Genomic DNA, 48,724 nt, shown 5'->3' with positions numbered 1-48,724 from the left:
GCTCAGATTTCGGGTCGTAGTTTCCTAGAGAGGCCCCATCCGGAAAGCCCGTCCCAGAATTCGTCTGGATAGTGGGACACGCTTTCCGGAAGGCTGTTCCACCGTAACTTCGAAGAGTGGCTATGCGCTGCATGGCAGTGGCGCAAATCTGCTACACTAGTACAACATGCCTCCGTAGCTCAGGGGATAGAGCACCGCTCTCCTAAAGCGGGTGTCGACGGTTCGAATCCGCCCGGGGGCACCAGAGCAATATCGAGCCCGGTACCGCTGCGGTACCGGGCTCTTCTGGTCTAAGGGCCGGATTCGGGCCGTCGACACCCGCGTCACCGATTTCCCCGCGGGGGGAGTTTTCGAATCCGCCCGGGGGCACCAGAGCAATATCGAGCCCGGTACCGCTGCGGTACCGGGCTCTTCTGGTTTAAAGGCATGCCGTAGTTTTCGCTGCTTCGGATAAAGAAAGCGCCCGCTTGCTGGGGGAGCAAGCGGGCGCCTGTGAGCGAATATGTTTGCGGCATCAGCCGCTGTGGGCAATGTCTCGATGACTAGTTGGTCGTGCCGGAATCGTCGCCTGAATCGGTGCCAGAGCCAGAAATCGAAACCGTCAGCGTGATCGTGCTGTCGGTGGACTGCTTGCCAGTGGGGGAGACGCCCGTCACGGTGGCGTTTTCGTTACCACTCACGGGGTTGCCGTTCTGATCGCAGAATGCGATGTTGTAGAATCCGGCGTTGTTGAGCGCGGTGACGGCGGAGGAGATGCTCTTGCCGTACAGGTTGCCCGGAACGTTTGCCTTGCCGGACTTCTTGGCGATGACGACGGTAATCGTGGCGCCGGGCTTTTGCTTACCGCTGGGGTTCCAGCTAATGACGGTGCCCTCGGTGACGGAATCGTTCTCCTGGTAGGTTACATCGACGCCAAAGCCGGCCATATCGAGGGCGTTGCGTGCCTGAGCCTCGGTCATGTCGGTCAGATCAGGGACAGAGGTGGTGTCGGGTCCACTCGAGACTTTGTACGAGATGGTCGTGCCCTTCTCGACTTCCTTGCCCGCATCGGTGCCCTGTTCAAAGACTTCGCCCTTTTCGGCCTCGTTGGCTTCCTCGGTGGCATTGCCCTTAAGGCCGACGCTTGCCAGCGCCGCCTCTGCCTGGTCCTTGGTCAGACCAACGAGCTGCGGGACATCAACCTTCTCGGAGGGCTTGGGACCCTTGGAGATTACCAGATTCACCTTGGTGCCCTTGGGCTTCTTGGTGTGACCGTTAGGAGTCTGCTCGACAACCTTTCCCTCGTCGACGTCGTCGTTGTAGCTCTGGTCAATGGTTCCGACGTCAAGGCCGGCATCCTTAATCAGTTCGACGGCGGTCTCCTGGTCCTTACCCAACACATCGGGAACCGGGACCTGCTCGCCGCCAAAGAGTCCGGTGGCAAAGGCCACGATGACGCCGATTACGGCTACCGCAGCAACTACGGCGGCGATGATCTTGTTCTTGTTGGATTTGGGCTGCTCGGTGGCGTAAGAGCCGGTTGAACCCGAGACGGAGCTGCGAGCGTTATTTTGTCCGCTCACGCCCGAGACGGGGCGTACCATGGCGCGCGTCTGGTCGGATAGCTCTCGGGTCTTGGTGGCACCCAGGTCGCCAACGGCGCCGATAACGCGCGTAGGCTCCGGCACGTTGACGGCGCGACCAGACAGGTAGCTGTTGAGCACCTGACGCAGCTCGTCGGCCGTCTGGAAACGGTTAGCCGGATCTTTTTCCATGCACTTGAGGATAATGCGCTCAAGATCGGCATCGACACCGGAGTTGATCTGGCTCGGCGGCACGGGCAGCTCGTTGACCTGCTTGAGTGCGACCGAGATGGCATCGTCGCCGTCGAAAGGCACGCGGCCGGTGGCGCACTCGTACATCACGACGCCCAGCGAGTAAATGTCCGAGGTGGGGCCTAGATCCTGCCCGCGGGTCTGCTCGGGACTTACGTAGTGGGCGGTGCCCAAAACGTTGTTGTCCTGCGTAAGGTGGCTGTTCTTGGCGCGCGCGATGCCAAAGTCCATGACCTTGATGTTGCCGTCGGGCAGCACCATGATGTTCTGCGGCTTAATATCGCGGTGGATGATCTCGTGCTTGTGGGCGACCGAAAGTGCGGAGCTGATCTGCGAGCCGATCTGAGCGACCTTTTTGGGATCAAGGGCGCCGTGGCTCTTGATGCCGCTCTTAAGGTCGGTGCCGCGCAGGTATTCCATGACGATGTAATAGGTGTCGCCGTCCTTGCCCCAATCGTAGACGCCGACGATATAGGGGGAGGAGAGGCCGGCGGCTGCTTGGGCCTCCTGCTTAAAGCGTGCGGCAAAGGTGGCGTCGCCGGCATATTGCGGCAGCATGATTTTGATAGCTACCGTGCGGTCGAGGACCTGGTCCTGTGCACGGTAGACGGTCGCCATGCCGCCCGTTCCTACCTTATCCTTGAGGAGGTATCTTCCCCCGAGGACCCTCTGTTCCATTCCTGCTCCTAACATGACTATTCGCTCAACGATGTGTGTAGTACCAAATTTGAGGCCGCTGGGGCCGTGTGGCGCATTGCCGCTAGCGTTATCGGCCGCGGCACGCCCCATGCTTGCGCATCAATCACGGGCATCACGCTCCCTGGGCGGCAAGCGCCGCGGTCAGGACGATGCCGGCGATCTTTGCCGCCTCGACATCGTGCTTGTCGTAATCCTCCAAGGCTACCGAGATGGCGACCGTGGGTGAATCGTAAGGCGCAAAACCGACGAACATTGAGTTGACTTTGGTACCGACGGTCTCGGCAGAGCCGGTCTTGCCGGCAACCTTGACGCCCGGAATCTGGGCATCGGTGCCGGTGCCGGATTGAACGACGTCGAGCATGGCCTGTTTGACCTGTTCGGCCGTGGTGGCGCTGACGGCCTGGCCCAGTGAGCGGGACTGCGTGGTTTTGACCACGGTTCCGTCTGGGGCGAGCACCTGGGCAACGAAGAACGGGTCCATGACGACGCCGCTGTTGGCGATGGCCGCCGCGATAACGGCGTTCTGCATGACGGTGGTCTGCGGACCCGGCGTGTGGTCCATGCCGACGGGCTGGCCGGCGCCGGCCCAGGCGGTTTCCCATTCGGTCATGAGCGAGGGGTCGGCCATGATGGACGCCGTGGCGGTTAGGTCCTGACCGAGCTTTTGGCCATAGCCAAAGGCGTTGGCGAACTGTACGAGCGAGCTGGCGCCGACCTCGTTTGCCACCTGACCAAAGACGACGTTGGACGACACGGCAAAGGCCTGCTGCAGGCTAATCGTGCCGTAGCTCTCATTGGCGGAGTTGGTGACCGGTGCATTGCCGATATCCATGGAACCGGGCGCCTGGTAAGTGCTCGAAAGGCTTGCGGTACCGGTCTCGAGTGCCGCCGAAAGCGTGACGACCTTAAACGTGGAGCCCGGAGTATAGAGGGCGTCCATGGCGCGGTCGTACATAGAAGCGTCCTCACCGCCGCCCGATTGCAGCAGGGCGTCGATGTTGGTGTTGTCGTAGGTGGGCGAGCTGGCGCATGCGAGCACCGCGCCAGTGCGCGGGTCCATGACCACAACGGCGCCCTTAAAGCCCTTGAGAGCCTGTTCGGCGGCCGTCTGGATGCGGGAGTCGATGGTGAGTTTGGCGGTGTTGCCCGGCTGGTTTTGGCCCGCGAGCGACGCGATGGCATTGTTCCAGCTGGAGTAATCCTTGGAACCGGTGAGCGTGTCGTTCATCACGCTCTCGATGCCGGCGGTACCGTACTGCTGGCTCACATAGCCAACCACATGGGCGGCCAGGTTGCCGTTAGGGTAGGAGCGTACGTAGGTGCCGTCCTCCTGTTGCAGCGATTCGGCCAGCGTCACGCCGTCGGACGTGATGATGGAGCCGCGCTGGATGTACTTGGAACGGGCGATGGTGTGATTGTTGGTCGGCATATCCTGGTAATCCTTGGCCTTGATGACCTGGACATAGGTGAGGTTGCCGATGAGGATGGCGAACAGGGCCGTAAAGGCAAACACCGCGCGGGTTAGGCGGTTAGCGAGCGCCACGCGACCGAGCACGCCAGATTCGGGCGTATCGAGCAGGCGACGACGCATGCGCGAGCCGGTGGAGTGGCTGCCACGGCCGTAGGAAGACGAAGAAGCGAAGCGCGTGCCGGCATGCGCCGCGGCAGAAGCGACCTGGTCGTCAGAGATAGCGGCCATGGTGCCTGTACCGGTGAGCTCGGCTTCGCGACCGGTGGCCTCATCGCCGGCGCGCAGCAAAAGCGCGACAATGATAAAGCTCGCCAGCAGCGAGGAGCCGCCCTGGCTCATAAAGGGCAGGGTGACGCCGGTCAGCGGAATCAGGCGGGTAACGCCGCCAACGATCAAGAAGGCCTGGAAGCTAATGGCGGCCGTGAGGCCCGTGGCGCTAAATGCGGCAAGGTCGGACTTAGCGCGGGCGGCCGTGGTCAGGCCTCGCACGGCAAAGAGCATAAACAGGACGAGTACGGCGCCGCCGCCCAAAAGGCCCATTTCCTCGCCGATGGCCGAGAAAATGAAGTCGGACTCGACGACGGGGATGTTATTGGCCATGCCATTACCGATGCCAACGCCGATAAGACCGCCGTCAGCCAACGAGAAAAGGGATTGCACAATCTGGTAGCCCTGGCCCTGGGCATCCTTAAAGGGGTCGGCCCAGATCTGGAAACGTACCTGGACATGCGGCAGGAACTTGTAGGCGCCCACGGCACCCACTGCCAAAAGCGCAAGGCCGATGACGACATACGAGAAACGTCCCGTGGCGACGTAGAGCATCAGCAAGAAGATGGTGTAGAACAGCACGGCGGAGCCCAAGTCGCGCTCGAAGACAACGACCAGAAGGCATACACCCCACACAGCGAACAGCGGTAGCAGCAGGCGCAGGCGCGGGACCTTGAGGCCCAAGATCTTGCGATTGGAGATGGAGAGTAGCTCGCGGTTCTCGGCTAGGTATCCGGCCAAGAACAATACGATAAAGATCTTGGCGAACTCGCCGGGCTGGATGGTGAAGCCGGCGATGCGAATCCACAGCTTGGAGCCCGAGATGGTGGTGCCGATAAAGATGGGCAGCATCAGCAAGATGATGCCGATGATGCCAAAGGTGTACTTGTAGCGCATGACCACATCGAGATTCTTGATCATCGCGAGCGTGCCCACCATCAGTGCCACCGAGACAAACAGAATGACGAGCTGCGAGATGGCGAGGGCGGGTGCCAGACGCGTTACGAACGTGATGCCGATGCCCGAAAGCACAAAGACGATGGGCAGGATGGCCGGATCGGCACCGGGCGCCAGGATGCGCACGGCGATATGCGCCGCGGCGAAGGCGGCAAAGAGACCGATCGGCACGGCGAGCGTTTCAAACGAGATGGAAGCGCCTGCGGTGAGCACGTACATCGCATACAGCAGGATGACGGGGAACGCCGAGGCGATGAGCAAGAGCATTTCGGTGTTGCGGCGACTCATAAGCGGCACTCCCTTTCTAATTCTTATCGGAGGCTTCGGCCTCGGCGGACTGTTCGGCGGTTTTTTCGGAATTCGATTTGGAAGTCGATTCCTGGTCGGTGTTGTCGCGAATCGTTTGCGCGTCGATCACCTGGCGGGTCTGTTCCTCATCGATTTGATGACGGTACTTGGAGATAGTGTCCTGCGCGTCGTCGACACTCGTTTGCGGAATGCCTGCTTTCAGGCGATTCTGCGTGTCTTCGGGTAGGTCGGATAGCTTGATGGCGGTCGTGCTCTCGAGCCAGTGCAGCTTAAGGCCGAGCGGCTTGCCGGGAATGCCCCGGTAGACCGCGACGGTGTCCTTGTAGGTGCCCAGGTAATACGAGCCGGTGACGCCCGCGTAGGCCCAGATGGCTGCCGCCAGCACAAAAGCGATGCCCAGGATGGCGGCAATGGTGACGTTGCGGCGGCGAACGCGCTTCGCCTCGCGCATGACGCCGTCGTCGACCAGGTCCACAACGACTACCGTCACGTTGTCGTGGCCGCCGGCAGCGAGCGCGGCGTCCACCAGGTTGTCGACGCAAATCTGCGCCGTAGACGATTGCGTGGCGATGTTTTCGATTTCGCTATCGGGAATCATGCTCGAAAGGCCGTCCGAGCACAGGATCAGGCGGTCGCCCTCTTCGATGTGCAGGGTAAAGTGGTCGGCATACATGGCGGGGTCCGAACCCAGCGCACGCGTGATAACCGAGCGGTTGGGATGGACGCGCGCCTCATCGGCCGTAATTTCGCCAGCGTCCACGAGCTCCTCCACATAGGAGTGGTCGCGGGTCACGCGGATGAGCGTGCCCTCGTGGAGCAGGTAGGCGCGCGAGTCGCCCACGTGGGCGATGGCGAGCATGTCGTTTTCGATATAGGCGCAGGTCGCCGTGCAGCCCATACCGGGCTTGCCCAGGCCGTTGAGTGCGGCCTCGATGACGGCGGCGTTGGCAGCTTCGACGGCTGCGGCTAGGCGCGCGGCGTCGGCAGCCTGTGGCGCCGTCTTGGCGATGGTCTCGACCGCGATGGAGGAGGCTACCTCGCCGGCGGCGTGACCACCCATGCCGTCGCACACGCAAAAGAGCGGCGACTGTACCAGGTAGGAGTCCTCGTTGTGCGGACGCACGCAGCCAACATCGGAGCGGGCGCCCCACATGAGTTGCGTGGTGGTGCCGGCATCGTAGGTCGAATCGGTCTCGATGCGCTCGTCGGTCAGCGGCTCAAAACTCATGGTCGAACCAGGGTCCTTGAGCTTGGCCTCCACGGCGGCGACATCAATCTCGGCCGTGTCGCCGGGCGAGACGGCGTTGGCCTCGTTGCTCGGGTCGTCGACTTTAGACGTGGCGGGCACTTCGGTTGTGTTGTCGGCAGGCTCTTCGTCTTGCGGGGCGATGGCTGCGGGCTCGGGTGCCGCGAAGTGCGCGGGCGCGGGCGTGCTGTGGGGCTGAGAGGCGTCCTCCGTCGCTGTGACGGGCATCTCTTCGGCCGTAGGCTGCACGGCCTCGGGCGCCGATGCGGCCGCGGGGGAGGATGCCGCCGCGGGTGCCGGTGTAGATGCGGGCTCGGGCGCTGCGGTGGGTGCTGGAACTACGGGAAACACCGGTGCCGTGGGCTCGGGGGCCAAAAACACCGCGGCGCTCTCATCGATTGCCGCGGCGACAGACTCGGCAAAGTGGGCCGGCGCAGGTGTAGTTTCCGGTGCCGAAGGTTGATCGGCAACGGCGTGCGCGCCGATGGGGGCATCGGTGGAATTATCTTCATCCTGGCCATCGGTGGGCATCGGATGGTCTTGCGTTACATGCGAAAGAGGCAGGGAGAACACGGTGTCCTCGGGCTCCACGGGCGCAGGGCCCGCCGGGGCGGCATGAGCCGGCACGGCCGCGGGGGCAGCCAGCGCCTCGGACATGGTTGCGGACTTGTTCTCCTCGTCGATCATCGACGGTTCACCTTCATGACCACGTCGCCAATCTGGACTTCGTCGCCCTCGCGCAGCGTTGCGGGCTCCACCAGCTGGCGGCCGTTAACAAGGGTGCCGTTGAGCGAGTTGAGGTCCTCGATAATAAGTGCCGGGCCCTGCAGCGAAAAACGCGCATGCGAGGCAGAGACAAACGGCTCGTTGATGCAGATGTCAGATGACGGCGAACGACCGACGATGACGGGGCCAAGCATATCCACGTGAATACCGCGGATGCCGCGCGGGCCCTTGTCCACATCGATCGTCCAGATGGCAGAGTCGCGGCGCTGGCCGCGCACGAGCCCCACGCCGGTCTTCATGACGGCGAACAAGAAGATATAAAGCAGGACGACCAGTACGATGCGGCCTGCAAAAAGGACGATATCGATGTTCATAAGCGATTAACCCCTAAATTCAAAGGTGCTCAGGCCAAACGTTAGCAGATCGCCGTTGCGCAGCGGGCAGCGCGTGATGCGGCGGTTGTTGACGAGCGTGCCGTTGGTGGAGTTGAGGTCCTCGATCGACCAGTCAGAGCCGGTAAAGGTGAGCTGGGCATGACGGCGCGACACGTTGGGGTCGCGCAGGGCGATGTCGGATACCGAGCGCTCACGACCGATGGTCACCTGCGCGGAGGTGATGTTGTGGCTCTCGCCGCTCACGACGTCGACGAGTTGGGCGAGCGGACGCTGCGGGGCGCGGGGGCTTGCCATGTTGGAGGCGATGCTGGTCGCAGCGCCAAGGCCCACGGCGGCGCCAGTGGCAGCCGCTCCGCCCATACCGGCAAGTGCGTCGCGCGAGACGGTTTGCGGCACAGGGATGGGGGCTGCGGGATCGGGGACATTGGGTGCAAAGGGGTCGGCCACAGCGAGCGGGTCGGGAGTGGCAGCGCGGGGTGTCGGCTGCTGCTGGGGCATGGCGGCCGGGTGTTGCTGCGGCGATGCAAACTGCTGCTGACCGGCGCGGGGGGCGCTTGCGGCACGGCTTGTGGCCGAGCTGTTCTGTCCCAGGCCATTTTGATAGGCGCGCTCTTCCTCGTACAGACGGCCGAGCGTGGGAGCGTCGACGTTCTCGGCAAAGACCGAGAACTTGCCGGCGCGCAGCTGAGGGTCGATCATAAAGCGAACAAGGGGCTCGCCGACAAAGACGTAGCGGCGTTTTTCGGCCTGCGCCTTCACAAACTCGCGCACCTCGCGCGAAAGCTCGGGATAGAACGGGGCAAGCATGGGATCGTCATCGGTGGCGATCAGGATGGTATAGAGCGCCGGCGCGGTGTTGACGCCGTTGATCACCAGAGTTTGATCCTCCATGTCGCGAGCAGCCTGCTTGGCAAGCTTCTTAAAGGAGAACGGGGCACGGGTGGCACCGAAGATGCCGGCCACGTGGTCCTCGAAGATGTTCAGGAAGTTCACGAAAGATCACTCTCCGTATAGGTTCTTTGGTATCCGAGCAAATACAGGCATATCCCAACGATTATAGAGGATAGGATTCCCGCAACCGCCGCCTTGGCGACGACCGTGCCCGCAAGGCTGGCAATTTCCATATGGTGTGCAAGACAAAACGATACGGCCGAGCCGATACCGGCGACGGCAATTGCGACGATGGCGGCGAGGTTTGACCCCTGCTCGGCGCGCTTGGCATGGGCATTGAGCAGCAGCGACGTTGCCGCGGCTGCTGCTGCGATCAGTGCGAAGGCGGCCCAGAGGAACGCGTCGCCCAGCGCTGCGGCGACATTGCCAAGCCCCAGCACGCCTCCCGTAGGGAGGGCAGCTGCGGCCAGGTGGGCAAAAAGCGCGCCTATACCCGTGGCGGCAGCGGCGCTTGCCGGGCCGAGCCAAAACGCCGCGAAGCCCGCGGCGGCCCCGGCGGCAAGGATGGCGTCGCCGGTTAGACAACCTAGCGCAAGCGCGCAGGTGAGTGCCGCGCTCGCGGCCGCTTCGGTGCGTCCCCAGGCAATCCACCATCCGGACATGGCGGCGGCAAAAATGACCGCGACCGGCAGCATCGACAGGATGCCCTGCGCCTGCATGGTGGCGTTGGCCATGAGCACCAAAAAGCCCACGGCCGAGATAGCCGAGCCGATCTGCGGTGCCAAGCCTGCCGCCGCGCCAATAGCGATGGCCGCGGCGACTAGCCCGGGAAGCGCCGCGACGCCCGCTGTCTGCATAAGCAAAAAGCTGAAGGTTGCACACGTTAGTGCCGAGATACCGCGCATGGTGTAATCGCGCGCGCAGCTCCAGCGCGTGCCCGCCCAACCAAGCGCGGGGTCGACTTCGATGGCGTTATCCTCGTAAGGCAGCGACTCCATATCGTCTGCTGCGTGCTCGTCGTCCGAAAGCTCGCTTACCATCTGCTCCAAGCTGCGACGGCCTTCGCGCACGCTCCCCAAGCCGGCAAGGAGTTGGTCGCAGAATGCCTCGATGCTATCGGGGCGGTCTTGCGGCATAGGGGAGAGGGCGCTCATGAGCGCTGCCTCGGCCCCCGGGGGAAAGTGCGGGATCAGCTCGCTGGGGTAGGTGGCGCCGCCGATGATGCGGTCGAGCGAGTCGGCAGGCGTTGCCGCCATAAAGGGGGCGCTGCCGCACAGGCCCTCGTAGATCACGCAGGCAAGGGCAAAGACATCGGCGCGCTCGTCGACCGTGCCGGTCTCGATATCGAGTTGTTCGGGCGGCATGTAGCCGATGGTGCCGCCGCGCGATCCGCCAAAGCCGCCGGCAGATGACAGCCGCGCCATGCCAAAGTCGGTGAGCTTTACATTGCCCGAGTGGTCAATGAGCACATTGGCGGGCTTTATGTCCAGATGAAGCACGCCGTTTGCATGGGCAAAGGTGAGCGCCTGACCCAACGCGTCGGCAATGGTCGCTGCCTCGTCAAAGGTGAGCGAGTGGCCGTCCACGCGATGCAAAAACTCGGCCAGCGACATGCCGTCGACATACTCCATGACCAGGTAGGCATAGGCGGTGTCATGCGTAAAGTCGATAACCTGCACGATATTGGGATGTTGAAGCATGGCGGCGGTATGTGCCTCGCGCAGTACATCCATGATGTCGCTGGCGGGTATGCCGGAGCCGTTGATAAGAGGGATGCGCTTAATGGCCACGCGACGACGCAGGTGCGTGTCGCGGCAAATCTCGATGGAGCCAAAACCGCCGGTCGCAAGCGTCTCGAGCGGCTGGTACCGCTTGAGCAGCTCGCGAGAGCTGGTGCCCTCCAAAGGGACGTCCGGCGAGAACCGGGCGGTATGTTGCGAGAAAAGCGGCATGGCCAACCCTCGTGCGTTTAAAGTTCGTTTGCGAGCGGCGGGCGCGGGGCCGAGCCATTCGCGGTGGCATAGATGCTGCTAGTGTAGCACGCTCTGGTGCATGGGGAGGATAGCGGGATGCGAGGCTGCCTGTCTGACTTGGCCTTAGCGCTTCTTCTTGTTCTTCTTCTGCTTACGCTGTTTGGCCTTTGCGTTCTTGGGCTCGCTTTCCTGCTTGGCCTTGGCAGCGGCCTTTTCGGCCTTCATCTTCTTGCGTTTGGTCTCGATGCGGAGCTTTTTGTTGATGCGCGCCTTAAGGAAGGAGCCAAACTGCTCGGCGTCGCCGCGAACAAAGGTGTCCTTGGGGATCGTCACGCCCTGGTCTGCGAACATGGCAACAAAGATGCGCTCGCCGTCGAGTACGTGGTCGAGCTTCTCAAACGGGAAGAACTGCGACTTGCCGCTCTTGCCCCAAACCATCAAGCCGTCCTCGTTGGCGGCGACGCGGCGATAGCGGCCACCCATGGACTTGTCGGCCTCGACAGCGTCGATAAAGTCGCGGGCGAGCGTGTGGTGCAGGTTTTTGCTCCACCAGGCCAAAAAGGCGCCGAACACGATCAGGACGACGCCAAACTTGATCCAGTTGCCGCCGGCCACCAACATGCCGATGCCGAGCAGCGCGGCAATTGCCGCGGCGACATACAGCGAGCCGCGACGCCTGGGCGAGGCGACCAAGCGGGCGAAGTCGGTGACGAGGTCGTTTTCGTACTGATACTCGTTGAGGTACAGGATGCCGTCGTCGGCTGCTGCCTGTTTCTCGAGCGCGACCTCGACCTGGTCGGCTGCTTCGGAGGGAACGAGGTTGCTCTCTGCGTCTGCCATGCTCTTTGGACTCCTATCGCGGCGGGCTCGCCGTACGGGTTATTATGAGTGCAGTATGCCGTGCGACCGCATGGCCGTCGCGGCAACAAAACTCAGTATACCCGGGGGAGCACCCATGGAATCGTTGTACCGAAAGTATCGCCCGCTCACCTTCGACTCCGTGGTGGGCCAGCAGCATATCGTCTCGACGCTCGAGCACGCCATCACCGAGGGACGCCTGTCCCACGCGTACCTGTTCTGCGGACCGCGCGGCACGGGCAAGACCACCATGGCGCGCATTCTGGCCAAGGCGCTGCTATGCCGCAATGCCGAGGCGGCGCGCGCCGAGGGCGCAAGCGGCTGCATGCCCGACGGCACTTGCGAAGAGTGCGAGCTCATCGCCGAGGGCAACCACCCCGATGTCTACGAGCTCGATGCCGCAAGCCGTACGGGCGTGGACAATGTGCGCGAGGAGATCATCAACTCCGTTAACTTTGCCCCGGTGCGTGGCAAGTACAAGATCTATATCATCGACGAGGTCCATATGCTCACGACGGCGGCGTTTAACGCGCTGCTCAAGACGCTCGAGGAGCCGCCGGCGCACGTGATCTTTGTGTTGTGTACCACCGATCCGCAAAAGATTCTGGAGACCATCCTCTCGCGCTGCCAGCGCTTCGATTTCCACCGCATCGGCAACGAGGATATCGAGCATCGCCTGTCCTACGTGTGCGAGCAGGAGGGCTTCGATTACGACGACGAGGCGCTGGCCATCGTGGCGCGCCATGCCAAGGGCGGCATGCGCGACGCGCTTTCCACGCTGGAGCAGCTGAGCGTTTTTGGCAACGGCGCCGTGCATGCGGACGATGCCCGCTCGCTTTTGGGCGAGGTTTCGGACCAGATCCTGGGCGAGTTTGCCCGCGCCATCGCCGAGCGTGATATTGCTGAACTCTATGGGCTCATTCGCGCACAGGTCGAGGAGGGCAATGACTTGCTTGAGCTGACGCGCGACCTGGTGGCGCACGTGCGCGACGTGTATGTGGCCTGCGTTGCCGGTACCCGTGGCGAGCTGTTTGAGGGCGGGGCCGAGCAGGCTGAGGCGCTTGCTGCCGAGGCCGCTGCCTTTGGCGGGCATCCGGCCGACCGTCTGGCCCGCGTGCTGACAGTGCTCGACGATGCCGCGTTGGAGATGAGGGGTGCGAGCGACGTGCGCCTGGTGCTCGAGATCGCCTGCACGCGCCTGGCACGTCCCGAGGCCGATCTGACCATTGAGGCCCTGGCCGAGCGCGTGGCACGCTTGGAGGCCATGGTCGCCAACGCCGCGGTGCCGGCGAGCGTGGCTGCTGCTGGTGCTGCGCCTGCGGCTGTCGCGGCTGCACCTGTGGCGACACAACAACCGACGCTGATTTCGGGTGCCCGAGCTGCTGCCCCTGTGGCATCCACCGCTCCCACTGCTACGCCCGCGCGCCAGGGCGGCATGCCTTGGGATCGCGGCGCCGCCGCTCCGGCGACGCAGCCTGCGTCCGTGTCAGCTTCCAAGCCTGCGGCGCCTGCGCCTCGGCCTGCGCCAGCTCCGACGCCTCAGCCCACCGCCGCTTCGGCTCCTGCACCTGCCGCTGCGCCGGCGCCTAAGCCCCAGCCCAACACTGCCGCTCAGGTTGCTGCCGCCGGCGCCGCCGAGACCCCTGCGGTCGAGGATGCCGGCGAGCTCCAGCGCAAATGGGTCGAGGTCGTCGAGCGCGTCAAGGCCCAACAACCTTCTTATGCGGCACTCCTGTTGAACGCTCGCGCTACGGCCGACGACGGCTCCAAGCTCACCGTCTCGTTCCCTGCAGGCTCGACCTTTGCCATCAAGATGCTCGGCCGTGCTGACACGCAATCGGTGGTCCTGCCGACAGTCAGTGCGGTCTTCGGTCGTCGCACCGTCGACTATGTCCTGGATGGGGGTGTCAGGCCGGCTCCTCAACATGAGGAGCTTTCTCCATCTGCACGGGCTGCGGCATCTGCGGACCCGCAACCCGTGTCCTCGGCGGCCCCTGCATCCTCGAGCGCCAGCGCGACGCAGCCAAAAGCGGCACCGGTAGCGGCACCGATCCCGTCGGTGACTGAACCCGCCGTGTCCAAACCGGCTGCTCCGATCCCCGCGTCCAAGCCCGCTGCCGCGCCTGCACCCAAGTCATCCGACCTGGCCAAGGCCCCCTGGCTGCGCTCCGACAACCCTGCCGGTGCTCCTGCCACGGGCAAGCTCCCGACCGAGCCCGCGCCCCGAGCGCCCGAGTGCGCGTCTGCTCCCAAGATTCAGCCGTCTGCGCAGGCTGCGCCATGGGAATCCGAGCAGGTACCCTACGACGACGCCATGGTCGGCGGCTTCGCCGGCGATGCGAGCGGGGAAGATCTTCCTCCGTTCGACGTGCCTGCCGCGGCGCCTGCGCCCAGCCCTGCCGCTTCGGCCGCAGCTCCCGCGGCTGCGACGTCCGCTCCTGCAAGTGACGACGCCCTCGCTGCCCCTTGGGAGTCCAACCCCGGTGCTGGTAGTCCTTTCGGTCACCAGGGCGCAGCCCCGGGCATCCCGCAGACCGAGGACGAGGCCAAAGCCCTCATACGTAGTGTCTTTGGCCAGTCCACCATCTTCAAGCCGGTGGAGTAACTATGCGGGCGGGTATATACGCCGAGTTGTGAGACCTTGCATAATTCGACCTTGCATAGTCTTGGGCGGCGCGTCACGCTAGAGGACATGTACATCGACTGAGTTAGCGCGACCGCCCCGCTCGTTTGCCCCGCGCCGTGGTACGATTTTTGAGTTTGAAAGTCCCGCCGTGCCCGGCTGCCCTTGCAGCTTGTCGCGCGACCACACGTAAAGGAGCCATCATGGCCGGTATGAACATGCAGCAGATGATGAAGCAGGCCCGCAAGATGCAGGAGCAGCTTGCCGCCGCGCAGGAGAATCTCAAGTCCCAGACCGTCGACGCTTCTGCCGGCGGCGGCATGGTCAAGGTGACCGTTAACGGCGAGATGGAGCTCGTCAACCTCACCATCGACCCCGATGCGCTCGATCCCGAGGACGTCGATATGCTGCAGGACATGATTATGGCTGCCGTCAACGAGGCCGTCCGCGGCGTCAACGAGCTCGCCAACAAGCAGATGGGCGCCATCGCCGGCGGCCTCAACATCCCGGGCATGCCGTTCTAAGACGCGCACATATATGAGTGCCAACCATAGTCTGCAAAAACTGCTCGATGAGCTGGGCCGTCTGCCGGGCATTGGCCCCAAATCGGCCCAGCGCATCGCCTACTACCTGCTCGAGGCCGACGCCGAGGAGGCGCGCCGCCTGGCCGAGGCCATCCTGGAGGTCAAGCAGGAGGTCCACTTTTGCAGCCGTTGCTTTAACTACGCCACGGCCGACGAGTGCTCCATCTGCCAAGACTCGATGCGCGACACCACCCGCATCTGCGTGGTGGGTGAGCCGCGCGATGTCCAGGCGATTGAGCGCACGGGCAGCTACCACGGCCTCTACCACGTGCTGGGCGGCGTGATCAGCCCCATGGACAAGATCGGCCCCGAGCAGCTGCACATCCGCGAGTTGCTGGCGCGCTTGGGCCACGAGGACATCCACGAGGTCATTATCGCCACCAACCCCAACATTGAGGGCGAGACCACGGCGAGCTACCTTGCCCGCACCATCAAGCCTCTGGGCTTCGAGGTGTCGCGTCTGGCGAGCGGCCTGCCCGTGGGCGGCGACCTGGAGTATGCTGACGAGCTTACGCTCGGCCGTGCTATTGAGGCCCGTCGTGCGATCTAGGCGGCGTCAGCTCCGCGGCATGTCCCGTCGGCCTGCCGCACGGGGCGCTCATAATTGGGCGCGAGTTCATGCATTTGTTGTGCAACAAACCTGCTTTTCATCCGCTTATCGCGTGGATGGGTCCACTCTCACCTCGTATTTGCCCATTCGTTGCACAACCTTTTGGGTTCACTGATACACTCAAATGTGGATATGAAAGAATGCGCCGCTTTTAAGCGGCGTGTTTTTGTTGGAGGAGAACGCATGCGGCCCGCTAGCACTCAGACAAAGCATGGCGCCGCGGTGCGCATTCGACGCCGGCTGGGCCTGGCGCCTCGGGCGTACGTGCTGCTGTCTTGCTCGCTCGTGCTGGTCATAGCCGGTGTTTCGGCTTATGGCATGACGGTGCCGTCCATGGTACAGGCGCATGCTGAGCGCGAGCTGCATATTGGGCGCAAGGCCAAAAGCGACTTGGGAACGACAACCGGATATGCGTGGGCGAGCGTGGTCTCGCATGTTGTGTTCGGTGGCGACGATGCGGACAGTCCAGAAACATCGGACAACGAGGTTACGCTGGCAAACGGCAAGACCATCGTGCTCACCAACACCAAGGTCATTACGAAGCTTTCCAACAACAGTGTGGCTTCTGTCGTCAATAAGGCCGAGCAGCAGAAGGGGCAGGACGCCCAACAGACAGGCCAGCCCGGCGGTTCGGGTTCGTCTGGCTCCAGCTCCGATTCGTCGGGCGGCGGTTCCGGTTCGGGCTCCGCCTCTGGCGGTGGATCTTCGAGTGATGGCTCGACGGACGGCGGTGCCGGCGGCGACACGGGCTCGGGTGGTCTCTCGGCTGCCGAGGAGGAGAGTATTCACAGCTGGCTCGTGACCAAATACAACATGCTCGATGGCTATGTCGCCCGCGCCAACAGCGTGGTTTCGACCTATAACGCTACGGGCGATACCGGACCGTGCGATAGCCTGACCAACGATATGTTTGTCATCCGTGCCGAGTTTGGCCGGCAAACGTTTTCTCCCAAGTCAAAGTGGTATCAGCAATACGCCAACCTATGGGGTTGCTACACCAATCTGTGCCAATGGGTGGGGCATTATGGCGATGACGACGTCGCGCTCAACAACTTCAATACCAAAGTGGCGGCGATCGCCCTATGACGAATAGCCTTGCTTCTGTGGCAACCCAGTCGCTCAGCCGTGACCCTATGGTGGGCCTGCGCCTGGCGCGCGTTGGAGGGTTTGAGCCCGCCATTGCGCTGGGCCCGGACGAGCTTCCCGCCTACCTGCGCCGTTTTACGATGCTGTTTGCCGATGACGCCACCATGCGCCGCGGCGGTATCGGCCGTGTGACGCGTGCCGTCAACGCGCAGGGCGAGGCCGTGGCACTCAAGCAGCTCATCTTGCCAACGCGCGACGAATTTGATGACGATGTCGCCCACGAGGCGCTGGTCACCAAGTTCAAGGCGGCGTTTCGCGAGGAATATGAATGCCATCGCGCCCTTTCGGGCCTTAGAGGCTTTCCCCGCCTGTATGGATGGGGCGAGGTCGACGGCGTGCCCGCGATTGTCATGGAGTGGGTCGAGGGCGAGACGCTCGCTCGCCTGCGCTCGCGCCTTGCCGTGGACGATGCCGGGCGTCTGTCGCCGCTCCTGGCGGCGCGCCTGGGTCGCGACCTGTTCGATCTGCTCTGCCGCATGAGCTTGGTAGGCGAGGGGTTCGTCCATCGCGATATCTCGCCCGCTAATATTATGGTGCGCACGGCGCGCCTGCCGCTCGACCGACAGCTTGCCGAAGGCACCTTCGACCTGTGCTTGATCGACTTTGGCTCTTCGCTGGCGCTCGAGCCCGCCTCTGCGGTGGCCGGCACCGGCGGCAAGGCGTCGTTTACCGAGCGCTATGCCACGCTGCGCCGCGCGACGGTGGCCTACGCCCCGCCCGAGATGCTCACCGACGATATCCCCGACCTGCGCATGCTTCGCATGTCGCCGGCAATCGATGTGTATGCAGCGGCGAGTACGGTCTACGAACTCATCGCCGGTGTCGCGCCGTACGAAGTAGCGCCGGGTGCGTCGGGTACTTCGGGCTCGCGCAAAAAGACGTGCGATATCGCCAGCCCTTATCGCCTCAAGATGGATACGCTGCCCGATTATCCCGTTGGCGCCCACGCGCCCGGCTGCGACTTGACGCAACTGCTGCGACGCGAGCCCGATGTGGCACTTGCCGCGGCCGAACAGGCTCAGCAGCTGGGACTCGATCCAAATTCCGAGGATCTGCGCGATGCGCTGGCGTTTGTCGATGCCCAGTTGTTCGACGTGGTCATGGCCTGCCTGTCCTGCCATCAGGAAGATCGTCCCGAGCCGGCTGCGGTGGAGGCGGCGCTCTCGGCATTTTGCGACCACTATGCGCGAAATGTCGCCCGCTCGCTTCGCGCCGAGCCGCTCATGCCGTGCCCGATGGAGGTATCGGGGCACACGGCCCGGCGTGCGGCGATGGTTGGTGCGACGGCGGTATGCGGCGTGCTTTGGGCTGTGGTCGTGGTATCAGCTGCGCTGTTGGCGTCGGGCGCCCATGTGACGCTCGTCGTAGGACCGCTTATGTGGTCCGGGAAGCTGCCGGCCATTATCGCCGCACTGGCGTTGGCACCGCCGGGCATGGTGGGCATCGCTGCCGGCGCCATGGCACACGATCGTCGCACGGGGTTCCTGCAAGGCGTACTGGCGCTTTCTGCCTGCGAGGTTCCGGTGCTGATCGCGGTTGCATGCACCGTGTTTTCCCAACGCGCCGTAGCGAGCGGCTTCGTTGCCGCCTTAATTGCAACCTATGCGCTCACGTGGTTTTTGCTGGCGATGGGGTTTGCCTTTGAGCTTCCCATCGTGTCAGCGCGACGTGCGAAAATTTCCATGGCGACGCCGCTTGCCGGCGGAGCCGCGGCTGCTCGCGCCTTTGGCGGGCCGGCCGAAGTATCCGACACTATCTCTGCGACCAAGGAGGGCTAAGCCATGGCTTCTCAAGCTGAGCTCACCCCGTGCGGGGCAATGTTTGACATCTTTAAGCGCGCAGCGCACCTGAGCCATATCGAACTGTGCGGCCTGGTGCTCTCGAGCCGCCCGCTCGTCGACGGCCGTAGTCCGCAGAGCCGTGCTGCCGATCGCTCTTGGGTTTCGCGCTTTATCGTGCGCGCGCCGGTCGGCACGCTGCAGGAACGTTATTTTGCCGATTACGGCACCTCGGCCGCGCGCATTCTGTCGCAGCTGGCCCTGCGCCGCCGCAATCCCATGGACGCCACGGCCGTGACCAACATGGTGTGCGGCCCCGCTGGCGAGCCCATGGTGCGGGCACTCGAGGAATGCCATCAGGACACGAATCTCTATCGCAATGCGCTCGAGCGCCTGTCGCAGGCGGCTGAGCTCATGCCCGCCGAGCGCGCCGAGGCCATCCTGGTGCTGTTTGTCGCCGTGGGCTGCTCGGCAGATGTCCGCTCGTCGGTGACCTATGCCCTCGACTACGCTCATGCGACCTGTGGCGGCGCCACGTCGACGCCGCGCTCGCTGAGCACCTCGACGGTCACGGGCGAGCACGAGGCGGCGCCTGCGCACCCGTTGGGACTGCTGCGCGTGCAAAACGGCTACGTGGTGAGCGCCCCGCGCTGGATTCAGCCGAGTGAGGAGGGCGTCGAGATCGGCGCGCTGGCGACGGGGGAGGGTGATATCACCGATGTGGGCGATGACGTTTCGGCTCGCCATGCCCACGTGTGGTGCGATGACCAAAATGTCTGGTACGTCGAGGACCTGTCGTCCACCAACGGAACCGTGGTGGTAAACGGCGCGACGAACGTCTGCACCCAGGTCGAGCCCGGCCGCTCCGCTCAGCTCAACCCCGGTGACGAGCTCAGGCTCGGAGAATCCACAACCTACGCCATCCTCCTCGGCGCCCTCTGACTCATCTCCTAAATAAGTTGCGGTGAAATAGGGACTGTTTAAGGCTACGGCCGGCAAAAACAGTCCCTATTTCACCGCAACTGCCATTTGGTCCCTCGGTGACGGAAGGATTATTTTTGCCCTTGATGGTCGCTCGGGGTAAACCTTTACCGCCCGCCTATATTTGTCGAAATTACACTTGACGGCGGGGTACAATAAACCCGCATGCGGATTTCCGTTGCGGGCGCTTCCCATCATCGGGGCGTGCCCGGGAGCATCCGGCATGCGGCCTTTGCGGCGCTCGATCATGTGCAAGACGGGTAGCTGGGCCTGTGGAGCGCGTGCAGCCTCCTCGCCTCGGCATGCCTTCTCTCCACGCCATTTACCTGCTGCTGAGTCCGCCTGTCAGATGACTGGAAGCAACAGCGAAAATCCCATCACGCCAACATCCCGGTAATCGCCGGGGCCTGTATACCTATATGAGAGGAGAGGGGTATATGGCGCGTAAGTTTAAGTCTATGGACGGCAACGAGGCGGCCGCATATGTTTCGTATGCGTACACCGAGGTAGCGGGAATTTATCCCATTACGCCGTCCAGCCCGATGGCCGACCATGTCGACCAGTGGGCGGCCCAGGGTCGCAAGAACATCTTTGGCACCCCGGTCAAGGTCGTCGAGATGGAGTCCGAGGCGGGTGCAGCCGGTACCGTTCACGGTTCGCTGGGCGCCGGTGCTCTGACCACCACCTACACGGCTTCTCAGGGCCTGCTCCTGATGATCCCGAACATGTACAAGATCGCGGGCGAGCAGCTCCCGGGCGTCTTCCACGTCTCCGCGCGTTGCGTCGCTTCCCACGCCCTGAACATCTTTGGCGATCACTCCGACGTCATGGCCTGCCGCCAGACCGGTTTCGCCATGCTCGCCGAGGGCAACGTCCAGGAGGTCATGGACCTCTCGCCGGTGGCTCACCTTGCCGCCATCGAGGGTAAGACCCCGTTCCTCAACTTCTTCGACGGCTTCCGCACCAGCCACGAGATCCAGAAGGTCGCCATGTGGGACTACAAGGATCTTGCCGAGATGTGCGACATGGACGCCGTCCAGGCTTTCCGCGATCACGCGCTCAACCCTGAGCACCCGCACACCCGCGGCAGCCATGAGAACGGCGACATCTTCTTCCAGAACCGCGAGGCCTGCAATAAGGTCTACGACGAGCTCCCTGCCGTCGTCGAGGGCTACATGAAGAAGATCAACGAGAAGCTCGGCACCGATTACGGCCTGTTCAACTACTACGGCGCTCCCGATGCCGATCGCGTCGTCGTGTGCATGGGCTCCTTCTGCGACGTGCTCGAGGAAGTCATCGACTACCTCAACGCTCACGGTGAGAAGGTCGGCCTGGTCAAGGTTCGCCTGTTCCGTCCGTTCTCCATCAAGCACTTCGTGGACGTTCTCCCCGAGACCGTCAAGAAGATCGCCGTCATGGACCGCACCAAGGAGCCGGGTTCCATCGGCGAGCCGCTCTACCAGGACGTCGTCTCCGCTCTCTACGAGGCCGGCAAGACGGGTATCAAGGTCGTCGGCGGCCGTTACGGCTTGGGCAGCAAGGACACGCCTCCCGCGTCCGCGTTTGCCGTCTTCGAGGAGCTCAAGAAGGACGAGCCCAAGCGCGAGTTCACCATCGGCATTGTCGATGACGTGACCAACCTGAGCCTGCCCGAGGCCGAGGATGCGCCCAACACCGCAGCTCCCGGCACCATCGAGTGCAAGTTCTGGGGTCTGGGTGGCGACGGTACCGTCGGCGCCAACAAGAACTCGATTAAGATCATCGGCGACCACACCGACAAGTACGTTCAGGCCTACTTCCAGTACGACTCCAAGAAGACCGGCGGCGTTACCGTCTCGCACCTGCGCTTTGGTGATTCCCCGATCCGCTCGCCGTACTACGTGACCAAGGCCGACTTTGTCGCTTGCCACAACCCCAGCTACATCGTCAAGGGCTTCAAGATGGTCCGCGACGTCAAGCCTGGCGGCACCTTCCTGGTCAACTGCCAGTGGAGCGACGAGGAGTTCGCCGAGCACATGCCCGCCGTGGCCAAGCGCTACATCGCGAACAACAACGTCAACGTCTACCTGATCGACGCTATCGACCTGGCCGCCAAGGTTGGCATGGGCAAGCGCACCAACACGGTGCTCCAGTCCGCCTTCTTCGCGCTGGCCAAGGTCCTGCCCGCCGAGGACGCCCTGCAGTACATGAAGGACGCGGCTACCAAGTCCTACATGAAGAAGGGCCAGGCCATCGTCGACGCCAACCACAAGGCCATCGATGCCGGCGCCACCGCCTTCCGTAAGTTCGAGGTTCCGGCCGACTGGGCTACCGCCGAGGACGCCGCTCCTGTCGAGCTTTCCGAGGAGACCAAGTCCGCTATCGCCCAGCAGGTCAAGAACCTGCTCGAGCCCATCGATCGCATGGATGGCGACAGCCTGCCCGTTTCTGCCTTTGTCGATTGTGCCGACGGTCAGTTTGAGCTGGGCGCCTCCGCATACGAGAAGCGCGGCGTCGCCGTGGTCGTTCCTCACTGGGACGAGACCAAGTGCATCCAGTGCAACCAGTGCGCCTATGTGTGTCCGCATGCCACCATCCGTCCGTTCGCGATGACCGAGGACGAGGCTGCCGCCGCGCCCGAGGCTACCCGTACGCTCGACGCCATGGGTCCCAAGGCCAAGGGCATGAAGTTCACCATGGCCGTGTCCCCGCTCGACTGCATGGGCTGCACCAACTGCGTCAAGGTCTGCCCCAAGGGCGCCCTCGAGATGGCTCCCGCCGAGCAGGAGATGGATCAGCAGCCCGTTTGGGACTACATGGTCAAGAACGTCTCCGAGAAGAAGGAGCTCATCGCGGCCAACGTCAAGGGCAGCCAGTTTAAGCAGCCCTACCTGGAGTTCTCCGGCTCCTGCGCCGGCTGCGCCGAGACCGCTTATGCACGTCTGGTGACCCAGGTCGCCGGCGACCGCATGTTCATCTCCAACGCCACCGGCTGCTCCTCCATTTGGGGCAACCCCGCTGCCACCGCTCCTTACTGCAAGGACAAGGACGGTCACGGCCCGGCGTGGAACAACTCCCTGTTCGAGGACAATGCTGAGCACGGTCTGGGCATGGCCATCGGTTACGAGGCCGTCCAGAATAAGCTGATCGCCGCCACCCAGGAGCTCATCGCCGCTGACGGTCCGTCCGACGAGCTCAAGGCCGCCGGTCAGGCTTGGATCGACTCCGTCAACGACGCCGAGGCCTCCAAGACTGCTGCTGCCGCCTACGTTGCCGAGCTCGAGAAGTGCGGCTGCGACGCTTCCAAGGCGATCCTCGCCGACAAGGCTTACCTCACCAAGAAGTCCTTCTGGATCTTCGGTGGCGACGGTTGGGCCTACGACATCGGCTTCGGTGGTCTGGACCACGTCCTGGCTTCTGGCCACAACGTCAACGTCTTCGTCTTTGACACCGAGGTCTACTCCAACACCGGCGGTCAGGCCTCCAAGGCTTCGAACCTGGGCCAGGTTGCTCAGTTTGCCGCTGCCGGCAAGGTGACCAAGAAGAAGTCTCTGGCCGAGATCGCTATGAGCTATGGTTACGTCTACGTGGCGCAGGTCGCCATGGGCGCCAACCCGGCTCAGACTCTCAAGGCCATCCACGAGGCCGAGGCCTATGACGGCCCGTCCCTCATCATCGGCTACAGCCCCTGCGAGATGCACTCCATCAAGAAGGGCGGCATGCAGAACTGCCAGGCCGAGATGAAGAAGGCTGTCGAGTGCGGTTACTGGAACCTCTTCCGCTTCAACCCCGAGGCTGCTGCCGGCAAGAAGTTCTCGCTCGATTCCAAGGAGCCCGCGGGCGGCTATCAGGAGTTCCTGATGAACGAGGCCCGTTACGCTTCGCTGACGCGTTCCTTCCCCGAGCGCGCCGAGGAGCTCTTCAAGGAGAACGAGCAGGCCGCTATGGACCGCTACGCTCACCTGCTGAAGCTTAAGACGGTGTACAACGAGGCCTAGGTCTCCCGCCGCAGGATCTGAGGGCTAACCTTCGCGGACGTCCTCGGACATGAAAGAACCCCCGCTGCGCACTACGTGCGGCGGGGGTTCTTTCGTCCTGCGGAATGTCCGCGAAGGTTAGCCCTCAGATCCTGCTACGACTACGTCCTCGGATTGTGGGGCTGAATGAAGGACGTGGCTGAGGGGGCCTTTTGCCCCTTTCGCTGTTTCGCGGCTTTGCCGCGAAACCTCGCGTTACTTTGGGGATGGATGGGGGTTTTAGCTGTTGTTGCCTTCTATCCCCGTGCTTTGGGGCTGGTTGCTTTTTGGAGCTCATCTATATTCCTTATGCTGGATGAAAAGCCCCATGTTTTTGTTGGGCTGCATACTCGTCTTATAAATGTATAGAATCTCGTATAGTGCGAGTAAGATATTGCGCTGTCTGTTTTGTGTTTAGCAAAGATATAGTTTGCATAATCTGGTCTAATCCCTGCTATATCAAAATAAAGTCGCACGTAAATAGCTTAGATATGCTTGAGCTGGGCATCTTTACGCTGAACGGGTAAAAACGACCGTTCACCGTTCAACTGTTTTCAAAATGAATAAAATGAGCGATAAAGAGAATATAAACCTTAATAAACTCGCGTATTGCACGGACGTGGGTTATTAATGGGATGTAGGCCTTTTACAGAAAGGATTCCAGCAATGTCTAAGCCTCTTGGCAAGCCCGATCGTATTGTCGTCGCCCTTGGCGGCAACGCCCTCGGCAACAACCCCGTCGAGCAGATCGAGGCCGTGAGCAACACCGCCCACGCACTCCTTGGTCTCATCGAGCAGGGTAACGAGATCATCATCACCCACGGCAACGGCCCGCAGGTCGGCATGATCCAGAATGCCTTCGCCGCCGCCCACGACGCCATCGGCACCCCCGAGATGCCGCTGCCCGAGTGCGGCGCCATGTCCCAGGGCTACATTGGTTATCACCTGCAGCAGGGCATCGGCCGCGAGATGCACAAGCGCTATAAGCGTTGGCACGCCGCCACCGTCGTCACCCAGATCGAGTGCGATCCCGACGATCCCGCGTTCAAGAACCCGACCAAGCCGATCGGCCCCTTCTACACCGAGGAGCAGGCCAAGGAGTTCATGGCCGAGGATCCCTCCAAGGTCTTCGTCGAGGATTCCGGCCGCGGCTGGCGCCGCGTCGTCGCCTCCCCCGATCCCAAGAAGATCGTCGAGGCCGACTCCATCCTCAACCTGCTCGACAACGAGTTCATCGTCATCGCCTGCGGTGGCGGCGGCATTCCCGTCGTCCGCGACTACGAGAACAAGGGTTGCTACAAGGGCGTTCCCGCCGTCATCGACAAGGACCTGGGCGGCGAGCTGCTGGCCGAGGACTGCGACGCCGACGTCCTGTTCCTGCTGACCGCCGTTGAGCATGTCGCCATCAACTTTGGCAAGCCCAACCAGGAGGAGCTCGAGGACCTCACCGCCGACGAGGCCGAGCGCCTGGCCGACGAGGGCCAGTTCGGTAAGGGTTCCATGGAGCCCAAGGTCCGCGCTGCCATCAAGTTCGCCCGTTCCCGCAAGGGCCGCACCTGCATCATCGGCGCCCTGGACAAGGCCGCCGAGACCATGGCCGGCCTCTCCGGTACCCGCATCCACGAGTAGCCTCTACTCTGTTGCCTCTCTTGTGGGCGCCAGGCAAAGCGCCCACAAACTAGCCTCTCTTCATGAGCCCCGCAGTCCGCTCCGACTGCGGGGCTTTTGCTATTCACCTAGTCATTGGGGACGTTCTCTAAAGGTCGCATCGATCAGCAGCGGGAAACTGTATCCCAGAATCGGCGTTCGAAATGGGACGCAGTTTCCCTATGGCCCTCAACCGGAAAATACATCCCGGAATTTGATCGAAAAGTGGCCCCCAGTTTCCCAAACAGGCCGTGCGCGGAAAGTGCATCCCGTAATCGAGCTCCAAAGCGGGATGCACTTTCCGCGCACGGCAGTTTCTGGCTGTTGGGAATGGTCCTGTCCGGCCGCCCACAAGTGGCGTCCACAAGGGCTGTCCCCAACGACTACCCAATGACTAGTAGTAGGCCCACATGGCTTCGATTTCGTTGAGGACTTCTACGACGCCCCAGCGGCGGGCGCTGCGGCTTTGCGAGTTGGGGTCGTAGACTCCCACCTGATCGGCATCGTCGATGCCCCAGAGCACGATATAGTGTCCAACGCTGGTAAAGGTGCCGGGACGAACCGATGCGATAATGGGCGCGCCCGAGCGCAGCGCCTGGGTGAGGGAGCTGCGATCGATATGGAGCTCAGTTCCGTTAAGGCCCAGCTGCCATGTGCCGCTTGTCATAAACGACCACTCGGTGGCACCGGTGGGTGCATAGTTGCCCGACTCGGAAAGAGCGCACATATCGACCGGCGTCATATCGGTGTGGCCGGTCTTATAGATATAGACCATGGTAAGACAGGTAGGGCCGCAGGCATTTTGGCGGATGGTACCGCCAGCGTAGGGCAGCTCCGACCACGCGGGGTCGATCTGATAGATATGGGGCATCGTGCCGGCTTGCCATTGCGAGCGCGGGGTCGAAAAGGCGAAAGAATAACCGGGCGCGACGGGGGCCTTGAGCAGCTTGTCCTCGGCGGTGGGCTCGAGACCGGCCGAACCGTGGGACATACAGGAGCTCATAAGCACAAAGACCAGACAGGTGAGGATAGAGCACAGTGCGAGGCGAAGTCGACGAGCCGGCAGGGCGGGGGCATTCGCGTGCGATGTCGAGCGGTAGGGCTTGCCGTCGCGTCCGCCTTGGGGATGCGAAAAGAAGCGGTTGATATGGATGCCGGGCTGACGTGCGCCGTTGCGGCGCAGTTGCGGAACCTCGGCTTGACGCTGTCGAGTGCGCGCGCCCAAGCGGCTATCTTGCTGCGCGCTTGTGCCCGTGCGCGGACGGCCACTCTGCCGTGTTCTGCTTGACTGCTGCCGAGACGAAGGCCTGGGTTGCTCTTGGAGGCGTTGCGGATTGCTGCTCGTGGCACTTCTGGGCGTAGGCGTGGTGCGGCCAGCAAGGCGAACGCTTTGTCGCCGTTGATCACCGTCGTTGTATCCGTAGGCCATTCGTACCGCCTTGTCTCATGTATAACCTGTCCATCCTACAAAAAAGATGTGCAACAAATGGGTCTGCGCGTCAAAAGCTCGGTAAACGGTATGAAAGGCGCAAAACACACGGCCTCAAAAATATCTCTATATGCGTCCGATGAGCGTGCGCCCGTCGGTCGGGCGGCAACAATGAGCGGCAAACCGTGCCGTTCGTCCCAAAAACGGCGCCGCTCGTTTTGCAGTTCTGCCTTCGGTCGAGCTACGAGTGGCGTTGCTGTGCCAAGGCCGTATCTTAAAGCCATGAAATAAAAAGTGCGCGGCAAAACAGGCCGTGCAAGGGGTGACGCCAAGGGGCGTCAGAAAGGAAAGGAGGGGAACAATGGCGGACAAGAACGCAGAAGTTGCAGTCGAGGATACCGGCGGCATGAAGAAAACGCTTTCGCTCTGGAACTTCTTCACCATCGGTTTCGGTGCCATCATCGGTACCGGTTGGGTTCTGCAGGTCGGCGACTGGATGGTCGTGGGCGGCGGTCCCGTTCCCGCTATGATCGCATTCCTCTTGGGTGCAATCTTCCTCGTGCCCGTCGGAGCTGTTTTCGGTGAGCTTACGGCTGCTATCCCCATCTCGGGCGGCATCGTCGAGTATGTCGATCGTAGCTTTGGCCGTACGCTGAGCTACATCACCGGTTGGCTCCTGGCTCTGGGCAACGGCATCCTGTGCCCGTGGGAGGCCATTGCCATTTCGACTCTCGTGTCCGAGATGTTCGGTAGCCTGCCCGGTCTTGAGTGGCTGCGCGCCGTCAAGCTCTACACCATCCTGGGCGCCGACGTTTACCTGTTCCCGACGCTGATCGCGCTCGGCTTTGCAGTCTACGTCATCTTCCTCAATTTCCGCGGTGCCAGCTCGGCCGCCAAGCTCCAAGCCTTCCTGACCAAGGCCCTGCTCTGCGGCATGCTACTCGCCATGGGCGTCTCGCTGTTCACCGGCTCGCCGAATAACGCCATGCCTGTGTTCTCCCAGGTCGCCGGTGCTGGCGGCGGTAAGGCCGCAACCGAGGGCACCAGCCTGTTCGCCGGTATCGTGTCGGTCCTGGTTCTGACCCCGTTCTTCTACGCCGGTTTCGACACCATTCCTCAGCAGGCTGAGGAAGCAGCCGAGGGCCTTAACTGGAACAAGTTCGGCAAGATCATCTCCCTGGCCCTGCTGGCCGCCGGCGGCTTCTACATGGTCTGCATTTACTCGTTCGGCACTATCCTTGACTGGCATGAGTTTGTTAAGAGCCCGGTTCCCGCGCTTGCCTGTCTTAAGGGCATCAACATGCTCCTGTACCTGGCCATGCTCGTCATCGCCACGCTTGGACCCATGGGCCCGATGAACTCCTTCTACGGCGCCACGAGCCGCATTATGCTCGCCATGGGCCGCAAGGGCCAGCTGCCCGAGAAGTTTGCCGAGGTCGATCCCAATTCCGGCGCTCCCAAGCTCGCCTGCGTCGTTCTGGCCATCATCACCGTCGTCGGTCCGTTCCTGGGCAAGAACATGCTCATCCCTCTGACCAATGTGTCGGCTCTCGCCTTCATCTTCTCTTGCGGCATGGTCGCTCTTGCCTGCCTGCGCATGCGCTTCACCGAGCCCGACCTACCTCGTCCCTACGAGGTGCCCGGCGGCAAGTTTGGCATCAGCCTCGCCATCGCTGCCTGCGCCATCATCATCGGCCTGCTCGTGATTCCGTTCTCTCCCGCCTCCCTCAACATGGTGGAGTGGAGCATCGTGATCGGCTGGTTGGCTATTGGCCTGGCTCTCATGGCTTTCACCAATTCCCGTAAAAAGTAACGCCGAGCCGGGGCGGATCGGGTGCGCGGTGCCCTCTCTCCCGCGTACCGAACCCGGCATCACTTGGGTAGCTTTGTGAGGCCTTAACCCAACACGGCCTCACCCACTATATGGATCCATAAGGAGGAACCATGTCCACTAAGTATGCAATCGTTGGCGGCAAGCTCATCGACGGTACCGGTGCCGAGCCGGTCGAGAACTCCCTCGTTCTCGTCGACGACAACGGCAAGATCGAGTACGCCGGTGTTATGCAGGACCTTCCCGAGGGCGTTGAGGTTATCGACGCCGCCGGCAAGACTGTCCTTCCCGGCCTGATCGACACCCACCTGCACTTCTCGGGCAACCTGACCGACGATGACACCGATTGGGTCATGCAGCCGCTTCTCGAGAAGCAGGCCGTCGCCGTCAAGCAGGCCTACGACTGCCTCACCCACGGCCTCACCACCGTCTGCGAGATCGGCCGCTTTGGTATCCAGATTCGCGACTGCATCGACAAGGGCGTCTTTAAGGGTCCGCGCGTTCTGGCCACCGGCCTCGGCTTCTGCCGTGTTGCCGGTCACGGTGACTCCCACCACTGCACCCAGGAGCTCAACAAGGAATCCCATCCCTGGGGCGACCAGGTCGACGGTCCTTGGGATCTGCGCAAGGCCGTCCGTCGTCGCCTGCGCGAGAACCCCGATGCCATCAAGATCTGGGCTACCGGTGGCGGCATCTGGCGTTGGGACTCCGGTCGCGACCAGCACTATTGCTCCGAGGAGATCCAGGCCGTGGTCGAAGAGGCCAAGATGGTCGGTATCCCCGTGTGGAGCCACTGCTACAACAACCACGCCGCCGCCTACGATTCCGTTCGCTTTGGCTGCGAGCAGCTGATTCACGGCTTCGATATCGATGAGCGCACCATGGACCTCATGGCCGAGCAGGGCACCTTCTTCACCCCGACGATCGCCTTCCTGCCCACCTGGTACGCCACCTATCCTCCCGTCTACGTCCCCGAGCTGCACGACAAGTACGAGGGTACCCTGGTCGAGAAGGAGCTGCAGCGCAACTATGACTGCCTGCGCGAGGCCAAGAAGCGCGGCGTCGTCATGACGATCGGCTCTGACTCCTTCTCCTTCGTCACCCCGTACGGCACCTGCTCCATCGAGGAGATGTACGAGTTCGTCGACAAGATCGGCTTCACCCCGGTCGAGACCATCACCTGCGCCACCCTCAACGGTGCCAAGATGTGCCACATCGAAGACGAGACCGGTTCCATCGAGGCCGGCAAGTGCGCCGACCTGCTGGTCGTCAACGGTGACGTCGCCGCCGACATCCACGTGCTCAACACCGACAACATGGACGTCATCATGAAGGACGGCTGGATTGTCGAGGCCGGCACCTTCGGCGAGCCAAACAAGTACAGCGCCTAAGCTACCGTTAGTCGATGGCTGGATGTAAAACACAGTTTTTGATTGCATAATGCAATGGAGAGGGTCGCTTGCGGCCCTCTTTATTGCTATCGGTGCTACGGACAAGAGGGGATGACGGTGGATCTCAATAGGCTGATTCTGGGCAAGAGTTACAACTCTACCAAGGTCTTTCGTACGGCCCAGCATGTGGTTCAGGCCATCCTACTCGGTGTTGTCGTTCCGGCGCTTATCTTGCTGCTTATCTGGGATTTAACCGATAATCCCAATCCCGTTCCAGGCGTTGTCGTTATTGCCGGCCTGGTCATGCTGTGCTTCTTCTTCTCGTATGTCTTTGTGGTCCCCGATGACCTCACATCGAGCGCAACCGACCGCACGCTCGCCATCGCATCAAAAATATTTGCCTACACGTCGCGCGGCCTTACGCCCGAAGCGGCCCTGGGTGCCTCTAAAATCATCCTGTCCGAGACCATCGCTTCTGCCATCTGCTTTACTGACGGCAGGCAGGTGCTGGCAAGCTGGGGCGAGGACTCGGCAAAGTGCCCTGCCGGAACCCCGGTAGTGCTCAAGACCACGCTCAACGTGATTGAGACGGGCGAGCAGAGCGTGTTTTCGCGTGATGCCTCCAATGAGACGGGCGGCTATTTTCCCCGTCTGCGTGCCGGTATTGTCGCGCCGCTTAGCGTGCGTGGGCATTGCGTGGGCACGCTCGAGCTGTATTACCCCCGCCTGAGCAGCATCGATATGCGCCAGACGGCGCTTGCCTCGGGTTTTGCCGATCTCATTTCCACGCAGCTCGCCAGCTTTGAGCTCGAGCGCCAGGATGAGCTCACGGCCCGCGTTGAGCTCCGCGCTCTGCAGTCGCAGGTCGATCCGCATTTTCTATTCAATACCATTAGCACGATCGTTTCGCTCGTTCGAACCGAGCCCGACAAGGCGCGATCGCTGCTGATCGACTTTTCCAACTACTATCGTCAGACGCTTTCTGATTCCGATACGCTCACCACGCTCGAGCACGAGGTGGAACAGGGCACCCGTTATATCAATCTTATGCAGGCCCGGTATGGCGACGGCCGTCTGCGCGTTTCGGTCGACATCGACTTTGAGGTGCGCGACAGCCTGGTGCCGCCGTTTATCTTGCAGCCGCTGCTCGAAAACTGCATCAAGCATGCGCAGCGCGAGACCGAGCCGCTTTCCATTCGTGTTAGGGCTTTTGAGACCGATGACGGCTTGGAGATCATCGTCGAAGATGATGGCATCGGTATGAGCGAAGAAGTCTGCGCGCATCTGTTTGAGCAGCATCGCCGAGAGGAGCCCGAAAGCATTACCGCCGACGGCTCCGTCAAGCGAGGTTGCGGCCTGGCGCTCTTCAACGTGCTTCAGCGCATCCATTTCTTTTACGGAGAAGATTCTGGCATGCGCGTGAAGTCCCAGGAGGGCGTGGGAACGCAGGTCATCGTTGAGTTGAACGGCGAGCCGCATGAGCCGGCGCCGCTAACGGTGTAGCACGCGGTTGGATTGAGAGAAAAAAGAGGGGAAGCGCATATGTCCGAAGGCTGGAACATCTTGGTGGTTGACGACGAGCCTCCAATTAGGGCTGAGCTACGTTATCTGTTGGAAAAGGATGCGCGTGTGGGCCAGATTGCCGAGGCGGGCAATGTCACCGAAGCCGTGGAATCGATTCTGTCGAACAAGCCCGACGTGCTGTTTTTAGACATTACCATGCCCGGTCGCTCGGGAATTGAGCTTGCCGAGACGCTTCAGAACCTAAAGACACCGCCGGTCGTGGTGTTTGTGACGGCATTTGCCGAGTATGCGGCTGATGCCTATAACCTCGATGCCGTCGATTACATCGTCAAGCCGGTCGAGGATGCTCGCCTGTCAAAGGCGCTCGACAAGATCGAGACCGCCTTGGGCGCACGCCGTGTCGTCCATGCTCCGCACCAGCCTTTGCGCCTGACGGTGGATCGTGGGGGTAAAAAGGTGTTCATTCCCGTGGCGGATGTCTGCTACTTTGAGGCGCGCGCCGATTTTTGCAACGCCGTCTGCGCCGAGGGAACATATCTGATCAATGAGTCGATTTCATCGCTCGAGCGGCGCTTGGCCTCCGAGGGCTTTATCCGTGTCCACCGCAGCTATCTGGTCAATTTGGAAGACGTGCACAATGTCGAGATCGGTTCTACGGGTCTTATGGAACTCAGGCTCGATCGCGTAACCTCGACGGTGCCCGTGTCCCGTCGTCGCGCTGCCGAGGTTAAGGCGCGCCTGGGGCTTGTGTAGACGGTCCGCATGCCATCGTTTGCCGACGCGGGTTTGGCATGGCCGCGCGGTGGGCATAATGGGTGACATCGAATGAAATCGAAAGGATCATTATGCCTGCGCTTATTACGCATCATCTGTTTGGCGAGGAAAGCATCGATCGTCTGCCGCAGGGCGTCATTACGTCCGACGAGGAACGCATTGCCTTTATCCTGGGCAACCAGGGTCCCGATCCGTTTTTCTTCCACATCCTGACGCCGCGCGTTTCCGACTGCACGCTGCTGGCACAGGCCATGCATCGCTCGCGCATGTCGCGCCAGTTCTCGTGCCTGCGCGACGGCGTGTCCCATCTGCTCCCGCGCGATGCCAACTTGGGCCGCGCCTTTGCGCTGGGCCTGCTGTCGCACTACGTGCTCGACCGTAATGCGCACCCCTTTGTCTACGAGCAGCAGTTTGGCATTGTCGAGTCCGATCCCGAGCTGGAGGATTCGGGCAGCCAGGTCCATGCGGTGCTCGAAAGTGACCTGGACGTGTTGATGCTGCAGCTCAAGCGCGACGGGGCCACGGTCGAGGACTATCCGCCGGCGGGCGAGATCGTCACCACCGACCGCATCAATCGCGTGGCCGGCGTGCTGATGAGCTATGTTGCCGGGCGTGTGTACGGTATCGATATCCCAGCGGGGGAGTACGGTGCCGCCGTTGCCGACATGCAGCTGCTCTATCGCGCCATTGAACCGGCGGGCTCGGCCAAGACGCGTGCAATTGCCCTGGTCGAGGGCCTAGTACACGACTACTCCCTGCTCGATGGCCTTGCTCACCGCGTGATGACCGAGCCGCCCGAGCGCACCGGCAATCTGGGCCATCTGACGTGGAAGAATCCCTTTACCGATGAGGTCTCGAACGAGAGCTTCCCCGAGGTCTTTGACCGCGCGCTGGTCGATTACGAGTGCACGGTCACCCGCTTTATCGAGACCGGCGATATGGAGGCCGTGACCAACCACGTCAATTACAGCGGTCGCGTGCTCGGCGCTGACGAAGAGTTCGACCGCGAGGAGTAGGGCTCGTGCGTGCCCCTTTGCCGAATCCTTACCGGTGCCTCTGTGCAATTGGGGTACGATGAACTGACTGCATATCGGGCGAATACGAAGGGTCCCTGTCCATGAAATACACCAAGCTCGAGCGTAACTGGGTTATGTACGATGTGGGCAATTCGGCCCTCGTGTTGCTCAACACTTCGGTGGTGCCCATCTACTTTAACGCCATCAATACCGGTGCTTCCTCGGCCGACCTGGTAGTCGCTTGGGGTAGCGCGCAGACGATTGCCTCGCTGGTCATTGCCATGCTCATGCCCATTTTGGGCGCGCTTGCCGATTACGCCGGCAACAAGATCAAGTTCTTCTTGGGCTTCTTCCTCACGGGCTTGGTGCTTTGCCTGGCGCAGGCTATCCCAATGTCCGCCATGGCATTTTTGACCGTGTACGTGCTGTGCACCATCGGCCTTAACTCTTCTATGACGTTCTATGACGCCATGCTGCCCGACATTACCACCGACGAGCGCATGGACGCCGTGTCCAGCTCGGGCTATGCCTGGGGCTACATCGGTTCCACCGTGCCGTTCATCATCTGCCTGGCGCTTATCATGGGTGGTCCCGCTCTTGGCGTCCCCACCATGCTGGCAACGCGTCTGTCGTTTGTCATCACTGGTGCCTGGTGGCTCATCTTTACCCTGCCGCTCATTCGCACCTATAAGCAAAAGTACGGTCGCGAGCGCGGTCCCGAGGACACCATCGGCCACATCGTGGGCGGCGTGTTCTCCGAGGTCGTACACACCATGCGCGAGATCGCCCACAACAAGACCGTGCTGGTCTACATGATCGCGTTCTTCTTCTACATCGACGGTGTGCACACGGTCATTTCCATGGCAACCAGCTACGGTTCGGCTCTGGGCATCGACTCGACCCAGCTGGTACTGGCCCTGCTCGTTACACAGTTCGTGGCCTTTCCGTCCGCTATCATCTACGGCAAGCTCGCCGGACGCGTGGGCACGCTCAACATGATCCTGGTGGCGGTCGCCGCCTACATGGGCATTGTGCTGTTCGCCGCGTTTTTCCTCAAGACCGCCTTTGAATTCTGGGTGCTTGCCATTATGGTCGGCCTGTTCCAGGGTGGCGTGCAGGCACTCAGCCGTAGCTACTTTGGCCGCATCATCCCCAAGGAAAAGTCCAACGAGTACTACGGCTTCTTTGACATCTTTGGGCGCTATGCAAGCGTTATGGGCACCTTTCTGGTGTCGGTCGTCACCTCGCTGACCGGCAACCCGTCGCTGGGCGTTCTTTCCATTGCTGTGCTGCTGGTCGTTGGCTTTATGCTGCTGGCCCGCCTGTCTCGCATGACTCGAGCGGCAGAGCATGCCGCATAGGAGCGAGCGGCTATTGTGCCTGTCCGCGGTACTCTTTTGGGGTTATCCGCAATAAACATTGCGACTTGCGAGCAATGATTTGCCCAAGTGGGTATGATGGAATCAGCTAGGTCGCGGGGCGTCGCCTGTGTTTGGCGGCGCCTCGTTTTTGTGTTGCAGGGAGGGAAGGCATGAACGCCACGGTTGTGATTCCAACATATTGGGCGGGCGATGATGCCCATGCAAACGCTCCCGGTGTCTATGACCACTCGACGAAGCTCAACGCCACCAATCCCGAGCTCGATCGCTGTCTTGCTTCGCTCGAGCAGGTACGCGATATTCCGCGAATCATCCTTTTGGTGGTCTGTCCCATCTCGGCCACGGCGGATGTGTCGAAGCGCGTACGCGAAATCGTCGACGCGCACCCTACGCTCAAAGTTACCGTAGTCACCAATACCCAGGCATCGCGTATCGCCGACCGCGTAGCGCAGATTGCGCCCAAGGGTTCGGGAGAATGCGTGAGCCTGCGCGGCTATGGCGCCATCCGCAATATGGGACTTGCCTGTGCCGCCGTGCTGGGTCACGATGCCGTCATCTTTTTGGATGACGACGAGACTGTCATCGATGCCGACTTTATGAAACGCGCGACTTACGCGTTGGGGCAGCAGACGCGTCAGGGCCTGCCGATCTTGGTTAAGAGCGGCTACTTTTACGATCAAGACGGATCGCCGCTGGCCCCCACGGACAAGGTGGGCATCTGCCACCGTTGGTGGACCAAGCGTATCGAGTTCAATCGCTGGATGAAAAAGGCGCTCTCGGGTACCCGTATTTCGCGTTCAAACTATGTGTGCGGCGGCCTTATGGCCCTCCATGCCCGCGCCTTTACCCGCGTGGCATTTGACCCGTTTATCACTCGTGGCGAGGACCTGGACTACCTCTTTAATATGCGCATATTTGGCTACGACGTATGGTTTGATAACGAGTGGACCGTGCGCCATCTGCCGCCCGAGTCCGAGAAACGCTCGCCGCGCTTTATGCAGGACGTGTACCGTTGGTACTACGAACGTGCCAAGCTAATGTTTGCCGCGCATCAGAAAGAGCTCATTCCCGTTACAGCCGCGTCTCTCATGCCCTATCCGGGCCCGTGGATTTCGCGCGAGCTTGACGATCGCGTGCGTAAGACTGCCATGGTCCGCAGCATTTTTACCCGCGAGCACGAGGGATACCTACGCATTTGGCGCCACGGTATTGACGAGGCCAGGACCTACGCACGCCAAAACGCCGCAAGCTACCTGCGTTTCCAGAGCTTCTGGCCCAAGATTATGGATGGGCTCTGGCGTGACGCCCAGCTGACCAGCATCCTGGAGGGGACTGAATGATCGACCGCCGCGCCCAGCGCGATAGTTCAATGTCAATCTTTCGCATCATTGCCGTATCCTGCGCCATTTGTGTGCTGGTGTACTTTGTTTTTGCCCTGGCGACTGGAATCGAGCCAATCGCGACCGTGGTCGCCTGTACGCTGCTATGCATCTTCCTGTGTATCTTTATCTTTTTGACGCTCAATCCCGATTCGGTTCGCTCGCAGTACACCGAGGAGACGCTCTCGGTGGCCTCGGCCATGCTCGAGGACATTAAAGGCGGTCTGACGCAGGAGTCAGCACGTCTGGTGTGCCAGCGCATTTTGCCCGAGACACGCGCCATGACAGTTGCCGTTACCGACGAGAGCAACGTACTGGCCTGCGCGGGCGAGTTTGAGGAAAAGCTGCTGCCCAATTCTCCCATTCATACGCTCGCCACGCGCTACGTCATCGAACACGGTATCGTCCAGTCGTTCAACCGCGTGGTGGACGTGGTGGGTTCGGATGGCTCACACAACCAGGTCCCCGCTGGCATCATCGCACCCATCAAGGTAGGTGACCGCACCGTCGGCACGCTCAAGTTCTATTACCAGACCCCGCGTGCCGTCGACCGTACCCAGTATGCGCTCGCCTCGGGTTTTGCCGAAATCCTGTCCACGCAGCTCGCCATTCACGAGCTCGAGGTGCAAAAGGAGCTCACGGCCCGTGCCGAGGTGCGTGCCCTGCAGGCGCAGATTAACCCGCACTTCCTGTTCAACACGCTCAACACCATCGCATCGTTTACGCGTACCGACCCGCTGCGCGCCCGCGAGCTGCTGCGCGAGTTCTCCTCGTTCTATCGCGCAACGCTCGACAATTCGGGCTCGCTCATTCCCGTGTCGCGCGAGGTCGCACAGACCAAGCGCTACCTGACGTTTGAGAAGGCGCGCTTTGGCGAGGATCGCGTGCTGGCGACCTTTGACGTGTCCGAGGACGTCGAGGACACGCTGGTTCCGGCATTTGTGATCCAACCGATTGTCGAGAACGCCGTGCGTCACGGCATGGGTGATGCCAGTGCGCTGAAGATTGACGTGACGGTCCGCAGAGATGGTGACGATGCGATTTTGATTTCGGTGGCCGATGACGGTGTGGGCATGGACGAGGGCATCGCTGCCAGACTGTTTGACGAGCGCTCTGCCCGTCCCGACGCCAGCTCCCCGCAGGGTGGCGGCGCCGGCGTTGCCATGCACAATATTTCGGAGCGCATTCATCGCTTTTATGGGCCGCACTCCTATACGCGCGTCGAATCGGCGCCGGGTAAGGGCGCTAAAGTGCTCCTACATCTCGATTTGTCGGAGAGCATCTTCGACATTCAAGAGTAGAATAATTGGTCACGGGCTTAACGCCGGTTGGCGTATGCCCGATGTAGTTTGTTGACGAAAGGTTTTATCCCCATGCTGCGTGCGATGATTGTGGATGATGAGGCCCCGGCCCGTTCGGAACTTCGCTTCTTGCTCGAGCAGACGGGCAAGATCGGCACGATCACAGAAGCGTCGAGCGTTCGCTCCGCCATCGAGATGCTTATGGAGAGTCGCGTTGATGTCGTATTCCTCGATATTTCGATGCCTGGCGCTTCGGGTCTGCAACTTGCCGAGGCGCTGCATAAGCTTAAGAATCCGCCGGCGATCGTGTTTGTGACCGCGTACAGCGATCATGCGGTTGAGGCGTTTGATGTGGATGCCGTCGACTATCTGATGAAGCCGGTAGAGGAAGCCCGCCTGGATCGTGCAATCGAGAAGGTCATGCAGCGCACGAAGCCCGTTGCGGACAGCAAGGTGACCATCGAGCGCATCCCGGTGGAGAAGGGCGGCCGCAAGGTGCTCATCCCCGTGGACGACATTCGCTTCATTATGGCCAAGGACGATTACTCCTGTATCTATACCGTCGACGACCGTTTTTTGTCGACGACCTCGCTGGCACAGTTCGAGGCCAAGCTCTGTGATTTTGGCTTCTTCCGCGTTCACCGCCGCTATATCGTTAACCTGGCGTGTGTTACCGACGTCGAGACGGTCCCCTCGGGCGCTATCCAGCTGGGCATTACGGGCGTCGACGAACGCGTACCGGTTTCGCGCCGTCGCGTCGTACCGCTCAAGAAGGCCCTGAGCCTCTAGCACACCGGCCCCGCAGCCCTGTAGACCAAAATCGTCTGCGGAGCCGCGGGGCTTTTGTATGAATGCACCAAATCGTTTTGCGAAAGGGATCCCATGAACAGTGCAAGCGCCAAGCGTATCGACATCATCTCGGACACCCACGGTTATCTGTCGCCCGCGCTTTTAGATGAGTTGAGCGGCGCGGACCTGATTATCCATGCCGGCGATCTTACGTCGGAGATGGACTACGAACATCTGCGAACCATTGCCCCCGTGCGAGCGGTTCTGGGCAATAACGACTACTACTGTGATTACGGCCCCGAAGTGGACCGTCTGGCGCTCTTTAGCTACGAGGGCCTTAAGTTTGCCGTAGCCCACTACCGCGAAGACCTCCCGGTGGGATCCGTGGACGTAGCCATCAACGGTCACACTCACGTAACCAAAGAGGCCCAGGTGGGCCGCTGCTTGGTCCTCAACCCCGGTAGTGCTAGCTACCCCAGAGGCACCCGAGGCCCCACCATGGCCAGAATGCTCGTCAAAGACGGCAAGATTCTCAGCACCAAATTTATTGACCTAGAGTAAACGCAACAAAAACGGGGGATGCAGATTGCATCCCCCGTTTTTCTTTGAGCCAAAGGCCGAGCTTCAACAAGAACAATCAGACCAACCCCGCCGAGGAGCACGCGGGCTAGCCGCGCAGCGGCGCACGCCCGCAAAACTGGTTGAACATAGTGACGGCAGGGAGGGTCTCCGGGGCCGGCTGGCGCGGGTTAAGTTTGTCGCGAGTTCCGCAGGCAAAGGAAAGCACTTAATGTGCTTTCCGTCTTGCGCAGGACTGTAGAGCAGCAAACTTAACCCGCGCCAGCCGGCCCCGGAGACCCTCCCGGAGGGACCCAAAAAATATTTTCAAAAAAGTTGTTGCGCGGCGAACAGACTTCTGTGTATACTAATCCCCGCAGCGCACGCGAGCGGAAACAAACGCGAACGACTGCCTGGGGAGTTAGCTCAGTTTGGTTAGAGCGCCGGCCTGTCACGTCGGAGGTCGCGGGTTCGAGCCCCGTACTTCCCGCCAACGCAATTAAAGCCACGTCTTCGGACGTGGCTTTTTGCGTTTAATAGGACAACCGCTCGGCCGTCCCTTTCATTCAGCTCCTTGCTTCCGAGATGCGGAAATGAATTAAGTATATCGGTTTAAACAAGGGGGGTTTGTTGCGCAACACTCGTTCAATGAAACAGGGGGTTAGGTTATACTAAATTCCACTGCAGGCCTAATCTGATGCAATTTGCTTTGGATTCGACCTTCAGCGGACATCTAATTCACTATTTGGTTGTCCCGGCGGTTATTTAGCGTCTCGACGTAAGCTCGGCCCCGGAGCCCGTTCGAGCTGTTCGTATTCCTTGAAAGGGGAAACATGGACATATCGAGGAAGACTGATTATGCCCTCCGCATGCTTGCGATGCTTGCCGAGGAGCCGGAGCGGTTGCTTTCTGTTCGCACTGCTGCCGAAGAGGTCAATGTTCCGTATTCGTTTGCCCGCTCGATCCAACACGGTTTGGTTCAGGCCGGTATTGTGGAGAGCCTGCGTGGCGTCCACGGCGGTATGCGTCTTAAGGTCAACCCGAGCGAGGTCACTATCCGTCAGGTCGTCGAGGCCGTTCAGGGCCCTATGGTTATGAATGATTGCACGGCACTCGATGGCGACTGTGCACGCAGGGGCACGTGCTGCTATCATCCCCTGTGGGCTGGGGCCCAGGCGCTGATGCGTGACTACCTCGATTCCGTTTCGCTGGACGATGTCGTCGCTCGCCGCCAGTTCCCCGCCGTCGATCCCAAGTTCGCCGACCGCGACGCCTTTCCCGAGTATGCCGTTTGCGCGTGTGCTTGCCGGGAGGAGTAGCGCCGCATAAGGAGTATAGCTATGATTCAGGACCCCTTTCGTTCGATGATTCGTTCGGAAGGGGTTCTGCGTTATCGCGACCTTCCGTGGCGCCGCACACGCGACCCGTACATCATCTGGCTTTCCGAGGTCATGCTGCAGCAGACGCAGGTTCCACGCGTAGAGATGCGCATGCCGGCATGGCTCGACCGCTTTCCGACCGTGCATTCTCTCGCCCAGGCCGCTCCTTCTGATGTTTTGGACGCTTGGCAGGGCATGGGCTACAACCGCCGTGCTTTGGCGCTCCATAAGGCCGCGCAGCGACTCGTGGAGGACTGGGATGGGGAGTTTCCGCGTGATACACGCGACCTGGTCGCGCTGCCCGGTATTGGGCCCGCAACGGCGCAGGGCATTCGGTCGTTTGCGTTTGATCTTCCGGGAGTGTACCTGGAGACCAATGTGCGCACGGTCTTTCTGCATCACTTTTTTCCTGACGTTCCGTCTGTTCCCGATCGCGAGTTGGTGCCGTTGATCCAGGCGGCCTGCCCGGCGGCGCCCGGTGCGGCGGCGGATGAGGCCGCTCCCTTTGCCGTGCCGCTCGACGATGCCGATACGCCGCGCGCGTGGTATTACGCGCTGCTGGATTACGGCGCGTATCTTAAAAAGACGCTGCCCAATCCGTCTAGGCGCTCGGCGGGCTACAGCCGCCAGTCCAAGTTTGAGGGCTCGCGTCGGCAAAAGCGTGCCCATATCGTGCGCATGCTGCTTGCAGCCCGCGACGGACAGCCGGCGGGCATAACGCTTGTTGAAGCTGTTGCAGGCGTTAACAAGATGGAGGCCGCAGCGGGTCGCGAACCGGTTGGTTGCGATTTTATTGCGGGCATTCTTGCCGACCTGGAGCGCGAAGGCTTTTGTCGTGCCGAAGGCGAGCGCTGGCTGAGTGTGTGATGACGCGAATTTGCAGAACAGGATAGTAAGGTTTAGATTCTCGGCATGAGGGTATCCTAAAGGCAATGCCGCTCAAAGTCTATGGTCGGCGCGTATTGAAGGGAAGTACACCTATGGATTTTGAGAATTCTCAAACCAAGAAGAACCTCGAGACCGCTTTTGCCGGTGAGTCCCAGGCGCACACCAAGTATCGTTACTATGCATCCAAGGCCAAAAAGGACGGCTACGTTCAGATTTCGAATATCTTTGCAGAGACGGCGGGCAACGAGTCCGAGCATGCCAAGCTGTGGTTTAAGTACCTGCACGACGGTGCTGTTCCGGATACGCTGGACAACCTGCGCGATGCCGCCGCGGGCGAGAACTACGAGTGGACCACGATGTATGACGAGTTCGCCAAGACCGCCGAAGAGGAGGGTTTTGCCGAGATTGCCGCGAAGTTCCGTGGCGTTGGCGCTGTCGAGAAGGCTCACGAGGAGCGCTATAACAAGCTCGTCGAGCGCATTGAATCGGGCGAGGTGTTTGAGCGCGAGGGCGTAAAGGTGTGGAAGTGCCTGAACTGCGGGCACCTGCATGTTGGTGCCAAGGCGCCCGAGGTGTGCCCGGTTTGCAACCATCCCAAGGCGTACTTTGAGGAGCAGGTGGTGAACTACTAGCGCGTGGCGCGGGCTTGCCAACGAGTTTTGGCTAATAGATTAGTTTGTGTGCCGCCCCTTTTGGGGCGGCACGTTTTGTTTGGGGTCCCTGTCTTCACAATTTCCGTCAAGCTTTTGGTTAGGTTTTGGTCGGATGGCGCAAGGGCGAGAGGGCAAAAGATTGCTGGCGAAAAAAGCTCAAAGAAAGTGCTGGTAGGGGAGTTGTTGAACTTTTCGACAGTTTTCTGACAAAAGAATCTTTGCGGCTATTGCCGCGGATTTCATTGCCGCGGCCGCGATGGTGCGGGATGCTGGGCGCAAGCATCGAATGCTCCTATTGAGGAGGCCAACATGGATCTGTTTCTTGAGACCCCGCAGCAACAAGCCGAGCGCATGCTGCGCCAACAGCAGCGGCTTATGGAGATGCAAATGCAAGGGGCAGCCGTCCAGCCTCCTGCGCAAAACGCCGCGCCCGCGGTATCGTCTGCGGGTGAGGTGGACCCAGGAGCCTATTCCGTACAGCAAGATTCATATGCGCAGGAGCTTGCGTTCGACAAGCGTCGTGCGCGTCGCCGTCGCTGGGCCCAGCGCCTGCGTACGCTGGCGATGATCGTGCTGATCCCGTTGGGACTCGCGGCAATCTTCTTGGCCTCATATGCCCTTACGTGCATTCTCAACGGCGCTTCGCCCAGCGAAGTGCTCCAACATTTAACAGCTCTCGGCCAGCGCCTGGGCGATGTCGTAACAACCATCCGCGCCGGCTGGGAGAGTTAGCGTGCCAGTATTCATAGCGCAAAGGTAACTTGATGCGCCGCCGGCCACGCGCTGCATATGACAGGGTAAGATTGATTGCGGTTCGATTATTGTTCGATTGGGTTTGTTGGGCGGAGTCTATGTCTGCTGTTGATATTGTGCTGGTCGTGATCGCCTTGGTAGCGGTAGGAGTGGCTGTGGCTTGCGCCCTGCAGCTCAAGGGCCTTCGCGCCGAGCTGCGAGAGCGCAGCGATGGCGGTGCGGAGGCGATGGCGGCACTCGAGCAGGCCAACAACGCGCTCGATGCCCTGAACGTCGCGTTGGCAGAAACCCGCCGCACGGCCAATGCCATCGCGCAGCAGCAGACGACAGATGCGGCCGTGGAGCAGCAACGTTACCTGAACATCGCACGCGAGTTTTCGCAAGCTGGTGACCGGATGGATGACCTGCGCCGCGAGACGGCCCAACAACTCGGTGCCAACCGCGAGGGCATCGAGCACCGCCTGGACAAGGTGCGCGAGACGGTCGATGCCCAGCTGGGTGCTATCCGCAAAGACAACAACGTGCAACTCGATCAGATGCGCGCGACGGTGGACGAGAAACTCTCCCGCACGCTCAACGATCGCCTGTCGGCATCGTTTAAGCAGGTGAGCGACCAGCTCGAGGCCGTGTACAAGGGCCTGGGCGATATGCAGTCCATCGCCACCGGCGTGGGCGACCTTAAGCGCGTGCTGGGCAACGTAAAGGCGCGTGGCATTTTGGGCGAGGTGCAGCTGGGTGCAATCCTGGCGGACATCCTTACACCCGACCAGTATCTGGAAAACGTCGCCACCAAGCCCGGCGCCTCGGAGCGCGTTGAGTTTGCCGTCAAGCTGCCGGTAGACGAGGGCGATCCCGTGCTGCTGCCGATCGACTCCAAATTCCCGGGTGACGCATATGAGCATCTGCTCGACGCCCAGGAGTCGGGTGACGCTGAGGCCGTCGCCGCAGCGCGTAAGACGCTCGACACCATGGTCAAGCGCGAGGCCAAGGACATCTGCGAAAAGTACCTGAGTGTGCCGGCAACGACCAACTTTGGCATCATGTTCGTGCCGTTTGAGGGGCTGTACGCCGAAATCGTCAGCCGCCCCGGGCTTATCGAGACTCTGGGCCGCGACTATCACGTCAACGTTGCCGGTCCCAGCACCATGGCGGCCATTCTCAACAGCCTGCAGATGAGCTACCAAACGTTTAGGCTGCAAAAACGCACCGATGACGTGCTGCGCGTGCTTTCTGCCGTCAAGGCCGAGCTGCCGCGCTATCAGGCGGCGCTGCGCCGCGCCCAGCAGCAAATCGAGACCGCGGGAAAGACGGTCGAGGGCATCATCACCACGCGCACCAACGTCATGGAGCGCAAACTCAAGGACATCGACGCGCTGGAAGACGCCGACCAAGCTGATAAGATCTTGGGACTCACGCCCGCGGGCCTTCTCACAGACCAAGAAGACGAGGAATAATTACAACAAGACGGTGGGGCACCGGCGCAAACGCGGGCGCCCCGCTGCTTTTCGCATCGTGCTTGCCTGAAGTGCGCTTTAGTATGCAACAATGACGTTTAGCTCCGCCAGATGTGAAAGGAAGCCCATGTCACAGAGAAGCACCAGTCCGCTCAAACGCTCAACCGTGCGCCGCACGCTACAGCGTTTTTGGGACGTCACGCGCACGCAGCCGCTGATCGTCTTTCTCTCGGTACTCTCGTCGGCGGGCTACATCTTTTTGCTCACGTTTGCCAACACCTACGTGATGGCGCTTATCGTCGACCGCGTCCAGGCCGGCCCCGTGGCGGGCGACCGGGTGTTTGAGGTCTTTGGCCCCTACATTCTGGCGCTCGTGCTCGTTAACCTAGTGGGCCAAATCCTCTCCAAGCTGCAGGACTACACCGTCTACAAGCTCGAGATTGCGGGCAACTATCACTTGGCGCGCCTGTGCTTCGACACGCTCTCCAATCAATCCATGACATTCCACACCAGCCGTTTTGGCGGATCGCTTGTGAGCCAGACGAGCCGTTTTATGAGCGGCTACACGGGTCTGGTGGACGTGACGGTGTATTCGCTCATTCCCACTATCACCTCGGTTGTCTGCACGGTGGCGGCACTCGCTCCGGTGGTGCCCACGTTTACCGTGATCCTGGTGGGCATTATGGTCGTCTACATCGCGTTTGTCTGGCTTATGTATAAGCGCATCATGCCGCTTTCGGCCGCGACGTCCGCCGCGCAGAACAAGCTGTCGGGCGTGCTGTCCGACGCGGTCACGAACATCCTGGCCGTCAAGACCTGTGGGCGCGAAGACTTTGAGCGCGACCTGTTCGATGCTGCCGACCGCGCCGCGCGCGACGCCGAGACGGTTTCGATGCACGCCATGATGCAGCGCAACTTTACGACCTCGGGCCTTATCGTCATCACCATGGCCGTGGTGAGTGTGTTTGTGGCGGGCGGCAACGCGTGGTTTGGCATCTCGGCCGGCTCGCTTGTCATGATCTTTACCTATACGTACAACCTCACCATGCGTCTGAACTACGTAAGCTCCATGATGCAGCGCATCAACCGCGCGCTGGGCGATGCGGCCGAGATGACGCGCGTGCTGGACGAGCCGCGTCTGGTGGCAGACGACGAGAACGCTCCCGAGCTCAAGGTGGGCGAGGGCGCGATTGATTTTGAGCACCTGAGCTTTGCATACCGCGACGCCGCGGCGGGCGAGAGCGTGTTCGACGACCTGACGCTCCATGTGGCGGCGGGCCAGCGCGTGGGCCTGGTGGGCAAATCGGGCTCGGGCAAGACGACGCTCACCAAGTTGCTGCTGCGCCTGGACGACGTACAGGGCGGTCGCGTGCTCGTGGACGGTCAGGATGTCTCGCGCTGCACGCAGCAGAGCCTGCGCCGCCAGGTTGCCTACGTGCCGCAGGAGGCGCTGCTGTTTCACCGCTCCATTCGCGAGAACATCGCCTACGGCCGCCCCGACGCCACCGACGAACAGATCCGCGAGGCGGCCCGCTTGGCCAATGCCCTGGAGTTTATCGACCGCCTGCCCCGGGGCTTTGACACCATGGTGGGCGAGCGCGGCGTTAAGCTTTCGGGCGGCCAACGCCAGCGCGTGGCCATCGCCCGTGCCATCCTCACCGACGCGCCGATTCTGGTGCTCGACGAGGCGACCTCTGCCCTGGACAGTGAGTCCGAGGCGCTGGTGCAGGAGGCGCTTGAGAACCTGATGCGCGGCCGCACCTCTATTGTGGTGGCACATCGCCTGTCCACCGTGGCGGCGCTCGACCGCATCGTGGTGCTGGCGGACGGCGAGATTGTCGAGGACGGTACGCATGCGCAGCTTGTCGAGGCAGGCGGTGAGTATGCGAGCTTGTGGGGCCGCCAGACCGGCGCATTTTTGGAGGCGTAAAGACCCCATACGTGGGACAATCGTGCCCATAGGTAAGTTATGCCGCTGATCCGAGGAGTCGTTATGCCACGCGAGACCAATGCCGCCAAACGCGAGCGTGCCGTTGAGGTGTGCGAGCGCCTTAACCGTCGCTATGGCCCGGTTGAGTGTTTTTTGGACCACGAGAATCCCTATAGGCTGCTCATAGCGGTGTTGCTCTCGGCGCAGACGACCGACGCGCAGGTCAACAAGGTGACGCCGAAGCTGTTTGCCCAGTGGCCCACTCCCGAGGCCATGGCGGGGGCGAGCGTTGCCGATGTGGCAGATACCATTAAGTCGCTCGGCTTCTATAAGAGCAAAGCCAAGCACGCCGTGGAGGCCGCACAGATGATTGTCGCCGATTACGGCGGCGAGGTGCCGGCCGACATGAAGGAACTCGTCAAGCTGCCGGGCGTTGGGCGCAAGACGGCGAACATCGTGCTCAACGTGGGGTTTGGCATTGTCGAGGGCATCGCGGTCGATACGCACGTCAACCGCATCGCGCACCGTCTGATGCTGAGTCCCAAGACGCACGCCAAAGAGCCGCTCAAGACCGAGCAGGATCTGCTCAAGATCTTGCCGCACGAGTATTGGGAGTCGGTCAACCACCAGTGGATCACCTTTGGCCGCGAGATCTGCGATGCCCGCAAACCTAAGTGCGACGAGTGCCCGCTGGCAGATCTTTGCCCCAGCGTACGGATGGTGTAATAGCTTTTTGCAAACTTTTTTGCAAAAAAGTCTCAAACCTTAGATATAGCTTGGTTGCGCAACCAATTCGCGTTTTTCCCTTTTTAAATAAATCGTGCATTAGTAAATCTGTCTCGTTTTTTCGGGACGGGCTGTTTCTGAACAAAGGGGAAAACATGGCAAAGTATCAGCCCGCGCACAAAAAAGCGCAACCCAAGCTCAATCTTGCTAAGCCTGCGGTAACCATGGCAGTTACCGCCAGCCTCGCACTGTCTCCGGTCCTGCAGACCGCTGCTTTCGCTGAGTCCGGCACCGACGCCAACGACGATGTCAAGGCCGAGCAGAAGCAGGCCAGCAAGGAAGAGATCGCCGCCGCTAAGGCCGACGTCGAGAAGGCCCAGAAGGCCTACGACGAGGCTAAGGCCAACGTCGAGAAGACCCAGAAGGCCTACGACGAGGCTAAGGCTGCCGCCGACGAGGCTCAGGCCGGCGACCAGGAGGCCCAGAAGGCTCTCGAGGCCGCTGCCGCTGCCGAGATGGAGGCCGAGACCAAGCTCGCCACCGCCAAGGACGCTCTGGACGAGGCCGAGAAGGCTTACAAGGACGCCCAGGACGCTGCCGACGCACTCGGTGTTGAGTACAACGAGAACCAGTACGTGAAGAAGGCCGAGGAGGCCCGCGCCGCTGCCGACGCCAAGAAGGCAGAGTGGAACGACGCCGCACAGGCTCAGAACGACGCCCAGGTTGCTCTGGAGAACGCCAAGAACCTGACTTCTGAGGACGAGGCCCAGGCTGCCTACGACGCTGCTGCCAAGAAGGCCGATAAGCTTTATCAGGAGTGGAGCGACCTTGACAACGCTGCTGCTAAGGCTGAGCAGGCTGCCAAGGATGCCGAGAAGACGATGAAGGCTGACCTGGAGGCCGCCAACGACGCCCAGGTTGCTCTCGAGGCTGCCAAGAAGCTTCCCTCCGTCGAGGATGCCCAGGCTGCTCTTGAGGCTGCCACCAAGACTGACGATGAGGCTGCTGCCAAGTTCAATGAGCTTAACAACAAGGCTCTCAAGGCCGAGGACGCTGCCACTGCTAAGAAGAACGAGTGGGACGCTAAGCTCGCCGAGGCCAACGAGGCTCAGGTTGCCGTTGCTAACCGTAAGGCCAACGAGGCTGCGCGCGACGAGGTCTATCAGAAGTGGACCGACAAGAACAACGATGTCCGTAGGGACCAGGAAGCCTACAACAAGTCCATCGATGAGCTGCAGGCTGCCAACGAAGCGCTCGCCGCCGCCAAGGATGCTTGCACCGCTGCAAAGGCAGTTTTTGACAGCGATGTGAACAATATGTTCTCTGCTACCGAGAGCGGTGATTCGAAGGGCGAGCAGTTCTGGTATAACCAGGCCTATGGTCCTGATGGTAGCTCCGAACGCTATCAGCAGGCTCAGGCTGACGTGGAGAGTGCCCAGGCTAGGTTCACGACGGCTCAGAACGATAATACCAAGGCATATGCAACGCTTCAGGAGAGCACCAAGGAGCTCGAAGAGCTCGCTGCTCAGAAGGATGCCGCGATTGATAAGGTCGCGCTTGCCGATAAGTATGACGATCTCAAGGCCGACGCCGACAAGCTTGGCCAGGAGTACAACGAGAACCAGTACGAGAAGAAGGCCGAGGACGCCCGCGCCGCTGCCGATGAGGCTAAGGCTGCTTGGCACAAGACGACCGACAAGAAGGCCCAGGCCGAGGCTGACCTGAAGGCTGCTCAGGGCAAGGAGCAGACTGTCAAGGACGCTCAGGATGCATTTGATGCTGCCATGGGCCAGGCGGACAAGTCTGGTAAGGCTTACAACGAGGCTCTGAACAAGTCTGATAAGGCTGCTAAGGCTGCCGAGGATGCTAAGGCCGACCGTGACGCTGCCATCGATGAGCAGGTTAAGGCTAACCAGGCTCTCGCTGCGGCCAAGAAGAAGCCGCAGATCGTTGCCGCGGCCCAGGCTGCGCTCAAGGCTGCTGCCGCCAAGGCTGATAAGCTGGGCCAGGAGTACAACGACCTCGAGAACGAGGCTTTGAATGCTGAGAATACCCTTGCCGCCAAGAAGGCTGCTTGGGACAACGCTCTTGCTGCCGCCAACGCTGCTCAGGTTGCTCTCGCCGACGCCCAGAAGGCAAAGGATGAGGCTGATCAGGCTCTCGAGGACGCAAAGGCCAACACCGAGGTTAAGTCCGATGAGGCAAAGGCTGCTGCTGCCAAGTACGAGCAGGCACAGAGCGATGCTCTCGAGGCTTATGCCGAGCTCCAGCTCGCCAAGCAGGCCGAGGCCACGGCTCAGGCTCAGCTTGAGGCCGCCAAGAAGGTCCTGGGTTCGCTGGTTCCCTATGTTGAGCCCACTCAGCAGCAGGTGAACACCACCGCGACGACCAAGACTCCGGCCAAGGCCGAGAAGAAGGCTGACGAGAAGAAGGCCGACGAGGCTGCCCTTCCCACCACTGGTGATAGCGTTGCCGCTCAGGTTACGATCATCGCCGGTCTGGGTGCCGCTGCCATCGCCGCTGGTGCTACCCGCCGCCGCTTTAATGCCTAATGTAGCTTTTTAAGCTCGTTTCCCCTTTATAGGCGCCTCCGGTTACAA

At 61.3% G+C, this 48,724-nt stretch carries 35 protein-coding genes and 2 tRNA genes; 28 read left to right on the top strand and 9 right to left on the bottom strand.

What is annotated here, in order from left to right; translation table 11 throughout:
* Nucleotides 1-168: 168 nt before the first annotated feature.
* Nucleotides 169-244, top strand: a tRNA-Arg gene (locus ACQQ92_RS07820).
* Between the two features lie 298 nt (nt 245-542).
* Here the strand turns inward: ACQQ92_RS07820 and pknB are convergent.
* From pknB to ACQQ92_RS07785, 7 genes are all read right to left on the bottom strand, one after another.
* A complete protein-coding gene (pknB, locus tag ACQQ92_RS07815; protein ID WP_427795137.1) occupies nt 543-2,492 on the bottom strand; it encodes a Stk1 family PASTA domain-containing Ser/Thr kinase in 1,950 nt (649 codons plus the stop codon).
* A 133-nt stretch (nt 2,493-2,625) separates the two neighbouring features.
* Nucleotides 2,626-5,496 (bottom strand): FtsW/RodA/SpoVE family cell cycle protein, encoded by a 2,871-nt coding sequence (locus ACQQ92_RS07810; protein WP_427796191.1) that lies wholly within the window; start codon nt 5,494-5,496, stop codon nt 2,626-2,628.
* A gap of 16 nt (nt 5,497-5,512) precedes the next feature.
* Nucleotides 5,513-7,450, bottom strand: coding sequence for a Stp1/IreP family PP2C-type Ser/Thr phosphatase (locus ACQQ92_RS07805; RefSeq protein WP_427796190.1), 1,938 nt, complete (start codon nt 7,448-7,450; stop codon nt 5,513-5,515).
* The gene (locus ACQQ92_RS07800) at nt 7,447-7,863 is read right to left on the bottom strand and encodes an FHA domain-containing protein (protein ID WP_055250779.1); all 417 of its coding nucleotides are present in this window, start codon (nt 7,861-7,863) and stop codon (nt 7,447-7,449) included. Before ACQQ92_RS07800 ends, ACQQ92_RS07805 begins: the two co-directional genes overlap by 4 nt.
* Nucleotides 7,864-7,869: 6 nt before the next feature.
* Nucleotides 7,870-8,877: an FhaA domain-containing protein gene (locus ACQQ92_RS07795; RefSeq protein WP_427719325.1), complete on the bottom strand. Its 1,008-nt coding sequence runs from the start codon at nt 8,875-8,877 to the stop codon at nt 7,870-7,872.
* A complete protein-coding gene (locus ACQQ92_RS07790) occupies nt 8,874-10,727 on the bottom strand; it encodes a serine/threonine-protein kinase (RefSeq protein WP_427796189.1) in 1,854 nt (617 codons plus the stop codon). Before ACQQ92_RS07790 ends, ACQQ92_RS07795 begins: the two co-directional genes overlap by 4 nt.
* 144 nt (nt 10,728-10,871) lie before the next feature.
* On the bottom strand, nt 10,872-11,588 hold the full coding sequence (locus ACQQ92_RS07785) for a hypothetical protein (RefSeq protein WP_427796188.1): 717 nt from the start codon (nt 11,586-11,588) through the stop codon (nt 10,872-10,874).
* 115 nt (nt 11,589-11,703) lie between these two features.
* On the opposite strand from ACQQ92_RS07785, the gene dnaX reads away from it, so the two are divergent.
* The 8 genes from dnaX to arcC all read left to right on the top strand — a co-directional run bounded on the left by dnaX (nt 11,704) and on the right by arcC (nt 24,952).
* The gene (dnaX, locus tag ACQQ92_RS07780; protein ID WP_427796187.1) at nt 11,704-14,211 is read left to right on the top strand and encodes a DNA polymerase III subunit gamma/tau; all 2,508 of its coding nucleotides are present in this window, start codon (nt 11,704-11,706) and stop codon (nt 14,209-14,211) included.
* Nucleotides 14,212-14,432: 221 nt separating this feature from the next.
* On the top strand, nt 14,433-14,753 hold the full coding sequence (locus tag ACQQ92_RS07775; RefSeq protein ID WP_427719331.1) for a YbaB/EbfC family nucleoid-associated protein: 321 nt from the start codon (nt 14,433-14,435) through the stop codon (nt 14,751-14,753).
* A 13-nt stretch (nt 14,754-14,766) separates the two neighbouring features.
* Entirely contained in the window at nt 14,767-15,363 is a 597-nt protein-coding gene (gene recR, locus ACQQ92_RS07770; RefSeq protein ID WP_427796186.1) for a recombination mediator RecR, read from the top strand.
* Nucleotides 15,364-15,606: 243 nt separating this feature from the next.
* Nucleotides 15,607-16,509 (top strand): hypothetical protein, encoded by a 903-nt coding sequence (locus ACQQ92_RS07765; protein ID WP_427719333.1) that lies wholly within the window; start codon nt 15,607-15,609, stop codon nt 16,507-16,509.
* On the top strand, nt 16,506-18,347 hold the full coding sequence (locus tag ACQQ92_RS07760; protein WP_427796185.1) for a serine/threonine protein kinase: 1,842 nt from the start codon (nt 16,506-16,508) through the stop codon (nt 18,345-18,347). The genes ACQQ92_RS07765 and ACQQ92_RS07760 overlap by 4 nt, the downstream gene beginning before the upstream one ends.
* A 3-nt stretch (nt 18,348-18,350) precedes the next feature.
* Complete coding sequence (locus tag ACQQ92_RS07755) at nt 18,351-19,289, top strand: FHA domain-containing protein (protein ID WP_427719336.1); 939 nt, start codon at nt 18,351-18,353, stop codon at nt 19,287-19,289.
* A 476-nt stretch (nt 19,290-19,765) separates the two neighbouring features.
* Nucleotides 19,766-23,305: a pyruvate:ferredoxin (flavodoxin) oxidoreductase gene (gene nifJ / locus ACQQ92_RS07750; protein WP_427796184.1), complete on the top strand. Its 3,540-nt coding sequence runs from the start codon at nt 19,766-19,768 to the stop codon at nt 23,303-23,305.
* A gap of 684 nt (nt 23,306-23,989) precedes the next feature.
* Entirely contained in the window at nt 23,990-24,952 is a 963-nt protein-coding gene (arcC, locus tag ACQQ92_RS07745; RefSeq protein ID WP_006235166.1) for a carbamate kinase, read from the top strand.
* 412 nt (nt 24,953-25,364) lie between these two features.
* Here the strand turns inward: arcC and ACQQ92_RS07740 are convergent, their stop codons facing one another.
* Nucleotides 25,365-26,195, bottom strand: coding sequence for a C39 family peptidase (locus ACQQ92_RS07740; RefSeq protein WP_427796183.1), 831 nt, complete (start codon nt 26,193-26,195; stop codon nt 25,365-25,367).
* Between the two features lie 565 nt (nt 26,196-26,760).
* Between ACQQ92_RS07740 and ACQQ92_RS07735 the strand changes: the two genes are divergently transcribed.
* The 14 genes from ACQQ92_RS07735 to rbr all read left to right on the top strand — a co-directional run bounded on the left by ACQQ92_RS07735 (nt 26,761) and on the right by rbr (nt 41,240).
* Nucleotides 26,761-28,212: an APC family permease gene (locus ACQQ92_RS07735; RefSeq protein ID WP_427719517.1), complete on the top strand. Its 1,452-nt coding sequence runs from the start codon at nt 26,761-26,763 to the stop codon at nt 28,210-28,212.
* A 131-nt stretch (nt 28,213-28,343) separates the two neighbouring features.
* Entirely contained in the window at nt 28,344-29,621 is a 1,278-nt protein-coding gene (locus tag ACQQ92_RS07730) for a metal-dependent hydrolase family protein (protein WP_154518625.1), read from the top strand.
* Nucleotides 29,622-29,738: 117 nt separating this feature from the next.
* Nucleotides 29,739-31,124: a sensor histidine kinase gene (locus ACQQ92_RS07725; RefSeq protein WP_427728891.1), complete on the top strand. Its 1,386-nt coding sequence runs from the start codon at nt 29,739-29,741 to the stop codon at nt 31,122-31,124.
* Between the two features lie 39 nt (nt 31,125-31,163).
* Nucleotides 31,164-31,898: a LytR/AlgR family response regulator transcription factor gene (locus ACQQ92_RS07720; RefSeq protein WP_427728894.1), complete on the top strand. Its 735-nt coding sequence runs from the start codon at nt 31,164-31,166 to the stop codon at nt 31,896-31,898.
* Nucleotides 31,899-31,990: 92 nt separating this feature from the next.
* Entirely contained in the window at nt 31,991-32,935 is a 945-nt protein-coding gene (locus ACQQ92_RS07715; protein ID WP_427796182.1) for a zinc dependent phospholipase C family protein, read from the top strand.
* A gap of 101 nt (nt 32,936-33,036) precedes the next feature.
* Nucleotides 33,037-34,296, top strand: a complete 1,260-nt coding sequence (locus ACQQ92_RS07710; RefSeq protein WP_427719512.1) for an MFS transporter — start codon at nt 33,037-33,039, stop codon at nt 34,294-34,296.
* A 170-nt stretch (nt 34,297-34,466) separates the two neighbouring features.
* Nucleotides 34,467-35,654, top strand: coding sequence for a glycosyltransferase (locus ACQQ92_RS07705; protein ID WP_427796181.1), 1,188 nt, complete (start codon nt 34,467-34,469; stop codon nt 35,652-35,654).
* Nucleotides 35,651-36,994, top strand: a complete 1,344-nt coding sequence (locus tag ACQQ92_RS07700) for a histidine kinase (protein WP_427796180.1) — start codon at nt 35,651-35,653, stop codon at nt 36,992-36,994. The genes ACQQ92_RS07705 and ACQQ92_RS07700 overlap by 4 nt, the downstream gene beginning before the upstream one ends.
* Nucleotides 36,995-37,066: 72 nt before the next feature.
* Nucleotides 37,067-37,783 carry a LytR/AlgR family response regulator transcription factor gene (locus tag ACQQ92_RS07695; protein WP_154518646.1) on the top strand — a complete coding sequence of 239 codons (717 nt, stop codon included), beginning with the start codon at nt 37,067-37,069 and terminating at the stop codon, nt 37,781-37,783.
* Nucleotides 37,784-37,876: 93 nt separating this feature from the next.
* Nucleotides 37,877-38,344: a metallophosphoesterase family protein gene (locus ACQQ92_RS07690; protein ID WP_427795256.1), complete on the top strand. Its 468-nt coding sequence runs from the start codon at nt 37,877-37,879 to the stop codon at nt 38,342-38,344.
* A 412-nt stretch (nt 38,345-38,756) separates the two neighbouring features.
* Nucleotides 38,757-38,834, top strand: a tRNA-Asp gene (locus ACQQ92_RS07685).
* Nucleotides 38,835-39,174: 340 nt separating this feature from the next.
* A complete protein-coding gene (locus ACQQ92_RS07680; RefSeq protein ID WP_154518481.1) occupies nt 39,175-39,660 on the top strand; it encodes an RrF2 family transcriptional regulator in 486 nt (161 codons plus the stop codon).
* A gap of 21 nt (nt 39,661-39,681) precedes the next feature.
* A complete protein-coding gene (locus ACQQ92_RS07675; protein WP_427796179.1) occupies nt 39,682-40,587 on the top strand; it encodes an adenine glycosylase in 906 nt (301 codons plus the stop codon).
* Nucleotides 40,588-40,700: 113 nt separating this feature from the next.
* The gene (gene rbr / locus ACQQ92_RS07670; protein WP_154518486.1) at nt 40,701-41,240 is read left to right on the top strand and encodes a rubrerythrin; all 540 of its coding nucleotides are present in this window, start codon (nt 40,701-40,703) and stop codon (nt 41,238-41,240) included.
* Between the two features lie 118 nt (nt 41,241-41,358).
* Here the strand turns inward: rbr and ACQQ92_RS07665 are convergent, their stop codons facing one another.
* Nucleotides 41,359-41,544, bottom strand: a complete 186-nt coding sequence (locus ACQQ92_RS07665; RefSeq protein ID WP_154518490.1) for a hypothetical protein — start codon at nt 41,542-41,544, stop codon at nt 41,359-41,361.
* Between the two features lie 26 nt (nt 41,545-41,570).
* Between ACQQ92_RS07665 and ACQQ92_RS07660 the strand changes: the two genes are divergently transcribed.
* The 5 genes from ACQQ92_RS07660 (at nt 41,571) to ACQQ92_RS07640 (ending at nt 48,676) form a co-directional block, all read left to right on the top strand.
* Entirely contained in the window at nt 41,571-41,993 is a 423-nt protein-coding gene (locus ACQQ92_RS07660) for a hypothetical protein (protein ID WP_154518493.1), read from the top strand.
* Nucleotides 41,994-42,112: 119 nt separating this feature from the next.
* Nucleotides 42,113-43,468 carry a DNA recombination protein RmuC gene (locus tag ACQQ92_RS07655; RefSeq protein ID WP_427796178.1) on the top strand — a complete coding sequence of 452 codons (1,356 nt, stop codon included), beginning with the start codon at nt 42,113-42,115 and terminating at the stop codon, nt 43,466-43,468.
* A 127-nt stretch (nt 43,469-43,595) separates the two neighbouring features.
* Nucleotides 43,596-45,398, top strand: coding sequence for an ABC transporter ATP-binding protein (locus ACQQ92_RS07650; RefSeq protein ID WP_427796177.1), 1,803 nt, complete (start codon nt 43,596-43,598; stop codon nt 45,396-45,398).
* Between the two features lie 63 nt (nt 45,399-45,461).
* Entirely contained in the window at nt 45,462-46,124 is a 663-nt protein-coding gene (gene nth, locus ACQQ92_RS07645; protein WP_427796176.1) for an endonuclease III, read from the top strand.
* Nucleotides 46,125-46,279: 155 nt separating this feature from the next.
* A complete protein-coding gene (locus tag ACQQ92_RS07640) occupies nt 46,280-48,676 on the top strand; it encodes a hypothetical protein (protein WP_427796175.1) in 2,397 nt (798 codons plus the stop codon).
* The last annotated feature ends 48 nt before the right edge of the window (nt 48,677-48,724 follow it).

The sequence above is a fragment of the Collinsella sp. SGI.241 genome (assembly GCF_050312955.1).
Lineage (GTDB): Bacteria > Actinomycetota > Coriobacteriia > Coriobacteriales > Coriobacteriaceae > Collinsella.
This window is presented reverse-complemented; position numbering and strand designations above follow the sequence as displayed.

Coding starts and splice junctions, on each gene's coding strand:
- pknB (WP_427795137.1), bottom strand. CDS start 2,492: ATGGAACAGAGGGTCCTCGGGGGAAGATACCTCCTCAAGGATAAGGTA.
- ACQQ92_RS07810 (WP_427796191.1), bottom strand. CDS start 5,496: ATGAGTCGCCGCAACACCGAAATGCTCTTGCTCATCGCCTCGGCGTTC.
- ACQQ92_RS07805 (WP_427796190.1), bottom strand. CDS start 7,450: ATGATCGACGAGGAGAACAAGTCCGCAACCATGTCCGAGGCGCTGGCT.
- ACQQ92_RS07800 (WP_055250779.1), bottom strand. CDS start 7,863: ATGAACATCGATATCGTCCTTTTTGCAGGCCGCATCGTACTGGTCGTC.
- ACQQ92_RS07790 (WP_427796189.1), bottom strand. CDS start 10,727: ATGCCGCTTTTCTCGCAACATACCGCCCGGTTCTCGCCGGACGTCCCT.
- ACQQ92_RS07785 (WP_427796188.1), bottom strand. CDS start 11,588: ATGGCAGACGCAGAGAGCAACCTCGTTCCCTCCGAAGCAGCCGACCAG.
- dnaX (WP_427796187.1), top strand. CDS start 11,704: ATGGAATCGTTGTACCGAAAGTATCGCCCGCTCACCTTCGACTCCGTG.
- ACQQ92_RS07775 (WP_427719331.1), top strand. CDS start 14,433: ATGGCCGGTATGAACATGCAGCAGATGATGAAGCAGGCCCGCAAGATG.
- recR (WP_427796186.1), top strand. CDS start 14,767: ATGAGTGCCAACCATAGTCTGCAAAAACTGCTCGATGAGCTGGGCCGT.
- ACQQ92_RS07765 (WP_427719333.1), top strand. CDS start 15,607: ATGCGGCCCGCTAGCACTCAGACAAAGCATGGCGCCGCGGTGCGCATT.
- ACQQ92_RS07760 (WP_427796185.1), top strand. CDS start 16,506: ATGACGAATAGCCTTGCTTCTGTGGCAACCCAGTCGCTCAGCCGTGAC.
- ACQQ92_RS07755 (WP_427719336.1), top strand. CDS start 18,351: ATGGCTTCTCAAGCTGAGCTCACCCCGTGCGGGGCAATGTTTGACATC.
- nifJ (WP_427796184.1), top strand. CDS start 19,766: ATGGCGCGTAAGTTTAAGTCTATGGACGGCAACGAGGCGGCCGCATAT.
- arcC (WP_006235166.1), top strand. CDS start 23,990: ATGTCTAAGCCTCTTGGCAAGCCCGATCGTATTGTCGTCGCCCTTGGC.
- ACQQ92_RS07735 (WP_427719517.1), top strand. CDS start 26,761: ATGGCGGACAAGAACGCAGAAGTTGCAGTCGAGGATACCGGCGGCATG.
- ACQQ92_RS07730 (WP_154518625.1), top strand. CDS start 28,344: ATGTCCACTAAGTATGCAATCGTTGGCGGCAAGCTCATCGACGGTACC.
- ACQQ92_RS07720 (WP_427728894.1), top strand. CDS start 31,164: ATGTCCGAAGGCTGGAACATCTTGGTGGTTGACGACGAGCCTCCAATT.
- ACQQ92_RS07715 (WP_427796182.1), top strand. CDS start 31,991: ATGCCTGCGCTTATTACGCATCATCTGTTTGGCGAGGAAAGCATCGAT.
- ACQQ92_RS07710 (WP_427719512.1), top strand. CDS start 33,037: ATGAAATACACCAAGCTCGAGCGTAACTGGGTTATGTACGATGTGGGC.
- ACQQ92_RS07705 (WP_427796181.1), top strand. CDS start 34,467: ATGAACGCCACGGTTGTGATTCCAACATATTGGGCGGGCGATGATGCC.
- ACQQ92_RS07700 (WP_427796180.1), top strand. CDS start 35,651: ATGATCGACCGCCGCGCCCAGCGCGATAGTTCAATGTCAATCTTTCGC.
- ACQQ92_RS07695 (WP_154518646.1), top strand. CDS start 37,067: ATGCTGCGTGCGATGATTGTGGATGATGAGGCCCCGGCCCGTTCGGAA.
- ACQQ92_RS07690 (WP_427795256.1), top strand. CDS start 37,877: ATGAACAGTGCAAGCGCCAAGCGTATCGACATCATCTCGGACACCCAC.
- ACQQ92_RS07680 (WP_154518481.1), top strand. CDS start 39,175: ATGGACATATCGAGGAAGACTGATTATGCCCTCCGCATGCTTGCGATG.
- ACQQ92_RS07675 (WP_427796179.1), top strand. CDS start 39,682: ATGATTCAGGACCCCTTTCGTTCGATGATTCGTTCGGAAGGGGTTCTG.
- rbr (WP_154518486.1), top strand. CDS start 40,701: ATGGATTTTGAGAATTCTCAAACCAAGAAGAACCTCGAGACCGCTTTT.
- ACQQ92_RS07665 (WP_154518490.1), bottom strand. CDS start 41,544: ATGCTTGCGCCCAGCATCCCGCACCATCGCGGCCGCGGCAATGAAATC.
- ACQQ92_RS07660 (WP_154518493.1), top strand. CDS start 41,571: ATGGATCTGTTTCTTGAGACCCCGCAGCAACAAGCCGAGCGCATGCTG.
- ACQQ92_RS07655 (WP_427796178.1), top strand. CDS start 42,113: ATGTCTGCTGTTGATATTGTGCTGGTCGTGATCGCCTTGGTAGCGGTA.
- ACQQ92_RS07650 (WP_427796177.1), top strand. CDS start 43,596: ATGTCACAGAGAAGCACCAGTCCGCTCAAACGCTCAACCGTGCGCCGC.
- nth (WP_427796176.1), top strand. CDS start 45,462: ATGCCACGCGAGACCAATGCCGCCAAACGCGAGCGTGCCGTTGAGGTG.
- ACQQ92_RS07640 (WP_427796175.1), top strand. CDS start 46,280: ATGGCAAAGTATCAGCCCGCGCACAAAAAAGCGCAACCCAAGCTCAAT.